Here is a 46,283-nt window from a genome sequence, read left to right on the forward strand (position 1 = left end):
GCCGCCGGGCGGGTGGCCACTGGCCCCAGCGGCATCGGCCGTGAACCCGCCGCCTCCCCTGCGGCCGGTGAGGCAGGCGCGGCCGCCGGCATCACCGTGGACGGACCGATGCGCGCCGCGGACGAGCGCGGCAGCACCTCGGCCACCACGGCGCGGGCCAGTCGCAGCCGGCGGCGGCGGATGGCGCCCAGCCACAGGCCCAGCCCGAGCCCGCAGGCCGCGCCCAGCACCTGCCAGACCCAGGCCGGCACATCGCCCAATCCATTCACGCTAGACACCCTCCACGCGCAACCCGCTGCATGTGCGGGTGGTCCTTGCGGGCGCAGCACACCCTCCTGGGTGCGCCCGCCCATCTGCCCGATTGTGATGCATGCGTGGGACAACGTCATGCCTTGTGGCCGCGCGCAACGGTCAGCAGGTGTCACCGGGCACCGGGCAGGCCCCAGCGGACAATCGGCCCATGTCTTCCCCACCCCTCCCCGGCCAGCCCGACGACACCGGCGCCCTGGGCCAGCTCGCGCGCGACGAGCGCCAGTTCCAGCGCTTCCTGTCCCTGGTGGCCCAGAGCGTCACCGCACACCGCTGCATCCGCCTGATCCTGGCCAAGCCGCGGGCCACGGCTGGCGACATGCACAAACTCACCGCCCGGCCGGTGACCGTGCGCGGCCAGGCCTGCCTGAGCCTGGTGCACCACCACCGCACCAAGGACATTACCAAGAACCCCCCGGTGGCCGAGGGCCTGGAGGCGCTGGCCTTGCTGCTGGACCCGGGGGCTGGCGGCAGCTTCAGCCACGCCCACCTGTTCACCACCGAGGGCGACTGGCAGCTGCTGATCAGCAAGCGGGGCAAGGTGGGCCTGGTCTCTTCGGGCACCCCGGGCCAGGGTGCCGAGCCGTCCGCCGCGCCCGCTGAGGGCCACGGCAACGCCCATGACCGGACCAAGCACCGACTGTTGAGCCTGGAGGAGCCCTTTCTGCAAGACCTGGGCGTCACCGACGAGCGCCACCGCCTGGTGCCGGCCATGGCGCGCAAATGGAAGCAGATCAACAAGTTTGTCGAGGTGCTCAGCCACGCGCTGGACGAAGCCCGGCTGAGCCCACCCCCCGGACCGGACGGCCAGGCCGGCACGGTCAACGTGGTCGACTTCGGCGCCGGCAAGGGCTATCTCACCTTCGCCACCTACCAGCATCTGACCCAGGCCCGCGGCTGGCGCGCCCAGGTCAGCGGCGTGGAGCTGCGCGAGGACCTGGTGACCCAGTGCGACGCCGCCGCCCGGCGCCGGCAGCTCGACGGCCTGCACTTCGTCTGCGGCGATGTGCGCAGCCACGTGCCCGAACGGCTGGACGTGATGATCGCCCTGCACGCCTGCGACACCGCCACGGACTTCGCCCTGGCCACCGCGGTGCGGGCCCGCGCCGCCATCATCCTGAGCGCGCCCTGCTGCCACAAGCAGATCCGGCCGCAGATGCAGTTGCCTCCGCTGCTCAAGCCCATGCTGCAGCACGGCATCCACCTGGGGCAGCAGGCCGAGATGCTGACCGACAGCCTGCGCGCGTTGCTGCTGGAAGCCCAGGGCTATGACACGCAGGTCTTTGAGTTCGTGGCGCTGGAGCACACCAGCAAGAACAAGATGATCCTGGCCGTGCGGCGGGCGCGCCCGCGCCATGACGAGGCCGCCCACCGGGCCCGGGTCCTGCAGCAGGTGGCCGAGATCAAGGCCTTCTACGGCATCACCGAGCACGCGCTGGAGCCTCTGCTGGCCCCGGCGGCAGCGGCATGATGCGCAGCGGCCTGCCCGCCGGCTGGGCCCCGACGCCCGACGCCGAGCTCACCCCGCTGCTGGCCGGTCTGGAGGCCGAGCTGCACCACCCCGGCGCCGCCTGCAGCCGCGAGCGGCTGGAAGCCCTGCTGCATCCGGACTTCCATGAGGTGGGCCGCTCCGGCCTGCCCTACGACCGGGCCACGGTGCTGGACTTTCTGGCCCGCCAGGGAGGCGACCCGCAGGTGCGCGCCTGGGGCCACGCCGCCCACCGCCTGGCGCCGCACGCCGCCTTGCTGACCTTCTGCTCGGCCCGGGTGTCGGCCCAGGGGGAGCTCAGCCATGCGGCGCGCCGCCTGTCGGTCTGGCGGCAGGACGCCTCGGGCTGGCGGCTGTTCTACCACCAGGGCACCCCGCTGCCGGCGGACGGGCCACCGCCGGCCGGACCCGCGTGCCCATGAAAAAGCCGCCCGAAGGCGGCTTGCATGGGGGAGCGGCGCTCAGGCTCAGGCGGTCAGGGCCTTTTCCAGCTTGGCCTTGGTGGCCTTCAGGGCCTCGGGCAGGTGGTACTCCAGCGTGGTGAACAGCTCCGTGTGCAGCTTGAGCTCTTCGGTCCAGGCGGCGTGGTCGATGCTGGTGACCGAGGCGAACTGCTCGCGGCTGAAGTCCAGACCGTCCCAGGTCAGGTCATCGTAACGGGGGCTGGTGCCGAAAAGGTGCTCGGTGCCGGCCGCGGCCTTGCCCTCCACGCGCTCGATCATCCACTTCAGCACGCGGGCGTTCTCACCGTAGCCCGGCCACACGAACTTGCCGTCGGCGCCCTTGCGGAACCAGTTCACGCAGAAGATCTTGGGCAGGGTGGCGCCCGAGGCTTGCAGCTTGGCGCCCATGTCCAGCCAGTGCTGGAAGTAGTCGCTCATGTTGTAGCCGGCGAAGGGCAGCATGGCGAACGGGTCGCGACGCACCACACCTTGCGCGCCAAAGGCGGCAGCGGTGGTTTCGGAGCCCATGGTGGCGGCCATGTACACGCCTTCGGTCCAGTCGCGGGCCTCGGTCACCAGCGGCACGGTGGTGGAGCGGCGGCCACCGAAGATGAAGGCGTCGATCACCACACCGGCGGCGTCATCCCAAGCCGGATCGAGGGCCGGGTTGTTGGTGGCGGCCACGGTGAAGCGCGAGTTCGGGTGCGCAGCCTTGGTCCCCTTTTCCTTGGCGATGGCCGGCGTCCACTCGTTGCCCTGCCAGTCGATGGCGTGGGCCGGGGCCTCGCCGTCCATGCCTTCCCACCACACATCACCGTCGTCGGTCAGGGCGACGTTGGTGAAGATGGTGTCGCGCTGCACGGACTTCATGCAGTTCGGGTTGGTCAGGTAGTTGGTGCCCGGGGCCACGCCGAAGTAGCCGGCCTCCGGGTTGATGGCGCGCAGCTTGCCGTCGGCGCTGGGCTTGATCCAGGCGATGTCGTCACCGATGGTGGTCACCGTCCAGCCGCCCAGCGAGGCGGGCGGGATCAGCATGGCGAAGTTGGTCTTGCCGCAGGCGCTGGGGAAGGCCGCCGCGACGTGGTACTTCTTGCCTTCGGGCGAGGTCACGCCCAGGATCAGCATGTGCTCGGCCAGCCAGCCCTGCTCGCGGCCCATGTTGGAGGCGATGCGCAGGGCGAAGCACTTCTTGCCCAGCAGCGCGTTGCCGCCGTAGCCCGAGCCGTAGGACCAGATCTCACGGGTGTTCGGGTAGTGGACGATGTATTTGGTCTTGGGGTTGCAAGGCCACACGGTTTCGTCCTTCTGGCCTTCCGCCAGCGGCGCGCCCACGGTGTGCACGCACGGCACGAAGTCACCGTTTTCGCCGATCACGTCAAACACGGCCTTGCCCATGCGGGTCATCAACTTCATGTTGACGGCCACGTAGGCGCTGTCGCTCAGCTCGATGCCAACGTGGGCGATGGGCGAACCCAGCGGGCCCATGCTGAACGGCACCACGTACATGGTGCGGCCGGCCATGCAGCCCTTGAAGAGCGCGTTCTCACCGGTCTGCAGCAGGGTGCGCATCTCGGCCGGGGCCATCCAGTTGTTGGTCGGGCCGGCCAGTTCTTTGGAGTCGGCGCAGATGAAGGTGCGGTCTTCGACGCGGGCGACGTCCGACGGGTCGGTGCAGGCCAGGAAGCTGCCCGGGCGCTTGGCTTCGTTGAGCTTCTTGAAGGTGCCGGCGTCCACCAGCTGCTGGCACAGGCGGTCGTACTCCTCCTGGCTGCCATCGCACCAATAGATGTCCTTGGGCTGGGTCAGGGCGGCCATCTCGGCCACCCAGGCGATCAGCTTGGCATTCTTGACGTAGGCGGGGGCATTCACGGCCACACCTTCAGCAACAGGACGGTTCATCACGGCACTCCGATACAGAAGACAAGAAACGACATTGGGCGAACCTTGTCTTGGTGGCCGGCGCAACAACGCGGTTCCCTGCTTGGCTCGCCCAATGTCGCGGGGCGCTCCAAGGCCTAACGCGAAACTGACAGCAACTAGCGAATGTTGCGCACTATTTCGCACCTATTGCTGTCACTTGCGCAACAGGTCAGACCTATGGAAGAGCACGGTCGAGTGTAACGATCCCGTAATCCGCTGTGCCGGCCAAACTATGCAAATCCCGTATGGATGAATGCCGGCAAGCCGCCCTCCCCTGGGGAACTGGGGGGGGGCGGAAAGCTGACCTGGATCAAAGAAGGCCGCAAGCCCTCCGCGGATGCCAATGAGAACCACTAGCATCTGCAACCTCCGCCACCCGGTGTCCCGTGAACCACGCCATGCCCCTCCTGCTGTCCGACCTGCACCCCGGCGAACGGGCTGAGGTCCATGGCCTGGCGGCCACCGACGCCGACCTGGACACCACCAGCCTGCGGCGCCTGGCCGAGCTCGGCTTCCTCCCCGGTGAGCCGGTGCAGCTGGTGCAGCGCGGCCCGGGCGGCCGCGAACCGCTGGCCGTGCGGGTTGGCGACAGCCTGTTCGCGCTGCGCCTGGCCGAAGCCCGCTGCGTGCAGGTGCGCGCCCCGGCCGCCCACCCCACCGCCTGAGGCCGCACGTCATGCACGCCAGCGCCGCCCCCGCCCGCCCCGTCAGCCTGGCACTGGTGGGCAACCCCAACTGCGGCAAGACCGCCCTGTTCAACCTGCTGACGGGGGCCCGGCAGAAGGTGGCCAACTACGCAGGCGTCACCGTCGAGCGCAAGCGAGGCCTGCTGCGTCTGGCCGACAGCCGGGCGGTGACGGTGATCGATCTGCCCGGCACCTACAGCCTGCAGCCCACCACCACCGACGAGCAGGTGACCTTGGAGGTGCTGGAGGGCCGTCGCATGGGCGAGGACGTGCCCGAGGCCCTGGTGGCCGTGGTGGACGCCACCCACCTGCGCATGAACCTGCGGCTGGTGCTGGAGCTGCGCCGCCTGGGCCGCCCCATGGTGGTGGCCCTGAACATGGCCGATGTGGCCCGCCAGCAGGGGCTGCACATCGACCTGCCCGCCCTGTCGGCCGCCCTGGGCTGCCCCGTGGTGGAGACGGTGGCCGTGCGCGGCGATGGCCACCAGGGCCTGCTGCAGGCCCTGCAGACCCTGGTGGACACGCTGCCCGCGCAGGCACAGGTGCCGGCCTGCACGCCCTCGCTGGAGGATGCCCAGACCTTGCAGGCCCAGGTGCGCGCCATCCTGGCCGAGGTGGCGCCTGGCGCCGCAGCCGTGCGCCGCTTCCATCCCCGTCTGGATGCCTGGGTGATGCACCCGGTGGCCGGACCGCTGCTGCTGGCGGCCCTGCTGTTCGTGGTGTTCCAGGCCGTCTTTGCCTGGGCCACCGTGCCCATGGAGGCCATCGAGGCCGGCATGGGGACGCTGGCCGAGCTGACCCGCAGCCACATGGACGAAGGACCGCTGCGAAGCCTGCTGGCCGACGGGGTCATCGCCGGGGCTGGCGGGGTGCTGGTCTTCCTGCCCCAGATCCTGATCCTGTTCTTCTTCATCCTGGTGCTGGAGGACTCGGGCTACCTGCCGCGCGCGGCCTTTCTGCTGGACACGCTGATGGGCAAGGTGGGCCTGTCCGGGCGGGCCTTCATCCCGCTGCTCTCCAGCTTCGCCTGTGCGGTGCCGGGCATCATGGCCACGCGCAGCATCCAGCACTGGCGAGACCGGCTGGCCACGATCATGGTCGCGCCGCTGATGACCTGCTCGGCCCGCTTGCCGGTCTACACCCTGCTCATCGGCACCTTCGTGCCCGATCAGGCGGTGGGCCCGTTCAACCTGCGCGGCCTGGTGCTTTTTGCCCTGTACCTGACGGGCGTGCTGGCGGCCTGCGCCGTGGCCTGGCTGTTCAAGCGGATCTGGCTCAAGAGCCGCTACCAGCCCCTGATGCTGGAGCTGCCCCCCTACCGCCTGCCCAGCCTGCGCAACCTGGTGCTGGGGCTGTGGGAGCGGGCGCGGCTCTTCGTGGTCCGCGTGGGCACCATCATCTTCGCGCTGAGCGTGACCCTCTGGTTCCTGGCCAGTTATCCACAACCGGCCCCTGGCGCCAGTGGCCCGGCCATTCTGCATAGCTTTGCCGGCATGCTCGGCCAGCAGCTGCAGCCCATACTCGCCCCCCTGGGGTTCAACTGGCAGATCAGCATCGCCCTGGTGCCGGGCATAGCCGCCCGCGAGGTGGTGGTGGGGGCGTTGGGCACGGTGTACGCCCTGTCCGGCAGTGACGACGCGCTGACCGACTCCCTGGCGCCGGTGCTGGCCCAGGGCTGGTCCGCGGCCACCGCCTGGTCGCTGCTGGCCTGGTTCATCTTTGCACCGCAGTGCATCTCCACCCTGGCCACCGTGCGGCGCGAGACCCACCACTGGCGCTACCCCGCGGCCATGCTGGCCTACCAATTCGGCCTGGCCTGGCTGGCCGCCTTCCTCACTTACCGGGCGGCCAGCGCCTGGCTGGGCTGAATGCCCACACACCAGACATGCAGACCTTGGCCACCGCCCTCCTCGTCGCCTTCGCCCTGCTGCAGCTGCTGTGGTGGATGCTGCCCCCGGCCGCGCGCTGCGCCTTGGCCCGCCGCCTGCTGCGCCTGCCCGGGGCGGGACGGCTGGGGCCGCTGCAGCGCGCCGCCGCCGGACAGGCTGGTGGTTGCGGAGCCGGCTGCGGCAGCTGTGGCGCCGCGGCGCGGCCCGTGCAGGACTGTCCCCGCCCATCCGGCCCCGCGGCGGCGCCCACCCGCCCGGTCCACTGGCTGCGCCGGCCCCCGCGCTGAGGCGCGGCCCATTGCCCCACCAGCACCGCCCCACCCGACCGGGCCCACAATCGGCGTCCCGCCGCGGCGCAGGCCTGCACGCGGCAGCCCTGCGCGGCGGCCACCGCCGCGCCCCCTTTGGGATCCCCCGTGAGCGCCACCCCCACCCGCATCCTCAGCGTCAACACCGCCAGCGTCCGGCTGGTGGACATCCAGGGCCGTCGCGTGGCCACGGCCATCCACAAGCAACCGCAGCCGCAAGCGGTGGAGATCGGCCCCCTAGGCCTGCAGGGCGACGAACAAGCCGACCCGAGCGTGCACGGCGGGCTGGCCAAGGCGGTCTATGCCTACCCCAGCGAGCACTTGGCCTTCTGGCGCACGGTGCGGGCCCAGGCCCGTGTCGCGGGCTGGGACGCCGAGGTGCCGCCCGGTCTCATGGGCGAGAACCTGACCCTGTCCGGGCTGACCGAACGCCACGTGTGGATCGGTGACGAACTGCACCTGCCCAGCGGCGCGGTGCTGGTGGTGACCGAGCCGCGCCAGCCGTGCTTCAAGTTCAACGCCGCCATGGGCTTTGCCCAAGCGTCCAAGATGATGGTCCAGTCCGGCTACTGCGGCTGGTACCTGGGGGTGCGCCATCCCGGCGCCGTGCGCGCGGGCGACGAGGTCCGTGTGGTGCCCGGCCCGCGCGAGCTGGCGCTGCCAGACCTGTTCCGCGCCAAGATGAGCCGGCGCCGGCAGGACGACTGAAGCCGCCGCCGGGCCAGGCCCACAGGCTTGCTGGCCACTCAGGCCTGGGCAGGCGCCTCGGCCGGGGTCAGGAATCGGGCGCAGACGGCCTGGTACAGGGCCTCGTCGTCCTCGTTGGCGGCGCGCACCTGTTCAAACACCGCATCGCCCAGCTTCTGGCGCAACTGGGCCAAGCGCTCGTCCATGCCCAGCGACAGGTCGCGCGAGACGTTGGCCGCCACATGGCGGACCTTGAAGTCGGGGAAGTGCGGCTTGAGCAACGCCTCCAGGCGGTTCATCGACCCGGCGAAATCCTCAACCACCCCGATGAAGGGCAGGGCCTGGGCCGCCTTGAGGGCCTGCTCGCGCTCGGTGCCACCCTCAGCGGCAAACATGCGGGCGAAACGGCTGGACTGGAAGTTGCGGCACTGGCGGTCACGGGGCATGGACAGCCGCACCTCGACGTAACCGGCCAAGCTGGTGTTGCGCGCCAGCACGGCGCCAAAGCCGGCGCCGCCCTGCTTGGTCTCGAAAGCGTAAGCCGACGCGATGCGGTCCAGGGGCTGGCGCACGTAGATGACGGGGATGAACTCCACCCCCTCGACCTCGGGCAGCGGCAGCTCGGCGGTGTGCGACGAGAAGGCCAGCGCCTCGGGGTTGTCCTGAACCCACTGCGCCACTTCCTGGGCGTGCAGCTTGGCCGGCTTGTTCGTGAACTCGCGGGTGACCCAGCGCTCGCCGAAGTTCTCCTTGAGCACCTGGTCCACGGAAGTGCCGGCGTTCTTGAACAGGTGGTAGTGGAAGATGACGGTTCTGGACATGGCGGCTGCGGCCGGTGGCGGCGTGGCGGAGATCGTGGAAATGGGTGTCGGTGGGCCCCGATGACGGCAGTACAGCGCTGTGCGGGGCCTGCTGCCCTCACCCGACGCCCGGGTCGCCGTCATCTTACGGCAACGCCCACCCGCCGCCGACCGACGCCCTGGGGGGCCGTCGCCCCGGCGCGCACGCCCGTCGTGCACCTGCCGGGGGCCCTGGGAGCGGCGCAGGCGGCGTCCTAGAATCCGGGGTTTTACCCGGCCCTTGCCACAACGCATCGGAGCAGCTCCGCCGTGTCCGCCACCATCCTGCAAAAGCTTCCCGCCGGCGTCCGTGTCGGCATCGCCTTCTCCGGCGGTCTGGACACCAGCGCCGCCGTGCACTGGATGCGCGCCAAGGGCGCCATCCCCTGCGCCTACACCGCCAACCTCGGCCAGCCCGACGAGTCCGACTACGAGGAGATCCCCCGCAAGGCCAAGGCCTACGGCGCGGACATCGCCCGCCTGATCGACTGCCGCGCGCAGCTGGTGGCCGAAGGCATCGCCGCCATCCAGTCCGGTGCCTTCCACATCAGCACCGGCGGCGCCACCTACTTCAACACCACCCCGCTGGGCCGTGCCGTGACCGGCACCATGCTGGTGGCCGCCATGAAGGAAGACGGCGTCAACATCTGGGGCGATGGCTCGACCTACAAGGGCAACGACATCGAGCGCTTCTACCGCTACGGCCTGCTGGTCAACCCCGCGCTCAAGATCTACAAGCCCTGGCTGGACCAGACCTTCATCGACGAGCTGGGCGGCCGCAAGGAGATGAGCGAGTACCTCATCGCCAACGGCTTCGACTACAAGATGAGCGTGGAGAAGGCCTACTCGACCGACTCCAACCTGCTGGGCGCCACCCACGAAGCCAAGGATCTGGAATTCCTCAACGCCGGCATCAGCATCGTCAAGCCCATCATGGGCGTGGCCTTCTGGCGCGACGACGTGGCCGTCCCCCGCGAGACGGTGAGCGTGCGCTTTGAGGAAGGCGTGCCCGTGGCCCTGAATGGCCAGACCTTTGGCAGCGCCCTGGCGCTGTTCGAGGAGGCCAACCGCATTGGCGGCCGCCACGGTCTGGGCATGTGCGACCAGATCGAGAACCGCATCATCGAAGCCAAGAGCCGCGGCATCTACGAAGCCCCGGGCATGGCCCTGCTGCACATTGCCTACGAGCGCCTGGTCACCGGCATCCACAACGAGGACACCATCGAGCAGTACCGCATGAACGGCCGCAAGCTGGGCCGCCTGCTCTACCAGGGCCGCTGGTTCGACCCGCAGTGCATGATGCTGCGCGAATCCGCCCAGCGCTGGATCGCCCGCGCCATCACCGGCGAGGTGACCCTGGAGCTGCGCCGCGGTAACGACTACTCGATCCTGAACACCGAGAGCCCGAACCTGACCTACGCACCGGAACGCCTGAGCATGGAGAAGGTGGAGAACGCCGCCTTCACGCCGGCCGACCGCATCGGCCAGCTGACCATGCGCAACCTGGACATCGCCGACACCCGCGAGAAGCTGGGCGTGTACAGCGCCGCCGGCCTGCTGGGCCGCCCGGACAGCAGCATCGGCCTGATCACCGCGCCCGAGAAGAACTGAGCGCGGACGGGGCGCCTCCGCCCCCATCCCGGCACCGGCGGCGGCTGCAGCGTCCGCGCCCTGCGCCCGATCCCGCCAAGGCCCCCCCACAGGGGGCCTTTTTCATGGGCGATGGCCGCGCCACACCAGCCAGCGCCACGCCCTCATTCGCCCCCGGCCTGGCGCAGGCGCGCCAAGTCCAGCACCTCTATCGCGCCCCGGCTGCCATGCAGCAGCCCCTGGGCTTGCAAGGCCTGCAGGCACTGGTTCACCGTCTGGCGCGACAAGCCCAGCATGCGCCCCAGCTCATCCTGCGAGACCTGCAGCACCCGCTGACTGCGGCCCTGCAGGCCACCGTAACCCTGGGCCATCTGCACCAGGCGCCGCGCCAGGCGCTGCGCCGGTGGCAACTGCACCTGCTCTTCCAGCGCCGCGAACATCAGCCGCAAGTGCGCGGCCATCAAACGGCCCAGCGCCGCCCAGGCCGCCGGATGATCCTCCAACCAGTCCAGCAAAAGCGCCTGCGGCACCCACACCAGCGTGGCGTCCTGCGCCACCTGGGCGTCATGCGTGCGCGGTGCCCGGTCAAACACCGCAATCTCACCAAACCACTGCGGCGGCTCCAGCAGCGCCAGGATGGTCTCCTGGCCCTGGGCCCCCACGCCGGTGATGCGCACCGCCCCGCTGACCAGGGCATACAGGCCATCGGGCGACGCGCCACGGGCGAACAGCGCCTGCCCGGCGGGCACCCGGCGCAGCCGCCCAGCGGCCCGCACAAAGTCCTGCAACTCCTGCGGCGCAGCCGCCCACCAGGCCCCCTGGCGCAGCGCGGCCAAGGCGCTGTCAAGGGACAAAGGCATGGGCTGGGCGGCAGGCAGCGGCATGGACACGGCGGCAAACAGACAGGCAGACAAGACACCCGGCGGGGCCCCACCCCGGATCTACCCGGGGCCCGAGCGCCCGTGTCGGCCACCTGACACAGCGCGGGCCAACGGCGGGCCAGCATGGTGCCCCCAGACCCCATCCGCCGCAAGGAGACCGGCCCCATGAAGACCCTGACCCAGCAGCTCACCCAGTACGCGGCCTACCACCGCGACAGCCGCAACATCGCCACCCACTTCGTCGGCATTCCCATGATCGTGCTGGCCGTCTGCATCCTGCTCTCACGCCCGGGCGTCAACCTGGGCGCCATCCACGCCAGCCCGGCCCTGGCCGTGGCCCTGCCCTGCGCCTGGTACTACCTGGCGCTGGACCGCACCCTCGGCCTGCTCATGGCCCTGCTGCTGGCCGCCGGCCTGCTGGTGGGCCAGACCTTGGCGCAGTGGCCCACGGCTGCTTGGCTCAGCTGGGGCCTGGGCAGCTTGGTGCTGGGCTGGGCCATCCAGTTTGTGGGCCACATCTTGGAAGGCCGCAAACCGGCCTTTGTCGACGACCTGATCGGTCTGCTCATCGGCCCGCTGTTCGTGCTGGCCGAAGCCCTGTTCGCCCTGGGCTGGCGCCCCGCGCTGCGCCAGGCCATTGAGGTGCAGGTGGGGCCGGTGCGGCACGGGCGCCGGGCGGCGCAGGCTTGAGTCCTCAAGCCCACGCTACTTCAGTAACCGCCTGCCAATCTCAAAGATCCCAGCCATGGGCATCGACTGCACCGGTCCCAGCACGGCGCCGGTGTCTTCTCGAAACCAGTTCAGTCCATCGGTCCGCACGGCCTTCAAGACCGGGCTGAAGTCGTATGCCGCTTGGCACTTGAACCTTCCACCACCGCGGACGAGTCCAGCCATCGTGCTGTGGTTGCCTTTGTAGACCCAAACGATGGGCCACGGTTTCCAGGCAATGCCGACATGGTTCGAATCTTGGCGCCAGGTGCCCCAAGCGCGCTTTTCACCAATGTTCTGCAGCGACTTGAACAACCGCCACCGCTCCCACGGTGCAGGAAAGACGATGGCATCGTTGAGATCCACAGACAAAGAGCGGGCTGCCTTCGTCGTCAGCGATTTGCGCGTCTCCCCTGCCGCATTGACGGGCAGGGCCTCGTCCCATAGCAAGGCACTGGCACTCCCGGCTGACTTATGGAACTGCCGGGCATCCATGACCAAATCTTCCAGGGCTCGCGCGCTGATGATTTGGGACAGCGCGATGGCAAGGCCCCGCAGTGCGTGGGTGCCATGTGCCTGCGCAGAGTCAATTGACCACAACAAGGACTCCCATTTCTGGGACTTCGTCAATCGCCGGCGCATCGGCAGCTTGGGATACGGCACCCGCTCTGGAGCGTCTTTGTTGTCCGGAAGCTGGCTATCCAGTCGCCGCAACACGTCCAGAAGCTCCTGATCAAACACGGGTTGACGTTCCGGCAAGGTGACTCACAGTACAGGATTGGGGTCTACAGGTGGCTTGACACCGAGTCAGCCCACTTCGGAAACGCCTGCTTCAGGCGCTCCACGGTGTGGCGCCACTTGGGCGTTGTCGGCTGGCACACCGTGTTTTGGTTGCCGAACAGGCCCACTTCGTTGACGGCCTGGGTCTCCGGTACGGCATCGAGCCATTTCACCCGGACAAAGTACTCGGCCCGATCCGGATCGTCGGCCGTCAGTTGGTACTTCTCGGCATGCTTGAGCGCCGTCAGGGCGGGTTGTTCGCCGTGATCGGTCAGCACCTTGAAGTCTTTCACCGGCTGGACCGACTCCAGCACCGTGCCCACGCCAACGTAGCCCTTCTTGGGAATCTTGACCCAGACCCGGTCCCCCGGCGAAAGGAGCTTCAAGGTCTGGCTGTACCAACTGCCGCCACCACCGCTGATGTAGCCAAACCGTCGGGCGTCCTCCCAACTGCGCGAGGTGGCGTCACCGAAGGACACATAAAACTCACCGTTCCAGGGTTCCTTGTCGCCTTTGACGGTGGCGGTGGCCACCATGTTGGCCTGGGTCTCGCCAGGATCAATGAGCCAAGCGCGGCTCAACAGCTTGTCGGCACCGTGCTCGAAGACTTGGAAGAAGAGGACGTTGATCGCGATGTCCCGGGCATTGAGGTAGCCAATGATCCGCTCGGTGGACGGGTCCAATTCAGCGGCCACGATGACGATCTGGTGCGACTGATTGAGGGTTTCTTCGTCCAACTCCACACCAAAGCGCGCCTGGAAGGCCGCATCCAGGCTCTTGCCACCCGAGAACCGCTGGTAGATCTGCGCCACCCGCTCCGGCGTCAACTGTTCAACCCACGAGGCGTAGTCCAGAGCCTGGGCGACGATTTCACGCGGTGTGCGGTCGCGCTTCAGCTCGATGAGCACCAAGGAGGCATCTGGCGCAATTGCCAGCAGGTCGATACGGCCACCGTAGGACGTGACTTCTTGGCGCCCGATCAGCATCCACTCGCTGGACAAGATGCGCGGATCCCGCACGATCATGTCTTCGAGTTGCTGCTCGCTGGCCAGGTGGCTGGAGACGAGTGGCGCCGGCTGTTCGCCGACCTTCCAGATGGCGTGGTGGATGGGCATAGAGGGACAGTCAGGTCTAGGCGATCAGGCGTTGCAGTGCTGGTTGATTGCTGAATCGGATACACCATTTCGCAACGGCCGAGAGTTCGGATTCCGGCTTGGTGAGGGAAGTAATTTCGCAGGCCACGGCCTTGACTTCCTGCCTTGCCGCCGCCGACGTCGTTGTCTTCGCGAGTGCTTTCTGATACTTGTCGAGCAGCTTGGCCGTCTTCTGCCAGACCTTCCTGCGCTCCTCGGCGAGGGCCTGATGCTCGGTCAATTTCAGCCGCTCCACGGTTCGCCTCACGCGTACAGCGTCCCATCGCGATACGCCAGGTGCCGGCACTGCTTTGCCTTCTTCGTCGAAAGCCAAAAGCGTCACGTCATGCGCGTTGGTCGGGTCGAGAAAGTGCGGGACTTCGTCGCCCTCGCAAGGTCTCGCGTAGCTAGAACAGGGCGAGCCACGGCGCAAAGGAAACCAAGCGCCCTTCTTCCGGTTCGGGACCGTCCCGGCGATCCGAAAGTTCATGTAATCAAACGCAAGCCACCAGTACCCGTCACGCTCTGGGCCGTGTGCATTTCGAGCCACTTTCTTTGGGCGGAAGTGCTCCACATCCAGGTGCGAGGCGATGTCCTTTGCCTCAGTAAACCAGCACTTGCCGCCCGACAGTGCCAGCAACCACGGCTTGAGCTTGCCCCAGTGGGCGCTGTTCTTGTCGATGAACTCGTTGCGCTCCTTGACCTTCCTCGCAGCATCGAGTTTGGCAAGTTCACCAACCAGCCTTTCGGACTCAGCTAGCCAGGCGCTCCAATCAGCCTTCGTCCAACGAACGTCGGCAGGCAAGTCCGCGTCCGTCGGCAATTTGTTATCCAAGTCGATGAAGATCATGCGCGGCCCTCCTCCCGCAAGATTTCTTCGATGATCTCGTCGGCAATGCGGTTTTGCTCCGCTTGCTCTTCCGGTGAGAGTGACGGCCTCCTGAACCTGCGGTGCTGGGCCATCTTGCGCACGAACAGCGCGTAGTCCGGGTCGCGGAAATCCGCCGTCGAGAAGCCCAAGTCCGCCAGCTCGGCCGATAGGCGGGTCAGCTCAGCCTCTTCGTCGGCGGTACGGGGTTGCTTGACGAACAGTTCGTTGCGTCGGAACAGGCGGCGCTCGGTTTCTGCATCCAGCGTGGAAGTCAGGCCGAACAGTTCGCTCTTGAGCAAACCGGTGACGCCCATGCCTTGCGGGTGCTCGTCGGGCACGTCCACGACGGTACTGCGGCCCTGTCGGCGCAGGATGTGAACCTGCTCGCGCTTCAGGCTGCCCACCATCATGGGGTCGTGGGTGGTAATCAGAATCTGGGACTGTCCGGCTGTTTCGAAATAGCCATCTTCGACATAGCCCTGTGCGGCATAGCCGTCTGAATCACCCAGCACGCCCTCGATGTCATCAAAGTAACGCAGCTTCCAGATCGGGTTCAGGTGCGTGTCCGGCTCGTCGAGCAGGAACAGGCAATGGTTGTCGCGGGTGATGCGCATCAGGCCCAGCACGGTGAGCATTTGCAGCTCGCCTTCGGACAACTGCGTGAAGCTCACCGCACCACCGTGTTCGTCACGCTTCTTGACGGTGATGCGCACTTCTTCGATCAAGTCGCCGATGTAGGCGCCCTCGGCATAGCGGAAGAAGCTGTCGGTGCCGCCCACCAGCTCGCCCAGTTCCCGCAGCTTGGCGTGGCTGGGCACATACAAATAGAGCTGTTTTTGCTTCTCCGTGCGGCCCCGGAAGTCGATCTGCTGCGTGGTTTCTTGCTCGATGGGCGCCCAGGCCACTTGCCAGAGCTTGTCGAGGAACTCGCTCACCACATTGCCCCGTGCGTACCAGAAGCGTGGGTCGCCCTCGTTCAGCTCGTTTTCGTCGAAGCGGCCGCCCCGGCGTTTTTCGCGCAGCCGGTGCGGCTCTTTCAGCACGAACAGGGCGGATTCCAACGACTCGATGTGCAGGTTCTTGAGCACCTTCTGGAAGACCGGGTCGTCGGACAGCAAGCAGGCCAAGAGCACCAATTGGCTGTGGCCGCCACGGCAGTAGAACAGCCGGCGCAGGCGGTCATCGCCCGCTTGCTTAAGTCGGGCCTCGCGGCGGCGGCGCACCTCATCCAATGCGCGTATGTCGGCATCGCTGGCCGAGAACTGGTTTAGCAATTGCTCGGGCAGCACCTCGTCAGTGGTGATTTCCTGACGCAGATTGAAGCGGCGCTGGTGCTCTTGGAATAAGGCTTCGATGCGCTCGTTGCGGCCCGAGTAATAGGCAAAGATGTGCGAGGGCAGCAGCTCCCGGTTTTTCAGCAGGTAGCCCTGTGACTCGGCCTTGCCGTCCACCCACACATAGGGCCGTTTCTGCTTGGCGGTGACGGCTTGCAGCTTGACGGTGTGGCCGCGTATGTCGTACGCCAGCGTGTAGTCCAGTGCGGCGTCGCGATCCAGATCGACATCGCGGAAGATGGTGATCAGCGCCTCGATCAGGTTGGATTTGCCCACACCGTTCTGGCCGATCAGCGCATGGCTGCGGATGGCTTTGGGAACCGCTGCTGGGGCGGCTCGGGGAGCGGGTTCCAACTGGGTCGCGAAGTCGATCACCACGCCGCGCAGGTTGCGGAACTGCGGAATGCTCAGGTGCCGCAACTGCATGGTCAGGCCTTGGCGGGTTCGGCGGTGGGTTTCTCGCGCACCTGCGCCGGCTCGGGTTCGGCAATCCAGCCGTGCGTCACCTCGGTTTTGAGCTGGGCGTAGAAGGCGTCGATCTCGCCGCCGAAGCGTTGCCAGAGGTCGCGGGCGGCCATCTCACCTTGGTGGCGGGCCAGGATGGTGGCCAGCGGTGCCTGGGCTTTCACATCGGGCGGTGTGGCCAAGCGCAGCAACGAGACAAGTTCGGTTTGGGGGGCTTTCATGGCGGTGTCTTCGGCTTGTTCGATGTTGATGCCGGTGAGGGCGGCAACGGTTGAGCTTGCAAGGCTCGCAGCAACGCGCAACCCGGTAGTCAGGTGACGCGCATGCTGATCGCACAGCGCAAACAAGCGATCAATGACTTGAACGATTCGATCCTGCTCATCACGGGGCGGCACAGGGACAACGAGGTCTTCAACCCCCCCCACCCGGAGGTGCTTGACGGTCATGCCGATCGCTGCCTCTGACATCCTCGTCTGGAAGCTGGGGCTTTGAATCACGTAGAGCAAGTAGCGATTGCTGAACAACTCGTTGAACAAGCGAATCAGCATCGTGCGCTGCCCGAGACAAACCCGTTCACCATCGGGAACGATTGCGGCCTCCCCCATTGGCGCTTCCCGCGTAAAGAAGATGTCGCCTGCCCGGGGTTGCATGCGTCTTGCCCAATACGCATAGGTCTCTTCAGAAATCTTTCGAGTCTTCGTTAGCTCCATTCGCCCGTCGCGGATGTCGGTGGTGCGAATAAGGTGAATGCCTTCATTGACGTACGGTGCTGTCTTGTTATGGCAGTCCACAACAGCTTGCGAAACCTGAAGCAACGAGGCCCAGCGCCAATGCTCGGGCAATACTTCGCTTGGTGCTGCGGCCTGCTGGGTTCTCAGCTTTTTAAGCATCCCAACGGCTTCCTTTTTTTCCTGCCCTTCAGCGGTTTTTGCCCACTTCGACCGGGCTTCCGCGATCTGGTCAAGCAGCGTTGACGCAGGGGTTGGCGTCCGTGTGGATGGCAACAAGCGCCCATTCACAGCAAGGTCGAGGACTAGCCCCCTGAAGTCGCGTACGTCCTGCGGCTCGCTGAATAGCTGCCCGAAGTTCGCTTGCAGCCTTTCCCACCCCATCCGCAACTCATGCGAGCTTTGTGCGGTGGCCAAGGCTTGCAAGGTGGACTGCCTCAGGGCGTTCTGTAGCTTGCGGCGGTCTTGCTGCTGCTTCTCCAACTGATCGCACAAGGCCATCAGTTCATCGACTTTGGCGACGATGCGGGATTGCTCTTCGGATGGAGGCAACGGAAAAGCCCGCGTTGCGAAGTAGTCCGTTGGCACACGCTTTTGACCCGCAGTACCGGTCATGTTTTTCTCGCCCTCCACCATGAAAAGCGGCGAGCGCAGAAATAGGTAGACGTATGCGGACAAAACGCCAGGGTGAATGGGGCGGAACACCTGGAGTTCGGTGGTGCCCGCGCCAATACCTGCATCTCCCGGCAGGCCCTCCACGGCGGCGGCTTTGCCGTTTTCAAAGCAGGGCGTGATCTTGGCCAGCACCACGTCGCCGTTTGCGAAATGGGTGTAGCCCTTCTTGATGTCGCCCCAGCGCTTGGTCTCGGCAATGATGGCTGCGCGGTGAAATTGAGGCACCCCGCTCATGGGAACAAAGGCTGCTAGTTGCTCGTCCGGCGCATCATTGCGCGGATTGATCTCACCGATGTCAAGTAGGCGTGTCCATCGCCAAGCCGCCGGCAACGAAATGCCTTGAGGCGGGCAGACGGGCTCACTTTCAAGTTCAACCATCCGCTTGTATTGCTTGGCCCGGATCAGCCGCTGTCGTTGTGCACCGATATGCGCCAGCAAAAGGCCGGCATCTTCCCTAGATTCACCACGCGGGGTCAGCGAACCCGTGACGGCCAGCTGGTAAATCATTTGCCGCAAGTGGGCGATACCTCCCGGCGCCTTAGCAACATGCCCAAACTCCGCCAAAAACTGCTTCGCATCCATCAGTTATCCTCCCCACGGTTTTCCAGCCGCGCCCGCGAATTGGCAATGGCCTCCTGCAACTTGGCCTGCAAAACTTCCTTGGATGGCAAAACCGTAAGATATTCGGCAACGTGAATGCCGCTGCACAAATTGGTGCCCAATTGTCTCGGCAGCGCGGAGACGATCCGTTCGCAGTAGCCGGTACGCTGGCCATGGAGCATGACAGTGCGGCTGCGCTCGATGAGTTGGCGGATGTCGCCCAACAGTTGGGGCGTGGGTTCCAGCGATGCGCCACTCATGCCTGCGCATCCTCGCTGCTGAAGTGGTGCGCCAGCGCGGCCGCCAGCTCGCTCTTCAAGCGGTTCTCGGTCTCCTCGATCTGACCCAGCAAGGCCTTGTACTTGTCCAACAGCACATCGGGGTCGTGGCTTTCTTCCTCGGGCGCGTTCGGGTTCTTCAAATCCAGGTTGAAGATCGGCCAGTAGAGGCGATCCCCGGCGGCCTGGGCATCGCGGGCTTGCAGGTCTAACGAGTCCGCTTGGGCGCGCAACTGCTCGACGGTACGAGTGAGACTGATGATGGTCGCCTCCGTACTGCCGCTGTTCAGCGCTGAGCGCAGTGCCTCGACTAGCACGAGGGTGTAGTCGCGCTGACCTGCGTGAGCCGCGTGAAGGTCTGACTGCAAATCTTCCACCTGCTCTTGGAGTGTGTTCACAAGGCTCTCGTCCTTCCGGCGGCCGACGAGGGAGTCGCTCAAGTATTTGGCTTGCCGACGGCAGACGGCTGCCTGATTTCTGATGTCTTCGGCCCGCGCCCAATGCGGTGTCGCCTGGCTTTGCGCCTGCTCGCGCTTGCTCTTGAAATCCACCTTCCAGGCGAACTCGTTTTCCACCCGATCGGCAAAGTCGTTGGCCTCATTGCCCCACCACGCGATCTCGGGCTGGAACTCCTCAACGCGGATGGGTTTGGTCTTGCTGTAGCTCTTGTAGCCCGGCGGGTAGGGGTGCTCGTAGTACCAGATGGTGTCGGTGTGGAAGTGCTCGGTGCCGTCGTCCACCTGGGCACCCTTGGTGAAGAACAGCAGGTTGGTCTTGATGGTGGTGTACGGGGCGAACACGCCCTTGGGCAGGCGCACGATGGTGTGCAGCTTGCAGTCGCGCAACAGCAACTGTTTGAGCGTGCCCTTGATGCCGTCGCCAAACAAAAAACCGTCGGGCAACACCACAGCGGCGCGGCCGTTCTCCTTCAACAGCTTCTTGACGATCAGCGCCATGAACATGTCGGCGGTTTCGCGGGTGCGCAGGTCAGCGGGGTAGTCGCTGCCCACGCCGTCATCCTCGTAGCCGCCAAAGGGCGGGTTGGTGATGACGCAGTCCACCTTGTCGTTGGCGCTCCAGTCGTTCCAGCCGATGCCCAGGGTGTTACGGTGCACGATCTGGCTGGGCACGTCGATGCCATGCAACAGCATGTTGGTGGTGCACAGCAAGTGCGGCAGTTGCTTCTTCTCGATGCCGTGAATCAGCTCCGCAATGGCCGCCTTGTCTGCGGGGCTGGACTTGTCGGTGAGCTGGTGACGCAGGTGCTCGATGGCCGCCGTCAAGAAGCCACCCGTGCCGCAGGCAGGGTCCATCACCGTCTCGCGCTTGGCCAAGCTGGGGTTCAGCCGGTCCGCCATGAACTGGGTGATGGCACGCGGGGTGTAGAACTCGCCTGCATTGCCGGCGCCCCGCAGGTCGTTCAGCAATTGCTCGTAGACATCGCCCAGGTTGGCGCGAATCGTGAAGTCGTGGAAGTTGATGGCCTCTTCCAGCTTCTCAATCACGGCCAGCAGCTGGGTGCCGGACTTCATGTAGTTGTTGGCGTCCTCAAAGACGCTACGGATCACCTGATGCAGCGGGCTGTCCGATGCGTCCAGCTCCTTCAAAGCCGGGAAGAGCTGATTGTTGACAAAGCCAATGATCTCTGAGGGGGTCTTCTGAGGAGCTTTCTTGCCGTCAAGGCCCGCCACAAACGCCGCCCAGTTGCGCCAACGCAGCCCTTCATCCAGAGGCGATTGGTACGAAGCGTCGTCGTCTTCCCACTCCTCTTCGCGCTGGTCGAAGACTTTCAGGAACAGCATCCAAGTGAGCTGACCCAGGCGCTGGGCGTCGCCATCGACACCATCGTCTTTGCGCATGATGTCTTGGATGGATTTGATGGTACTGCTGAGGTTCATTTCGTTGTTCTCGTTTCAGGCGGCCCGCCAGTGGGTCAGGCCTGCTTCTTGTTGTTCTCTTCGTCGTAGAGCGCTTGTTCCAATGCCCGCACGGCCTGGGTGAACTGTTCAACGCCGCCGAAGATGCCGCGCCGAATCTGTGTCTTGCTGCCGAACTGGTCGAAGGGCGGCAGTTCCAGCACCTTGGCGTCTTCCATGTTTTGCACGCCGTGGTCGGCAAACTTGTCGAGCAAGGCCTCCAGCACCGCACGGGCCTGGTCACCGTACTGGCCGAACACGTTGCGTTTTTTGACGTTGTTGGCGCGCTCGCGCCGGGTCAGCGGTTTCTGGTCGAAGGCCACATGGGCCACCAGATCGAACACATCCAGCTCGGCACCGTTGGGCACCGCTTGCTGCAGCACCTCCAGCGGCACGCCGTGGTCTGCCAGCTCGTCCAACACCGCTTGCTTGCGTTCAGCGCTGTTCCACCGGCGCAAGAAGTCGGTCAGGCTGCCGAACTCGGCCTGCAAGGCCTGCTTGATGTCGTCCTTGAGCAGAACGCGGTAGTCCTCGGTGATGAGCTTGCCATCTGCATCCAGGTACTGCGAGCGCTCGACAGCGACGCGCACGTTCACGTCGTCAATGACGTACTTGGTGCGGCCTTCGCCCCCGGCACCGACGGTGGTGATGTCGGGCGGTTGACCTGTCGTACCTGGCTGGGTGGGGCCAGGGTACGGAGGGTCCGGCTCACCTGTGCCCGGTGGCACATCGGGTGGCACCACGGGTTCGTCTTCTTGGGGCTCATAAATCACCACCGGCTCGCCGTCGAAGTCTGGGTCGGCAAACAGGCGGGTTGCGCCCTTGAAGTCCATGATGGTGAAGTACAGCTTCTGGTAATCCTCGCGCAGGCGCGTGCAGCGCCCGATGATCTGCTTGAACTCGGTCATCGAGTTGATGTTTTGGTCCAGCACGATCAGCTTGCAGGTCTTGGCGTCCACTCCGGTGGTCAGCAGCTTGGAGGTGGTCGCAATCACGGGATAGGCCTCGTCGTTGTCAATGAAGTACGACAACTGCGCCTTGCCCTCGTGGTCATCGCCGGTGATGCGCATCACGTAACGGCGGTTACTGGCAGCGGCAGGAATGATCTTGACCAGTTCTTGGCGCATGCGCTCGGCATGGTCTTGGTCGTCGCAAAACACGATGGTCTTGGCCATCGGATCGGTGACTTTGAGGTACTCCCACACCTTACGTGCCACCAAGCGGGTGCGTTTCTCCAGCACCAGATGGCGGTCGAAATCCTTGGTGGTGTAGAGCCGCTGTTCGACGGCCTGACCAAGCTTGTCCACCTTGCCCTTCTCCGGCATGTAGCCCACGGCATCCACGTCCGTGGCGATGCGGATCACCTTGTAGGGCGCAAGGAAACCATCCTCAATGCCCTGCTTCAGCGAGTAGGTGTAAACCGGGTCGCCAAAGTAAGTGAGGTTGCTCACCTCTTTGGTTTCTTTGGGTGTGGCCGTCAGACCCAGGTGCGTGGCGGCGCTGAAGTAGTCCAGCACATCGCGCCAAGCTGAATCATCGGCGGCGCTGCCGCGATGACATTCGTCGATCACCACCAGATCGAAAAAGTCCGCCGGGAATTGCCGGTAGATCTGCTTCCAATCCTCGCGCCCGGTGACGGCTTGGTACAGCGCCAGGTAGATCTCGTAGTTCTTCTTGACCTCGCGGTTGCTGACTTTGTGCATCACCTCGCCGAACGGGGCGAAGTCCTGCTGCATCGTCTGATCGACCAGGATGTTGCGATCTGCCAAGAACAAGATGCGCTTCTTGGCCTTGGCTTTCCAAAGGCGCCAGATGATCTGGAAGGCGGTGTAAGTCTTGCCCGTGCCGGTGGCCATGACCAGCAACACGCGCTGCTGCCCCTTGGCGATGGCCTCCATGGCGCGGTTGATGGCCACACGCTGGTAGTAGCGCGGTTCCCGGCCGCTGCCATCCGTGTAGAACGGCTGTTCCACCAGCGCCACGGCGGCAGGCGTGCTCAGCCCCTTCCATTGCTGGAACAGCGCCCAGAGTTCGGCGTGTGTCGGGAAGGCATCCAGGGAAACTTCACGCTCGGTCGGCGAGGTCAGCCCGGTGCGGTCGTGTAGCAGGAATGCCGTGCCGTTGCTGCTGATGGCAAAAGGCGCATCCAGCATCTCGGCATATGCCAGCGCTTGCTGCATGCCATGACCCACCGGAAACTTGGCTTGCTTGGCTTCAACCACGGCCAGCGGAACATTCGGGCGGGCGTAGAGAACGTAGTCAGCGCGCTTGGGCCCCCCCTTGGCTTCAGGATTACGAACCCGGGAAGCCAACTTGCCGCGCACCATGACACGGCCGTCCGTGAGGCGCACTTCCTCACGAAACTGTGTCTGCTGCCAACCAGCGGCCTGTATCGCGGGCGTGATGAACTTGGTACAGATGTCCCGTTCACTCAGCTCGTACTTGTCCACGGCGTTCTCCCTGAACCTTCTCGTTCTTGTTGTCCCTTCCTCGGCCCCCAGGTGCCTTTCTGGAAGGCACCCTAGGAATTCTGGGAAGAGAACCTGGGCACACAATCATGTGGAGCCAAATCAAGAGGATAGGTAACCGGCTAGAAGTGTGCAAACGTTCCCGACGTCCGCTCCCGACAACCAAAGGCTGTGTGACAAGCACGCTCGCCTTTCTGGCCAACCAGCTCACCGACCGCGCCCCGGAAAGAATGGGTTGAACGATGGGGCCATGGGTCGTCCAACCTCGCGGCAAGCGACCTGCGATTGACATCCAAAGAAAGGTCGTTGGTGGCGGGAAGATGGCAAAGAGTGCCAAGAACAACGTCAACAAGAAAAAAGCCCCAAGTGACAAGCACTTAGGGCTCTTTCTTTACCGTCTACGGACAGGTAGATCCTAGAACGGAATGTCGTCATCCATGTCGTCGAAGCTGGTGCTCGACTTGGGGGCGGGGCGCGGGGCGGGGGCCGGCGCCGGGCGGGCCATGGGGGCCGGGCGCGCGGCGCGGGGGGCCGGGGCGGGTGCGGGCTCACCACCACCCATGTCGTCTTCGTAGCCGCCGCCACCACCGCCAGCGCCGCCGCCGTCACGGCCGCCCAGCAGTTGCATCTGCTCGGCCACGATTTCGGTGGTGTAGCGGTCGTTGCCGTCCTTGTCCTGCCACTTGCGGGTCTTCAGGCGGCCCTCGATGTAGACCGGGCGGCCCTTGCGCAGGTACTCGCCGGCCACTTCGGCCAGGCGGTCATAGAGCACGACGGAGTGCCACTCGGTTTCCTCCACGCGCTCGCCGCTGTCACGGCTCTTCCAGTTGCGGGTGGTGGCCAGGCGCAGGTTGCACACCGCCGAGCCGCTGGGGGTGTAGCGGGTCTCGGGGTCGCGCCCCAGGTTGCCGATGAGGATGACTTTGTTGATGCTGGCCATGGGCGCTCCTGCGCTGGAAGAACGTCGGCGGCGCAACACGGAAACGGTCCGCCGACCATGAGGTTGAGGGCCGGAATTGTGCCCGATGGCCGCCGCCTGGCGCCCCCTCCGACGGGGGACCGGCGGTCGCGCCGGGCGGCCAGCGGGGCGGCTTGTGGGGCGGGCCGGCCCCTGGCAGCATGGCGCGATGGACACCCTGCGGCCTCAACCCTTCGTTCCCGCCCCTGTCCGGCCTCGGCGCCGGGACCTGCGCGGGCCCGCACTCGTCTGGGCCCTGGCCGTCAGCCTGGGGCTGGCGGGTTGCGCGGGGGCGGCGCCGGCGCTGCCCCCCACCGCCGGCGCCACCGCCACGACCACGGTGATCGCCCCAACGACCGAGGCAGGCGGGCTGCGCCAGGCCCTGCAGGCGCTGGTGGGCGAGGCCCGTTGCCAGGACGACAGCGCTTGCCGCACCTTGGGCCTGGGGGCGCGGCCCTGTGGCGGCCCCTCGGCCTGGCTGGCGTATGCGGAGCGCCCGGGCCTGGCCGCCGAACTGGCCCCGCTGGCGCAGGCGCTGGCGCGGGCAGAGCAATCGGAACACGAACGCAGCGGGCGCATGGGCATCTGCCAGGTGCTGCCCGATCCCGGCGCACGCTGCGAGGCAGGGCGCTGCGTGCTGCGCGGCGGCCGCAGCGCAGCCTACTGAAAGGCGTGGGCCGGGGGCCGGCTGAGCGCAGGACTTGACTCGACGCGTCAGCGCGGCTGGAAGTCGGGGTGCCCCATCTGCCAGAGCATGAAGGCGAAGACGTCGGCACGCTCCTCGAGCTGCTGGCGCTTGGTGCTGCCGATGCCGTGGCCGGCATCCCAGTCCAGGCGCAGCAGCACGGGCCGGCCGCTGGTGCTGGCGGCCTGCAGCCGGGCGGCCACCTTGCTGCTTTCCCACACCTCCACGCGGGGATCGTGCACCCCGTGCACCAGCATGACGGCCGGGTAGGCGGTGGCGTCGCGGATCTGGTGGTAGGTGCTCATGGCCAGCAGGGCGCGAAAGCCCGGCTCGTTGGTGCGGGTGCCAAACTCGGGGATGTTGGCCGGACCGGTGGCCATCAGCTCCGAGCGGATCATGTCCAGGGCGCCCACCTGGGGCACGGCCACGGCGAACAGGTCGGGCCGCTCGGTGATGCTGCGGCCCACCAGGATGCCGCCGGCGCTGGCGCCCCACAGGCCCAGGCGCTGCGGCCGGGTGTAGCCCTGGTCGATGAGCCACTGGGCGCAGGCAATGGTGTCCTTCCAGGTGTTGGGCTTGGTGGCCTGGAAGCCGCCCATGTGCCAGTCCTGCCCGAAGACGCCGCTGCCGCGCGGGTTGATGACCGCCATCACCCCGCCGGCCTCCAGCCAGGCCAGGCGCGAGAGGCTGAAGAAGGGCTCCTCGGTCATGCCATAGCTGGCGTAGCCGTAGAGCAGGGTGGGATGGCGGCCGTCGAGCACCAGGCCCTTGCGGTGGATGACGCTCATGGGCACCCGGGTGCCGTCGTGGCTGGTGACCAGCACCTCGGTGGCCTCGATGCCCTCGGGCGTGTCGTGCGGGCCGGCCGGCTGCAGGCCGGTGTTGCGGACCTGGCCGTCGGCCTGCACCTCGTAGATCTGTCGGGCGCGGGTCCAGCCCTGCAGGTCCAGCACCAGGCCGGGCAGGTCGGGGTGGGCGGCACCGGGGCCGCCTTCCCCGTCGGCGAGGGCGAAGGAGCCGGTCACCGGTAGCGGCACCTCCTGCAGCGCCGGGCCGGCCTGCAGGCCCAGGGGCCGCTTGAGCAGGCGCTTGGCATTGCCGCTGCGCACTTCCAGGTATAGCGCGTCGGCGGCGGCGGCCAGTCCCGCGATCACCCCCTCGCCCTGGGGCACCAGCACCTGGGCGCGGGCCATGTCGGGCTGGCGCAGGTCCAGGCCCAGCACCTGGAAGCGCGGCGCGCCGCGGTGCGAGAGCAGGTAGAGGGTGTCGCCGTGGTAGCTCAGCCCCGTGATCTGGTCGGCGGTGTCCACCACCGGCCGCCAGCGCGGCTGGCCTCGCAGCACCTCGGCCGCGGAGCTGAGGTAGAGGCGGAATTCGCGCTGCACACCGTTCTGCACCAGGCCCAGGGCCCAGCGCCCGTCGTGGGTGAAGGACACCGAGGGTGTCTCATCCGGTGCCAGTTGCACGCCTGGCATGCCAGCGCCCAGCACGCGGCGCGCCTGGGCCAGGCCGCCGCGGGCAGGCATCAGCCAGACGCTGGCATTGCGGTACTTCTCCACCTCGGGGGCGCCGGGCCGCAGGGCCTGCAGGCGGGTGAAGGCCAGGTGGCGGCCGTCGGCCGAGAAGCTGGGGCCGGCCCAGTTGGCGCGGTCGATGGGGGCACCCACCGGGCGGCCGGTCCGGGTGTCGAGCCGGTGCAGCACCGCCTCTTCGGAGCCCTGCTGCGACAAGCCGTAGACCAGCAGGTCGCCGCCGGGCGCGGCGTCGTAGTAGTTGATGGCGTGGGGCTTGCCGGTGCGCCGCTCCAGCGCTGCCGGGTCAACCAGCAGGCGGTCGCTGCCGGGTTGGCGCAGGTGGAGCTTGAACTGGTTGTCGCCCGGGTCGCGACGCTCGTAGAACAGCCGACCGCCAGGCTGGCGCAGCACCGCGGCCACGCGCACCGGCACCGCCTCGTCCAGCGCCACCAAGCGGTCGAGCAGGCGCTGGCGGCCGGGCAGGCGGGCCAGCACCTGGCGGGTGTGCTCGCCCTGGGCGCGCATCCAGGCCTGCACCTCGGGCTGGGCCTTGTCCTCCAGGGCCCGGTAGGGGTCGTGCACGGTAGTGCCGTGGAAGGTCTCGGGCACGTCGCGCACCGGCGCCACGGGCGGTGGCGGCAGGCCGGCGGGCACCGGCGCCACCCCGGCCGGCAGGCCGGGCGGGGTGACGGCGGGCGGTGCGGGCTGGGCACCGGCCGGAACGGCCAGGCTCAGGGCCAGGCTGGCGACCCAGGCGGCCAGGAGACGGCGCCGCGGGGCACGGGCGACAAGGGAGCGGACAGGTGGGGTCATCGTGTGACGGCGCGAAAGCTGCGGGGTGGGCGGCAGGAGCGGCCGCAGGGGCGGCGCTGACGGTGGACGGCTGCTGCGGCGGGGTGAAGGAACCGCGACCGACCCGGTGCACCCGGTAGGCGCACCGCGCCTGCAGGCTAGCAGCGCGGTCGGCCGGCCACAACACCGCCAGGGGCCGCGCTGTCGCCGGCCGGACGCCCCTCCCCCAAGGTCCCGGGCGGGTGCCAGCCGCTACCATGCCGGACCGTGTCCGATTCCTCCGCCTCCCCCCTCGCCCCCGCCGCCCTGCTGGACCTGCTGCATGAGGTCTTCGGCTACAGCGCCTTCCGTGGCCAGCAGCAGCCCGTCATCGAGCAGGTGAGCCAAGGCGATGACGCCCTGGTGCTCATGCCCACCGGCGGCGGCAAGAGCCTGTGCTACCAGGTGCCCGCCATCGCCCGGCACCGCGCCGGCCTGGGCGTGACGGTGGTGGTGAGCCCGCTGATCGCGCTGATGCACGACCAGGTGGGCGCACTGGATGAGGCCGGCGTGCCCGCCGCCTACCTCAACAGCTCGCTGGACCTGGCCGGCGTGCAGCAGGTGGAGCGCGACCTGCTCTCCGGCCGCCTGGTGCTGCTGTACGCCGCGCCCGAGCGCATCGTGCACCCGCGCTTCCTGGCCATGCTCGACAGCCTGCACGAGCGCGGCAAACTCAGCCTGTTCGCCATCGACGAGGCGCACTGCGTCAGCCAGTGGGGACACGACTTCCGCGAGGAATACCTGCAGCTGGGCGTGCTGCCCGAGCGCTACCCCGGCGTGCCGCGCGTGGCACTTACCGCCACAGCCGATGCGCACACCCGCGCCGACATCATCCACCGGCTGGCACTGGAATCGGCGCGCACCTTCATCAGCAGCTTCGACCGGCCCAACATCCGCTACGCCATCGTCGAGAAGGACAACGCGCGGGCGCAGCTGCTGCGCTTCATCCGTGACGAGCACGAGGGCGAGGCCGGCATCGTCTACTGCCAGAGCCGCAAGAAGGTGGAGGAGACCGCCGACTGGCTGCGCGGCGAGGGCCTGAACGCCCTGCCCTACCACGCCGGCCTGGACGCCGAGGTGCGCCGCCGCCACCAGGACCGTTTCCTGCGCGAGGAAGGGCTGGTGATGGTGGCCACCGTCGCCTTCGGCATGGGCATCGACAAGCCGGACGTGCGCTTTGTGGCCCACCTGGACCTGCCCAAGAACATTGAAGGCTATTACCAGGAGACCGGCCGCGCCGGCCGCGACGGCGAGCCCGCCGACGCCTGGATGACTTACGGCCTGGCCGATGTGGTCAACCAGCGCCGCATGATCGACGAGAGCACGGCCGAGGACGAATTCAAGCGCCTGCAGCGCGGCAAGCTCGACGCCCTGCTGGCCCTGTGCGAGAGCCTGGACTGCCGGCGCCTGCGTCTGCTGGCTTACTTTGGCGAGGACACGCCGACAGGCTACCGCTGCGGCAACTGCGACAACTGCCTGCAGCCCCCCGCCCGCTGGGACGCCACCGAGGCGGCACGCAAGGCGCTGTCCTGCATCTACCGCTGCCACCAGCATTCGGGCTTCGGCTTTGGCGCCGGGCACCTGATCGACGTGCTGCGCGGCAAGTCCACCGACAAGACCCGCCAGCGCGGCCATGAGGCGCTGTCCACCTGGGGCATCGGCGCCGACCTGGCCGAGGACCAGTGGCGCGGCGTCATCCGCCAGCTCATCGCCCTGGGCCATGTGCGCAGCGAGGGCGAGTACAACACCCTGGCCCTGGGCGAGAGCGCCCGGGCCGTGTTGCGCGGCGAGCTCACCATCGAGCTGCGCGAACCGCGCGAGCCCACGCCGCGCAGCCGCAGCCGCTCGCGCAGCGGCAGCTCGGCCGGCGCCAACCCCAAGGTGCCACGCGCCGCCGCCGCGCTGGACGGCGCCGGACAGGCGCGCTTTGCCGCCCTCAAGGCCTGGCGGGCCGAGGTGGCGCGCGAGCACAACCTGCCCGCCTACATCGTGTTCAACGACGCCACCCTCACCCAGATGGCGGCCGACAACCCGGGCACCCTGGCCGACCTGGCCGGCATCAGCGGCGTGGGCAGCAAGAAGCTGGAGGCCTACGGCCGGGAGATCCTGCGGGTGCTGGAGCGGGTGGAGCTGCTGGACGACGTGCCACCCGTCTGATTCGGCCCTGCGGAAAAAGTCCAGCGCGCGACAGGGACACACGCATCGCACCCTCAAGTGCGCGTTGGTGCACTCCGACAACCCCCTCATGACCGGTTTCACCGGCACCGTGTGGGGCAGCAGTCAGGCCCCGGAGTCCGCCCCGTCGTCCCGCACGACACCCGTCCTCTGCTCGAGGTTTTGCCATGCGCATCGTCCGCTCGCTCATCGTGGTTCCCCTGGTCCTGTCGGGACTGGCCAGCTGCGCCTTCACCCCGCTGGGCCTGCAGGCCAGCGCCAGCCACGCCACGCCCCCCACCGGCGCAGGCCCGGCCACCGGTGCCCCCACCGCCGGTGACGTCACCCTGGCGGCCGCGCCCGCCACCGGCGGCCGCTGAAACACGGCCAAGCCGCGACCGATCCACCGCGGTGTAAGAAATGGGCAGGGGTGCCCGACACAGTCCCAGACCCGGCCCTCCGCCGGACCCTCCACGGGACCACACCCCATGCCACAGCCCTTCTTCCCGTCCTGCCGGCCCGCCCTGCGCGCCGGACTGGCCGCCCTGGCCCTGAGCGCCTGCGCGGCCCCACAGGCGGCGCCGCATGCCACGGCCGGCGCGGCCACCCCCCAGCTGCGCGGCTTTGCGGTGCAGACCGAGGCGCTCGACCTGAGCCGGCTGCACGGCAAGGTGCTGCTGCTGTTCTTCTGGAGCACGGACTGCCCGGTCTGCCTGGACAAGATGGCCGAGCTGCGCCGCAACCTGGCCGGCTGGCGCGGCCGCGACTTCCTGGTGCTGGCCATCAACCAGGACCGCCACCCGGAGTCCCTGCAGGCTTACCTGCGCGCGGTGCAGGGCGCCCACGCGCCCGACCCGCAGCTGCGCTTCGTCTGGCGCCATGACCCCGGCCACCGCGACAGCTTCGGCCCCCTGCCCGAGCGCGCCCCCACCACCGTGCTGCTGGACCGCGACGGCCGAGAACGTGCGCGCCTCATGGGTCGCATTCCCGCCACGCTGTGGGACGACATCGCCGAACTGCTGCTCTGAGCCCTCCCCCCCCCCCACCCTCCACAGGAATCTCTGACCATGGATCATCGTCTCGTGCTGTCTTCCGCCCTGGCCTCGGTGCTGGCCCTGGGCGTCACCCCCGCCGCCTCGGCCGCCGGCGACAAGGAAAAGTGCTACGGCATCGCCAAGGCTGGCAAGAACGACTGCGCCAGCGCCGCCGGCGGCCACACCTGCGCCGGCCAGGCCCAGGTCGACAACGCCCCCACCGAATGGGTGTTCGTGCCCAAGGGCCAGTGCCAGGCGCGCGGCGGCAAAACCCAAGCCCCCGCCGTCAGCACCGCCCCCGGCAGCCGCTGAGATGTACCGCCCCCACACCGGCATCGGCTGGCGCCAACCGCATTACCAGGCCCTGCTGGACCAGCAGCCGGCGCTGGGCTTTGTGGAGGTGCACACCGAGAACTTTCTGGCCGACGGCGGCGCCGCCCTGGCGGTGCTGGAGGCCGGCCGCGCCCACTGGCCGGTGAGCCTGCATGGCGTGGGCCTGGGCCTGGGCTCCACAGAAGGACTGGACCCGGACCATCTGGAGCGCCTGGCCCGGCTGGTGCAGCGCATCGAGCCGGTGCGGGTGAGCGACCACGCCAGCTTTGCCCGCGCCCGCCTGCACCCCCAGGGCCCGGTGGTGCACGCCCTGGACCTGCTGCCCGTGGCCTTCACCCGCGCCGCCCTGGCGCGCATGGTGCGGCAGGTGCAGCAGGTGCAAGAGCGGCTGCGCCGCCCGCTGCTGGTGGAGAACCTGGCCGCCCCGCTGCGCTGGGCCCAGGCCGAGATGGACGAAGCCGAATTCCTGCGCGAGCTGGCCCGTCGCAGCGGCTGCCAGCTGCTGCTGGATGTGAACAACTTGGTGGTCAACGCCCTCAACGTCGGCGCCGCCGACCCCGTGGCCCACGCCCTGGACACGGTACACGCGCTGGACCCGGCCAGCGTGGGCGAAATCCACCTGGCCGGCCACCAGGACACCGGCGCCCTGGTGATTGACGACCACGGCAGCCGCGTGCCCGCGTCGGTGTGGGCGGTATACGCCGCCACACTGCGCCATGTAGGCGCCCGGGTGCCCACCCTGGTGGAATGGGACACCCACCTGCCCCCCTTGGCCGTGCTGCTGGAAGAGGCGGACACGGCGGCAAGATGGGCAGGCGAGGTGGCGGCGGCACAAGCGGCACAAGCGGCACAAGCGGCACAAGCGGCACAAGCAGCAGAAGAGGCCGCGGAGACGCAGGCCACCACACCGTCGCCGCCCCCCAGCGCCCGCCCGGCCCCGCCGCCGCAGGCGCCCCTGGACGACGCTGCCGAGGCCTGGCGCCAGCGCCTGCTGCTGCAGGTGCTGTTCCACCAGGCCCCGGCGTCCGAATTGCACCCCGCGCTCTGCGGCCCCATCGCCCGGCAAACCCGGGCGCTGCAGTCCCACTGGGCCCATGGCGCGCTGCTGGCCGAGCGGGTGCTGGCCGACGCCTGCCCCGCCCTGAGCGACGCCGTGGGGCCCGAGGCCACCGCCGTGCTGGCGCGCCAGCTGTGGCGACAGGCGCCACCCCAGGCCGCCGACGCCGAGGCCTGGCAAGCGCTCGCCCAGCAGCTGCCCGCCCTGGTGGCCCAGGCCCCACCCCTGGCCGACCGGCCCTGGCTGTCCGACCTGGCCCGGCTGGAAGTGGCCCTGCACCACACCCGCCGCGCGGCCGACGCCCCCACCTCACCTGACCTGCCGCCCGGCCTGGGTCTGCTGGGCACGGCCGAGGCGCCGCGCTGCCAGTTGCACCTGGCACCGGGCAGCACGGTGCTGCAGGTGGCGGGGGCTGCGTGGGCCGCGTGGTCTTCATGGTCTGCCCGGGCGGCTGAGGCCACCGGGTCGGCCCCGCACGGCGGGGACCACGCGCAGGCCGTGCCGCAGGACCCGCCGGCAGACGGGCGGCCCCGGGTGTGGCTGTGGCTGTACCGCCGCGGCTGGCGGGCACAGGCCTCGCCGGCCAGCGCCGGGGACGCTGCCTTTCTGGCGGCCTGCGCCGACGGCACCCCGCTGGGTGAGGCGCTGGACCGCGCCGCGGCGGCCGAAGCCCCCTGGGCATTTGCCCCATGGCTGCGCCGCGCCCTGGCCCGGGGCGAGGTGGCGGCCGTCACAGCGCCGTCCTGAGCCACCGGGGCGAGCCGGTACGGCCCTGCCCGGCTCGCCGACCAGCCGTCCTCAGGCGTCCATCTGCTTGTGGAACACCAGGCCGGCGTGTTCGCGCAGGGCGTGGAACTTGATCTTGGGCCAGTTGTCCTGGATGGCGCGCAGCTCGCCGGCGTATTCCAGCAGCAGGGTGGGGGCGTCCACCGCGTCCAGGGCCATGCGGTGGCTGTTGTGGTCGATGAAGCGCTTGAGCTCCTTCTCGCCGCCGTCGGCCTCGTCGCAAGTCACCCAGCGGGCCACGTTGAAGCGCGCGGCCAGGATGCGGGCCTTGACGCCGTACTCGTGCTCCAGGCGATGGGCCACCACTTCAAACTGCAGCTGGCCCACGGCACCCAGCAGCAGCACGCTGCCGGCCATCGGGCGGAAGACCTGGATCGCACCCTCCTCGCCCAGCTGGGTCAGGCCGGCGCGCAGTTGCTTGGTCTTGAGCGGATCGGCCACTTCCACCGAGCGGAACAGCTCGGGCGCGAAGAAAGGCAGGCCGGTGTACTGCAGGGCCTCGCCTTCGGTGAGGGTGTCGCCCAGTTGCAGCACGCCGTGGTTGGGAATGCCGATGATGTCGCCGGCATAGGCCTCGTCCAGCAGCTCGCGCTTCTGGCTCATGAAGGTCACCACGGTGTTGGGGCGCAGGGTCTTGCCCGAGCGCACCACCTTCAGGTTCATGCCGCGCTGGAACTTGCCCGAGGCCACGCGCAGGAAGGCGATGCGGTCGCGGTGCGCCGGGTCCATGTTGGCCTGGATCTTGAAGACCACGCCAGTGAACTTGGTCTCTTCGGGCTGCACCACGCGCTGCAGCGCGGCGCGCTCACCCGGCGGCGGGGCCAGGTCGACCAGGGCGTCCAGCACTTCCTGCACGCCAAAGTTGTTGACCGCCGAGCCGAAGAACATCGGCGTCTGGCGTCCGGCCAGGAACTCGGCCTCGTCAAAAGCGGGGGCGGCCTCGCGCACCAGCTCGATCTCGCCGGCGGCCTGCTCGTACACGTCGCCAAAGCGCTCGGTCAGCACGGGGTTGGCGATGCCGTCGACGATTTCCTCGGTGCCGGCCACGCGGTCTTCGCCTGGGGTGAAGACGCGCATCTGGTCCTTGCGCAGGTCCAGCACACCGCCAAAGAACTTGGCCATGCCCACCGGCCAGGTGAAGGGCACCACGGTCATGCCCAGCTCGGCCTCGATCTCGTCCATCAGGGCCAACGGGTCTTTCACCTCGCGGTCCATCTTGTTGACGAAGGTGAGGATGGGGGTGTTGCGGGCGCGGCAGACCTGCAGCAGGCGACGGGTCTGCGGCTCCACGCCGTTGGCCGCGTCGATGACCATCAGCGCGGCGTCCACGGCGGTGAGCACGCGGTAGGTGTCTTCGGAGAAGTCCTGGTGGCCCGGGGTGTCCAGCAGGTTGATGGTGCAGCCGCGGTACTCCATCTGCATGACGGAGGAGGCCACCGAGATGCCGCGCTGCTTCTCGATCTCCATCCAGTCGGAGGTGGCGTGGCGGCTGGCCTTGCGGGCCTTGACCGAGCCGGCGATCTGGATGGCCCCGGAGAACAGCAGCAGCTTCTCGGTCAGCGTGGTCTTGCCCGCGTCAGGGTGGGAGATGATGGCGAAGGTGCGGCGCTGGCGCACCTGCTGGGCAAGTTCAGCGGACATGGCGGATGGGGGTGGGGAAGGCGGCGGGCCAATCCGGCCGGGCAGATGGGCACTGCCGCCTGCGCCGCAGGCAAAACGGGGTCGGGATTATCGCCGGGCCGCCCCGCCCACCACCGCGCGCCGGCACGACGTCAGCCTCAGGCTGGGGCCTTGACAAAGAAATTCCCGCCGCAGGGCCGCCGCGGGCCCTCAAAATTTGGGTTTCCTCAATTCCTCACCGGCACGATTGAACATGGCCCAGAACAACGCCCCCACCTTCATGGTCGACGGCATCCGCACCATCGCCATCCACAACGACGTGGTCCGCGTCCAGTTCCATGAGCTTGACCAGGACGGCAAGCCGGCCGACGTGGTCAAGCTGATGATCCCGATGCGCCAGCTGCAGCAGATCGCCGACGCGCTCAAGAACATCAAGCGCTGACCGCACCGACGCCCACCCCGCCCGGTGCATACCGGGTGCTCAGGCCGGCCGGGCCAGCGGGTTGGGCGTGGGCTCCGCCAGCCGATGCAGCGTGTTGCGGTCGGTATGGTGGAAGGGCTCGGCCTGGCCGCGGATCTGCAGCACGGTGTCCTCCTCGTAGGTCCAGGAGTCATCGTCGTGTACCGTCACCCGGATGTGGAAGGCGGTGGTCTTGAAGGCCTGGTCCAGGAACGGCGCCGAGCAGATGCCGAAGGTGTCCAGGCCCTGGGTGGCCTGCAGCGCAAAGCTGCGGGCATCGGCCGCGGCGGTGCCGCCGGCCATGGCCACCTCCCCCCGGGGAATGGTCAGGGTGTGGATGACCGCGCCGGTGGCCGGCTCCCACAGCCAGTAGCCCACCTGCTCGTGGTAGGTCTTGACCTGCCCGGGCTTGGTGATGTGCGTGTGGTAACGCAGCCCATACAGCAACTGCGGCCCGTTGGTCACCGGGTCGATGGGCTGCAGCTCGAGGCGCTCGACAAAGGCCTGCTTGCGCGGGCCGTCGGCCTTGGGCTTCACATCCAGCCCGCGGGTGCCGCTCCACACGCCGGCCAGGGCGCGCAGCGGCCCCAGACAGGCCAGGGTGTCCACGGAAAAATCCCGGGGCTCGGTGTAGAGGTCGTCGGGAAGGGGGCGCTCGCTCATGGGTGACTCCGTCTGAGGGGCCGGCGCGCCGGCGCAGGCCACCGGCCCCGACTGTAATGAAGCCGGGGGGCGGAGCGGTCCTGATGCAGGTCAAGGTCCCAGGCCGCGGTCATCGCGGCGACGGAGGGGCTGTGGTATCCCTGCGGCTTGGGCGCATGGAGCCCCCAGGGGCGCGCCGCGACCCCGCTTCGCCCGCCACCCGCCGCCGCCCCACCCGCATGACCCTGCCCACCGACCCCACCCTGGCCGCCCTGCTGCCTGACGCGCCGGCCAGCCACTGCACCGACCCCGAACTCCGGGCCCGCGAGGCCGCCACCCGCCTGGACAGCCGCTGGCACGCCGCCATGGCCAAGCTCACCGGCGGCCTGTCGCCGGTGGCCCTGACCCTGGCCTGGACCGACTGGGCCCTGCACCTGGCCACCCAGCCCGCCCAGGCCCGGCGTCTGGGCCTGGCCGCCTGGGGCCAGGGGCTGAGGCTGCTGGGCCAGTCCCTGGCTCCGGCGGCCCAGGACCCGGCGGACCCCGCCACCCCGGCCGACCCCCGCTTTGCCGATCCACTGTGGGCCCGCTGGCCCTGGCAGGGCGCGGTGCAGGCCGCCCAGGCGGCCGAGACCTGGTGGGCCGAGGCCACCCAGCTGCGCGGCATGAGCCCGCACCACCAGGAGATGGCGGGCTTCTTCGCCCGCCAATGGCTGGACATGCTCTCGCCGGCCAACTGGGGCCTGGCCAATCCCGAGGTGCTGCGCCGCACGCTGGAGCGCCAGGGCGGCAACCTGCGCGACGGGGCCGCCCACCTGGGCGACGACTGGCGGCGCCGGCACGGCCTGTCACCGCTGCAGCCGCCCACCCGGCCGTACCAGCCCGGCGTGGACCTGGCGGTCACCCCGGGCCGGGTGGTGCACCGCAACGCCCTGGCCGAGCTGATCCAGTACGACCCGGTGACGCCACAGGTGCAGGCCGAACCGGTCTTCCTGGTGCCGTCCTGGATCATGAAGTACTACATCCTGGACCTCTCGCCCGAGAACTCGCTGGTGCGCTGGCTGGTGGGCCAGGGCCATACCGTCTTCATCCTGAGCTGGCGCAACCCGGACGAGGGCGATGCCCGGCTCACGCTGGCCGACTACCTGGAGGCCGGCATCTTCGACGCCCTGGCCGCCATCGGCCGCGCGGTACCGGGCGAGGCGGTGCATGCCTGCGGCTACTGCCTGGGCGGCACCCTGCTGTCCATCGGCGCGGCCGCCCTGGCGCGCCCGGGCCAGGTGCAGGGCGCCCAGACGCTGCCGCCGCTGGCCAGCCTGAGCCTGCTGGCCGCCGAGACCGACTTCACCGAGCCCGGCGAGCTGGGCGTGCTCATCGACGAAGGCCAGGTGGCGCTGCTGGAGGACATGATGGCCGAGCGCGGCTACCTCAGCGGCGCGCAGATGGCCGGCAGCTTCGCCTACCTGCACTCGCGCGACCTGGTCTGGTCGCAGCAGCTGCGGCGCTTCTGGATGGGCGAGGCCGACCAGCCCAACGACCTGATGGCCTGGAACGCCGACACCACCCGCATGCCGGCGCTGATGCACAGCGAGTACCTGCGCCGCTGCTACCTGCGCAACGAGCTGGCCGAGGGGCGCTTTCCGGTGGAGGGGCGGCCGGTGTCGCTGGGCGACCTGCGCCAGCCCCTGTTTGTGGTGGGCACCGAGAAGGACCATGTCTCGCCTTGGAAGTCGGTCTACAAGCTGCACCGGCTGACCGATACCGACCTGACCTTCGTGCTGGCCAACGGCGGACACAACGCCGGCATCGTCAGCGAACCGGGCCATCGGGGCCGGCACTACGCCCTGCGCCTGCGCCCTGCCGGCGCCGCCTGGGTGCCACCGGAGGCCTGGGGCCAGCAGGCCGAGCGCCGGGAGGGCTCGTGGTGGCAGGCCTGGCACGACTGGCTGGTGACACACAGCCGCGGCCCGGTGACCGCCCGCACGCCGGCTGCCGGCCTGGGGCCCGCCCCGGGCCACTACGTGCTGCAACGCTACGTGGAGGCAGGCTGAGCGGGCGCACCGCCAAAAATCGCCGCGCCCATGAGCCGTTTGGCCGCGGCGCCCTGCGTTAACCCATGCAAGCCCCCCACAAGCCTGAATTCGGGACCACCGGGGGGCGGCGGCCCTGTCCAGCCGCCCGCCAGCCCCGTAAAGTTGTGCGAATGCTCTCCTGAGGACTCCCACCATGCGCCCGAGGACCCTTCTTTCACCACTGCGCCACGCCCTGGTCCGCCCCCTGCTGGGCCTGGCCCTGGCCACCGCCCTCACCCCCATGGCCGAGGCCGCCCGCCTGGCCCTGGTGCTGGGCAATTACAACTACCAGAACATCCAGCCCGCCCTGCGCAACGCACGCAACGACGCCCAGACCATGGCGCGCGAGCTGGAGTCGGCCGGCTTCTCGGTGACCAAGGTCATGGACGGCACCCGGGCGTCCACCTTCGCGGCCCTGGATGGCTTCCTCGGCCGCATCCGCAAGGGCGACGAGGTGGTCTTTTTCTTCTCGGGCCACGGCTCCCAACCGCCGTCCTCCGGGCCGATGCTGCTGCCGGTGGACATCCAGCCCACCAGCGAACGCTCCATCCAGCGCGACGCCATCTCGCTGGACCAGGTGATGGACGACCTGAACAAGCGGGCGCGTTTTGTCCTCATGATCATCGACGCCTGCCGGGACGACCCCTTCCGCCAGTCCTCGGCCGGCCGCTCCATCGCCCCGGGCTCGGCCCTGGGCCGGGTGGAGCCGCCCAGCGGCACCCTGGTCATCATGGCCGCCTCCAAGGGCCAGCAGGCGCTGGACCGGCTCTCCGACAAGGATCCGGTGCAAAACGGCCTGTTCACCCGCGAGCTGGTGCGCCACATGCGCACCCCGGGGCTGTCGGCCTCCGAGATGGCGCGGCGGGTCAAGTTCGGGGTGGAGCAGGCCGCGCTGTCCATCAACCACCAGCAGCGCCCGGCGGTGATCGACGAGTCCTCCTCCAGCGAGTTCTACTTCTATCCCCCCAGCACCGGCGCCGCCCCGGCCCCCGTTGCCCCGCTGGTCCCGCCCACGCCGAGCCCGGTCCCCGCCCCGACCCCGGGGGGCTACACCACCCCGGTGCAGACGCCGGTGCAACCCGTCCAGCCCGCGGTGCAGGCCCCGACCACCCCCCCGGCGGCACGGCCGCCGGTCGGTGACGTCACCCAGAGCGAGGCACAGCGCGAATTCGAGGCCTGGGATGCCGCCATGCGCAACCCCAGCCGCGCCGGCCTGGAGAGTTTCCTGAGCCGTTTCCCCCAGGGCCGCTACGCCGGCCTGGTGCGCACCGAGCTGCAGCGGCTGGGCGGCACGGCCAGCACGCCGGCCGCCGCGCCGGCGGCACCGCGGCCCCAGAACCCCCAGGCCGAGTTCGAGTTCTGGGAAAGCATCAGCGCCCGCAACACCCGCCAGGCCTACGAGGAGTACCTCCAGGCCTACCCCAACGGCCGCTACGTCGACATCGCCCGGGCCCGGATGAAATGACGCCGCGCCCCAGAGCGGTCCCGCCCCCCATTCCCCACCCACCACCCCCAGAGGCTTCACCCCATGAACACCCTTCGCATCCTCCGCACCGGCGCCGCCGCCGTGGTCCTGAGCCTGTGCGCTGCCGCCGCCTCGGCCCAGACCTACAGCAAGCAGCAGCTGCAGGACCTCTACAGCTCCTTCGTCACCGCCGAAGGCTTCCGCCCTGAGATCACCCCGGCGGGCAACGTCAAATTCAAGCGCGAGGGCCGCACCCACGTCATCTACGTGGACGAGAAGGACCCGACCTACTTCCGCCTGGTCATCGCCTTCGCCGAGGACGACAAGAGCCAGGCCACCCGCAGCCGCCGCCTGGAGGCCGCCTCCTTCGCCTCCGGCGAGGTCAAGGTCGGCAAGGCCTACCTGGACAACGAAGGCGACCCGGTGTTCAGCGTCGAGATCTTCACCATCGTCCCGGGTGACGCCAAGGGCATCTTCAACCGCCTGCTGAAGGTCCTGGACCTCACCTACTCGAAGTACCAGGAAAAGTTCAACAACCGTTGAACCCGGCCTGAGCGCGCCCCGCCGGCGCGCCGCCAACACCGCCCTGGGCCTCCACCACCTGACGCCAGCCGACAGGTGGTGGACCGCCTGAGGTCTGCACCTGCACTTCCACCGCCCCTTGCGATCGCACCGGCTTTTCCGGGCGCGAGGGGCGATCCTGCGCCCTTCGCGCCCCTGCCGACCCTGCCGCCTCGAACTTCCTGGCCAGGCGGCCCCGTGGATCCCTGCCCCACCCCGCGCCTGCAGGCGCCTCCCCAAGGAGATTGACCATGTCCACCGCCCTTCGCCTGGCCCGTGCCGGCACCGCCTCACTGCTCGTGTCGCTCTTCGCCGCCTGTTCCAGCCTGCCCAGCATGCCCAGCATCCCGGGTCTGGGTGGCGGCTCGTCTGCGGAGGCCAGCACTGGCAGCTATGGCAAGAAGCAGCTTCAGGACCTCTACAGTGGCTTCGTGCGCGCTGAGGGCTTCCAGCCCGAGATCACCCCGTCAGGCAATGTGAAGTTCACGCGCAACAGCCGCATCCACATCCTGTATGTGGACGAGAAGGACCCGACCTACTTCCGTCTGGCCATGGCCTTTGCGGAAAGCGACAAGAGCGCCGCGGCCCGCGCGCGGCGCCTGGAGGGGGCTTCCTTCGCCTCGGGCGAGGTCAAGGTCGGCAAGGCCTACCTGGACAGCGATGGCGACCCCACCATCAGCGTCGAGCTCTTTGCCAAGAGCCCGGAGGAAGCCAAGCCGCTGTTGGCGCGCATGCTCAAGGTGCTGGACCTGACCTACACCAAGTACCAGGAGGGTGCGCGAAACCGCTGATCCACGCCCCGCAGCGCCCCCGCCACCGCCGCCATCCCCCCGGGACTCCCCCCCGATTTCAGGGCAGGGAGGCCCGGGGGGCCGTTGATACACTTGAAAAGATTTGGTGCCTCTGCGCCCCGCAGGGAAATCCGCCCCTGCGGGGCAACGCCAAAACCCCCTTTTCCGGGCTGTCCAGCCCTGTGCGTGGATCTATTTTTGGAGTTTTCATGATGTCTCAGGAAACCGGCCCCAAGGGCGGTCTGGCGGGTGCAAGCCAAGTGGAAACCGAAACCCAGAAAACGGTGAATCCCTCCGCCACCGTGGCCGCCGCCGGCGCAGCCAGCCAAGTTTCCGAAAACACCCCGCCCGTCGCGCTGGCCGGCGGTGTCGAATACCTCTACACCCGACGGCTGGTGGGCTGGGCCACCGGCCCAGTGGCTGCCGGCGAGACCCTGGAGGTGGAGCTGCTCAGCGACGGCGTGCCGGTGGCCCGTGCGCCGGTGGCCCAGCTGCGGACCGACCGGCCGGACCCGGCCACCGGCATGGCCACCGCCACCGGCTGGGAGATCACGCTGTCGCCCGCCGTGATGGATGGCAAGGTGCACACCCTGTCCCTGCGCCGCCTGTCCGACGGGGCGCCGATCGAAGGTTCGGCCAAGGCCCTGCTGCTGCCCAAGGGCGAACGCAGCAAGCCGGTCGAAGGCCACATCGACGGCTTCCGCGGCTTCATGGTCGGCGGCTGGGCCTTTGACCCCGAGTACCCCGAGCAGCCCCTGGATGTGGAGCTGCACTGCGACGGCGTGGCCGTGGCCCGCAGCCGCGCCGATGTCTTCCGTGCTGACCTGGCCAAGCTGGGCAAGAACAATGGCCGTGCCGCCTTCGCGCTGCGCGTGCCGCCGCACCTGTACGACGGCAAGGGCCGAGTGCTGACCGTGGTCGAGGCCCGCGGCGGCTCCCCGCTCAAGGGCGCCACACTTGAACTGCCTCACACCCGCTTCCAAGGGGCCATCGAGGGCACCTCGGGTGCCGCCGTGCAGGGCTGGGTGCAAGTGGTGGGCAACTCCACCGGTGGCATGGCTGTGGAGCTGTGGATCGACGGCGACCTGGCCTCCAGCGGCCATGCCGACCAACCGCGCGAAGGCGGCGAGGGCGTCCGCTTCCACATCGGTCTGCCCGACAAGTACCTGGACGGCCGGGTGCACGAGCTGTCGCTGACCTCTCCGGATTACCCCGGCATCGAACTCGCGGCCAACGCCATTCTGCTGCCCTGCCACCTCACGCCGGCCGACGCCCTGCAGCGCTATGCCGGCTTCCGCTACCTGCGCAGCTACGTCTCGCCACTGGGGCCGCGCCGCTATGAGTCGCTGCGCCGTGGCATCGCCGACCTGGCCAGTGCAGCCGCCGAGGCCAGCTCCGAAGCCGACCTGCGGGCCATCTGCCGCGACCTGGTGTCGCTGTCGCATGGCCAGGAGCAGGTGATCCGCAGCTTCATCTCGCCAGTCCAGCGCTTCACCCCGCTGCACTTCGTGCCGCACGCCACCCCGGACGTGTCCATCGTCATCCCGGCGCACAACAAGTTCGCCACCACCTACAACTGCCTGGCCTCCATCGCCGCGGCCCGCTGCCAGGCCACCTACGAGGTCATCGTGGTGGACGACGGCTCCAAGGACGAGACGCTGGACCTGCCCACCATCGCCCCGAACGTGAAGGTGGTGCGCCATGAAGAGGCCAAGGGTTTCGTGGGCGCCAGCAACGCCGGCGGCGCCGCGGCCACCGGCCGCTACGTGGTCATGCTCAACAACGACACCGAGGTGATGGCCGGCTGGCTCGACGAGCTGCTGGATCCCTTCACCCGGTTCGAGGGCGTGGGCATGACCGGCGCCAAGCTGATCTACCCCGACGGCAAGCTGCAGGAGGCCGGCGGCCTGATCTGGGCCAACGGCCAGCCGTGGAACATCGGCCGTAACGGCAACCCCGACGACCCGCGCTACAACTACACCCGTCAGGTGGACTACATCTCCGGGGCCTGCGTCATGCTGCCCATGACGCTGTGGAAGGAGCTGGCGGGCTTTGACACCTACTTCGCCCCGGCCTATTACGAGGACACCGACCTGGCCTTCCGCGTGCGTGCCAAGGGCTTCAAGACGGTCTACACCCCGTTCTGCGAGGTGGTGCACTACGAGGGCGTGAGCAACGGCACCAGCACCTCGGGCAGCGGCCTCAAGCGCTTCCAGGCGATCAACGAGCCGAAGTTCAAGCAGCGCTGGACGCACGCCTACCGCCACAACGGCAAGCTCGGCCAAGACGCCCCCCACGTCATGCAGGACCGCGGCGTGACCCACCGCGTGCTGGTCTTCGATGCCCAGACCCTGACCCCCGACCTGGACGCTGGCAGCTACTCGGCCACCCAGGAAATCCGCATCCTGCAGTCCCTGGGCTTCAAGGTCACTTTCGTGCCGGCCAACATGGCCTACATGGGCGGCTACACCGAGGCCCTCCAGCGCATGGGCGTGGAGGTGCTTTACGCGCCGTTCTACTTCAGCATGGCTGAGGTGGTGGAGCGCCGCGGCAAGGAATTCGACCTGTTCTACGTGGCCCGCTACGGCGTGGCCGAGCAGGTGGTCAAGACCATCCGCGCGCAGTGCCCGCAGACGCCGATCATCCTGAACATCCACGACCTGCACTTCCTGCGCGAAATCCGCGAGGCGCTGCAGCGCAAGGACATGTCGCACATGAACCGCGCCACAGCCACCCGCGACGCCGAGCTGGCCGTGATGCGCGAAGTGGACCTGGCCATCACCTACAGCAAGGTCGAGGAGGCGGTGATCGTCAGCCACAACCTGACCTCCACCCGCACCGGCCACTGCCCTTGGGTGGTGGAGACCGCCACCCAGGTGCCGCCCTTCGCCCAGCGCGAGGGCATCGCCTTCCTGGGCGGCTTTGGCCACAGCCCGAACGTGGAAGCCGTGGAATGGTTCTGCCGCGACGTGATGCCGCTGCTGCGTGCCCGCCTGCCGGGCGTGCCCTTCCTGATCTACGGCAGCAAGGCGCCTGACAGCCTCAAGAAGCTGGAGGACGAGGACATCGTGCTCAAGGGCTTCGCGCGCACCACCGAGGAGGTGTACGACACCGCCCGCGTGTTCGTGGCCCCGCTGCTGACCGGCGCCGGCCTCAAGGGCAAGGTGATCGGCGCCTTCGCCCGCGGCATCCCGACGGTGATGACCCCCACCGCCGCCGAAGGCACCGGCGCCCGCCACGGCTTGGACGCCTTCGTCTGCACCGAGCCCGCCGAATGGGTGGACGCGCTGGTCAAGCTCTACAGCGACGAGGCCGCCTGGAACGCCATGAGCGCCTCGGCCCGCCACCTGACCCAGGTGGAGTACTCGCTGGAAGCAGGCCGCAAGACCCTCAAGGAGGCGCTGCACCAGGTCAACGTGTTCCCGGAATCGGACTGCCACGCCCTGTGGCCGCTGAAGCTGGAGCTCTGAAGGCCCGACCAGGCACCCGGCCCCACCCCGGGGCCGGATCGACGCAGGGCTACCCCAGGGTCGCCCTTTTTCTTGGGCCGGCTCCGGCTCCGGCTCCGGCGCCCGGTCAGGCCGGCGGCACCTCGACAGGCCGCAGTGCCAGCGCGGTGAGCACCAGGGCGCGCTCGCGGTCCTCCAGCGCGTCGGGCGGCCGGCACACGGCGCTGCCCAGGCTCAGCTCGAAGGTTTCGCCGGCGGCCAGGGGGCGCGGCAACCACAGGCTGAAGCTCTCGCCCATGGCCAGGGGGCCGGTGCGGACACTGGCCTCGGCCAGGGTCAGGCAGACCTCGTTGCCGGCGTAGGCGGCGGTCCAGTCGGGATTCCAGGCGCGCAGCGTCAGGCCGGCTGCGGCCCGGGTGGCGCGCCCGCGCAGCCGCAGCTCGGCGGTGGTCCAGCCATCGGGCCAGCGGCCGCCGGTGCAGCTCAGCACCTCGGCTCCGTCCACCTGCGGCCAGGGCGGCTGCGCCGCTGTCGGAAGGTCGGGGGTCATGGGGCAGTGTCCTGCGGGTCGGGATCCCGGGGTGCCGGATCGGTGGGCAAATCGGCTGGCGGGCCTGTGCGCCAGAAGGCCAGCGCATCCAGCCGGTCCAGTGCCCGTTCCGGGTGGGCGGTCAGGCGTTCAGCATGGTGGGCCGCAAAGCGCTCCCGGCGGGCCTGGATCAGGGTCCAGGCGGCAGCGCCGCCGCGGCCGCGGCCGTAGCTGGCGTGCTCGTAGTGGTGCACCGCCAGGGCGGGGTCGTAGCGCACGCGCAGGCCCCGGGCCCACAGCCTCAGGCACAGGTCGGTGTCTTCGTAGTAGCCCGGCGAATAGCCCTCGTCAAAACCGCCCAGGGCTTCGAAATCGCCGCGGCGCACCGCCAGGCAACAACCGGAGCAGTAGTCCACGTCACGCGCACGCCGGTAGCGCGGCGTCAGCGGGTCCTGCCCGCGGCCGCAGCCGGCGGTGGAGCCGTCGCGGAAGACCACGCCGCCGGCCTCCTGCAGCCGGCCGTCCAGCTGCAGCACCTGACCGCCGACGGCCCCCACCGTGGGGTCGGCCAGGGCGCGCACAGCGGCCTGCAGCGTGCCTGGCACCAGTTCGATGTCGTTGTTGAGAAACAGCAGGTGCGCGCCGGCGGCCTGCCGGGCGCCGGCGTTGCAGGCCGCCGGATAGCCCACGGCCTGGGGCAGCCGCAGCAGCTTGAGTCCGTGCACCCGCTCGCCCAGGTCGGTGGTGCGGTCGGTGGAGCCGTTGTCCACCACGATGACCTCCAGACGCAGGTCCGGGTCCTGCCGCTGCAGCGCAGCCAGCTGGAGCAGCAACGCGGCGGTGAAGTCGTGGTGGTCCAGCACCGGCACGATGACCGAGAGGTCGGGGGCGGCGGGCAGGTCCAGGCGCAGGGGGGCGGCCGCGTCCAGGCGGGCCGCCTCCAGCCGGGTGCGGCGCTCGTAGAGGCCGCGGGCCTGGTCCAGGTCCACCGGCCGCTCGGCCAGCGGCGGCGCGGCGCTCCAGCCCCGGTCGCGGCCCAGCAGCAGGTAATGCTCCAGCGGGCCCAGCAGGCCCAGACGCCGGATCTCCTCGGCCGCGGTGGGGTGCCGGGCCAGGTAGTGGGCGGCCTGGAAGCGGGGATTGGGGTCCAGGCCGGCGGCCACCCCCACGCGCAGGAAGTGCTCGACCACGCTCTGGCCCGCCAGCTCGGCCAGGCGACCGTGGCGGGCGCATTCGCGCAGGTAGTGCTCCACGTCCAGGTCTGGCAGGGGCGAGCGGCCCTGGGCCAGGCCGCGCTCGCAGCAATGCTGCAGCGCCGAGCCGAAACGCAGGCCCGGCCCGATCTGCGCCCGCACGGCGGCCGGCAGGCGGGCCAGGTAGAAGGCCTCGTCGAACAGGACGCTGGGACACACGCCCTGCTCATGGGCGTCGGTCACCAGCCAGTCGAACAGGCGCCCGGGCGCGGCGGCTTGGGCCCCCGGCGCCTGGGCCACGGTGCTGGCGCAGTAGAGGGGATGGGGCCGCAGCCCGCTGCGCTGGCCCAGGCGCAGGAAATACAAGTAAGCGCCCGTGAGGCCGCCGCTGGCCTGGGCCTGGGCCAGACGCAGGTCGCGGGCCTGCACAAAGGCCTCGTCAAACAGCCAATGCGGGGACAGCCCGCGTGGGGCGCCGTGGCGCAGGTAGTCCTCCACCAGGCTCCAGCCGGGGGCGCGGGCGTCATAGCCGGCGCGCTCGGCATAGAACGGGGCGCTGAACAGGGCCGAGGGGCTGCAGTGGCGCCGGTCACCTTCCAGGCGCTGGAATTCCGCCAGGCTGGCCCAACGCCCGGCCTGCAGGCCGCGCACCACATGGGGATAACGGGCCTCGTACCAGGCGGGATCGGGCTGGAACTCGCGCACGCGGTACAGGCTGGCGGTGGGCGCTGACCGGTCTTCGGCCACGGCGGCCGGCCGCAGGCTCAGCTGCAGGTCCCGCAGGAGGACACCGGCGCCGGCAGCGCCCGGGGGCCAGGCCAGGTGCAGACTCAGGACCCGGCCGGGGCCACCGGCCCGGGTGACGGGACCGGCCTCCAGCTGCAGCACGGCGGCAGTCAGCGGTGGGTCCTCCGGTTGCAGGGCCTGCCCGTCCAGCCGCAGGGTCAGGCGCGGGCGCGGACCGGCAGGCGGCTCCAGTGCCAGCGCCAACTGCAGGTGCAGCTGCCCGGCCTGTGCCGGTGGCGGCAGCACCAGCGCCGCCCGCTCGCCCAGCATCTGCAAGGCGCCGCCGGCGGCCAGGCACCAGCCCGGCAGCACATGGGCGGCGCGGGCGGCGGCCTGGTCGGGCCCGGGCAGCCGCCAGGTGCCGGT

Annotated in this window: 37 protein-coding genes and 1 pseudogene; 20 read left to right on the forward strand and 18 right to left on the reverse strand. The window is 68.8% G+C overall.

From position 1 onward, the window contains the following. Positions 1 to 269: pseudogene (locus G3A44_RS19385) on the reverse strand (hypothetical protein); the annotation flags it as partial. Between the two features lie 191 nt (positions 270 to 460). Between G3A44_RS19385 and G3A44_RS19390 the strand changes: the two are divergent. Together G3A44_RS19390 and G3A44_RS19395 are read left to right on the forward strand one after the other, a co-directional pair. Further along, complete coding sequence (locus G3A44_RS19390) at positions 461 to 1,780, forward strand: class I SAM-dependent methyltransferase (protein ID WP_163459406.1); 1,320 nt, start codon at positions 461 to 463, stop codon at positions 1,778 to 1,780. Then, positions 1,777 to 2,220, forward strand: coding sequence for a nuclear transport factor 2 family protein (locus G3A44_RS19395; protein ID WP_163459407.1), 444 nt, complete (start codon positions 1,777 to 1,779; stop codon positions 2,218 to 2,220). Before G3A44_RS19390 ends, G3A44_RS19395 begins: the two co-directional genes overlap by 4 nt. Before the next feature lie 45 nt (positions 2,221 to 2,265). Here G3A44_RS19395 and G3A44_RS19400 read toward each other — a convergent pair whose 3' ends face one another. Continuing rightward, positions 2,266 to 4,140 carry a phosphoenolpyruvate carboxykinase (GTP) gene (locus G3A44_RS19400; RefSeq protein WP_163459408.1) on the reverse strand — a complete coding sequence of 625 codons (1,875 nt, stop codon included), beginning with the start codon at positions 4,138 to 4,140 and terminating at the stop codon, positions 2,266 to 2,268. Between the two features lie 419 nt (positions 4,141 to 4,559). Here G3A44_RS19400 and G3A44_RS19405 point away from each other — a divergent pair, with 419 nt between their 5' ends. The 4 genes from G3A44_RS19405 to G3A44_RS19420 all read left to right on the forward strand — a co-directional run bounded on the left by G3A44_RS19405 (position 4,560) and on the right by G3A44_RS19420 (position 7,752). Beyond that, the gene (locus G3A44_RS19405) at positions 4,560 to 4,826 is read left to right on the forward strand and encodes a FeoA family protein (protein ID WP_163459409.1); all 267 of its coding nucleotides are present in this window, start codon (positions 4,560 to 4,562) and stop codon (positions 4,824 to 4,826) included. A gap of 11 nt (positions 4,827 to 4,837) precedes the next feature. Continuing rightward, on the forward strand, positions 4,838 to 6,715 hold the full coding sequence (feoB, locus tag G3A44_RS19410) for a ferrous iron transport protein B (RefSeq protein WP_163459410.1): 1,878 nt from the start codon (positions 4,838 to 4,840) through the stop codon (positions 6,713 to 6,715). A 17-nt stretch (positions 6,716 to 6,732) separates the two neighbouring features. Beyond that, positions 6,733 to 7,023, forward strand: coding sequence for a hypothetical protein (locus tag G3A44_RS19415; protein ID WP_203561488.1), 291 nt, complete (start codon positions 6,733 to 6,735; stop codon positions 7,021 to 7,023). A gap of 129 nt (positions 7,024 to 7,152) precedes the next feature. Continuing rightward, positions 7,153 to 7,752, forward strand: coding sequence for an MOSC domain-containing protein (locus tag G3A44_RS19420; RefSeq protein WP_163459411.1), 600 nt, complete (start codon positions 7,153 to 7,155; stop codon positions 7,750 to 7,752). A 38-nt stretch (positions 7,753 to 7,790) separates the two neighbouring features. Here the strand turns inward: G3A44_RS19420 and G3A44_RS19425 are convergent, their stop codons facing one another. After that, positions 7,791 to 8,552 (reverse strand): sulfotransferase family 2 domain-containing protein, encoded by a 762-nt coding sequence (locus tag G3A44_RS19425; protein WP_163459412.1) that lies wholly within the window; start codon positions 8,550 to 8,552, stop codon positions 7,791 to 7,793. 288 nt (positions 8,553 to 8,840) lie between these two features. Here G3A44_RS19425 and argG point away from each other — a divergent pair, with 288 nt between their 5' ends. Next, on the forward strand, positions 8,841 to 10,181 hold the full coding sequence (gene argG, locus G3A44_RS19430; RefSeq protein WP_163459413.1) for an argininosuccinate synthase: 1,341 nt from the start codon (positions 8,841 to 8,843) through the stop codon (positions 10,179 to 10,181). A 143-nt stretch (positions 10,182 to 10,324) separates the two neighbouring features. On the opposite strand, the gene G3A44_RS19435 is transcribed toward argG, so the two are convergent. Further along, a complete protein-coding gene (locus G3A44_RS19435; RefSeq protein ID WP_163459414.1) occupies positions 10,325 to 11,020 on the reverse strand; it encodes a Crp/Fnr family transcriptional regulator in 696 nt (231 codons plus the stop codon). A gap of 186 nt (positions 11,021 to 11,206) precedes the next feature. Between G3A44_RS19435 and G3A44_RS19440 the strand changes: the two genes are divergently transcribed. Next, entirely contained in the window at positions 11,207 to 11,731 is a 525-nt protein-coding gene (locus G3A44_RS19440) for an Mpo1 family 2-hydroxy fatty acid dioxygenase (protein WP_163459415.1), read from the forward strand. 15 nt (positions 11,732 to 11,746) lie between these two features. Here G3A44_RS19440 and G3A44_RS19445 read toward each other — a convergent pair whose 3' ends face one another. The 9 genes from G3A44_RS19445 to ssb form a co-directional block, all read right to left on the reverse strand. Beyond that, positions 11,747 to 12,490, reverse strand: coding sequence for a DUF6710 family protein (locus G3A44_RS19445; RefSeq protein WP_163459416.1), 744 nt, complete (start codon positions 12,488 to 12,490; stop codon positions 11,747 to 11,749). Between the two features lie 44 nt (positions 12,491 to 12,534). Continuing rightward, on the reverse strand, positions 12,535 to 13,644 hold the full coding sequence (locus tag G3A44_RS19450) for an endonuclease NucS domain-containing protein (protein WP_163459417.1): 1,110 nt from the start codon (positions 13,642 to 13,644) through the stop codon (positions 12,535 to 12,537). Between the two features lie 16 nt (positions 13,645 to 13,660). Further along, positions 13,661 to 14,512, reverse strand: a complete 852-nt coding sequence (locus tag G3A44_RS19455; RefSeq protein WP_163459418.1) for a hypothetical protein — start codon at positions 14,510 to 14,512, stop codon at positions 13,661 to 13,663. After that, a complete protein-coding gene (locus G3A44_RS19460) occupies positions 14,509 to 16,293 on the reverse strand; it encodes an AAA family ATPase (RefSeq protein WP_163459419.1) in 1,785 nt (594 codons plus the stop codon). The genes G3A44_RS19455 and G3A44_RS19460 overlap by 4 nt, the downstream gene beginning before the upstream one ends. Before the next feature lie 2 nt (positions 16,294 to 16,295). After that, entirely contained in the window at positions 16,296 to 18,317 is a 2,022-nt protein-coding gene (locus G3A44_RS19465) for a restriction endonuclease subunit S (protein WP_163459420.1), read from the reverse strand. Beyond that, a complete protein-coding gene (locus G3A44_RS24180; RefSeq protein ID WP_203561490.1) occupies positions 18,317 to 18,595 on the reverse strand; it encodes a hypothetical protein in 279 nt (92 codons plus the stop codon). The genes G3A44_RS19465 and G3A44_RS24180 overlap by 1 nt, the downstream gene beginning before the upstream one ends. Next, complete coding sequence (locus tag G3A44_RS19475) at positions 18,592 to 20,511, reverse strand: type I restriction-modification system subunit M (RefSeq protein ID WP_163459421.1); 1,920 nt, start codon at positions 20,509 to 20,511, stop codon at positions 18,592 to 18,594. The genes G3A44_RS24180 and G3A44_RS19475 overlap by 4 nt, the downstream gene beginning before the upstream one ends. A 35-nt stretch (positions 20,512 to 20,546) precedes the next feature. Next, positions 20,547 to 22,979: an EcoAI/FtnUII family type I restriction enzme subunit R gene (gene hsdR, locus G3A44_RS19480; RefSeq protein WP_163459422.1), complete on the reverse strand. Its 2,433-nt coding sequence runs from the start codon at positions 22,977 to 22,979 to the stop codon at positions 20,547 to 20,549. Between the two features lie 433 nt (positions 22,980 to 23,412). Beyond that, positions 23,413 to 23,937 carry a single-stranded DNA-binding protein gene (gene ssb / locus G3A44_RS19485; protein WP_163459423.1) on the reverse strand — a complete coding sequence of 175 codons (525 nt, stop codon included), beginning with the start codon at positions 23,935 to 23,937 and terminating at the stop codon, positions 23,413 to 23,415. A 187-nt stretch (positions 23,938 to 24,124) separates the two neighbouring features. Here ssb and G3A44_RS19490 point away from each other — a divergent pair, with 187 nt between their 5' ends. Continuing rightward, positions 24,125 to 24,622, forward strand: a complete 498-nt coding sequence (locus tag G3A44_RS19490; protein WP_163459424.1) for a hypothetical protein — start codon at positions 24,125 to 24,127, stop codon at positions 24,620 to 24,622. Between the two features lie 47 nt (positions 24,623 to 24,669). Here G3A44_RS19490 and G3A44_RS19495 read toward each other — a convergent pair whose 3' ends face one another. Continuing rightward, positions 24,670 to 26,967 carry a prolyl oligopeptidase family serine peptidase gene (locus G3A44_RS19495; RefSeq protein ID WP_163459425.1) on the reverse strand — a complete coding sequence of 766 codons (2,298 nt, stop codon included), beginning with the start codon at positions 26,965 to 26,967 and terminating at the stop codon, positions 24,670 to 24,672. 246 nt (positions 26,968 to 27,213) lie between these two features. On the opposite strand from G3A44_RS19495, the gene recQ reads away from it, so the two are divergent. The 5 genes from recQ to G3A44_RS24185 all read left to right on the forward strand — a co-directional run bounded on the left by recQ (position 27,214) and on the right by G3A44_RS24185 (position 32,310). After that, the gene (recQ, locus tag G3A44_RS19500; protein ID WP_163459426.1) at positions 27,214 to 29,142 is read left to right on the forward strand and encodes a DNA helicase RecQ; all 1,929 of its coding nucleotides are present in this window, start codon (positions 27,214 to 27,216) and stop codon (positions 29,140 to 29,142) included. A gap of 185 nt (positions 29,143 to 29,327) precedes the next feature. Then, positions 29,328 to 29,519, forward strand: a complete 192-nt coding sequence (locus G3A44_RS19505; protein WP_163459427.1) for a hypothetical protein — start codon at positions 29,328 to 29,330, stop codon at positions 29,517 to 29,519. A gap of 108 nt (positions 29,520 to 29,627) precedes the next feature. After that, positions 29,628 to 30,167, forward strand: coding sequence for a TlpA family protein disulfide reductase (locus tag G3A44_RS19510; RefSeq protein ID WP_163459428.1), 540 nt, complete (start codon positions 29,628 to 29,630; stop codon positions 30,165 to 30,167). A gap of 39 nt (positions 30,168 to 30,206) precedes the next feature. Further along, on the forward strand, positions 30,207 to 30,485 hold the full coding sequence (locus G3A44_RS19515) for a BufA1 family periplasmic bufferin-type metallophore (protein ID WP_163459429.1): 279 nt from the start codon (positions 30,207 to 30,209) through the stop codon (positions 30,483 to 30,485). Between the two features lies 1 nt (position 30,486). After that, on the forward strand, positions 30,487 to 32,310 hold the full coding sequence (locus G3A44_RS24185; protein ID WP_310734418.1) for a multinuclear nonheme iron-dependent oxidase: 1,824 nt from the start codon (positions 30,487 to 30,489) through the stop codon (positions 32,308 to 32,310). Positions 32,311 to 32,361: 51 nt separating this feature from the next. Here G3A44_RS24185 and G3A44_RS19525 read toward each other — a convergent pair whose 3' ends face one another. Further along, positions 32,362 to 33,990, reverse strand: a complete 1,629-nt coding sequence (locus G3A44_RS19525) for a peptide chain release factor 3 (RefSeq protein ID WP_163459430.1) — start codon at positions 33,988 to 33,990, stop codon at positions 32,362 to 32,364. A gap of 232 nt (positions 33,991 to 34,222) precedes the next feature. On the opposite strand from G3A44_RS19525, the gene G3A44_RS19530 reads away from it, so the two are divergent. Continuing rightward, positions 34,223 to 34,411 carry a hypothetical protein gene (locus G3A44_RS19530; protein ID WP_163459431.1) on the forward strand — a complete coding sequence of 63 codons (189 nt, stop codon included), beginning with the start codon at positions 34,223 to 34,225 and terminating at the stop codon, positions 34,409 to 34,411. Between the two features lie 39 nt (positions 34,412 to 34,450). Here G3A44_RS19530 and G3A44_RS19535 read toward each other — a convergent pair whose 3' ends face one another. Then, positions 34,451 to 35,092 carry an FABP family protein gene (locus G3A44_RS19535; RefSeq protein ID WP_163459432.1) on the reverse strand — a complete coding sequence of 214 codons (642 nt, stop codon included), beginning with the start codon at positions 35,090 to 35,092 and terminating at the stop codon, positions 34,451 to 34,453. Positions 35,093 to 35,310: 218 nt separating this feature from the next. Here G3A44_RS19535 and G3A44_RS19540 point away from each other — a divergent pair, with 218 nt between their 5' ends. From G3A44_RS19540 to G3A44_RS19560, 5 genes are all read left to right on the forward strand, one after another. Further along, positions 35,311 to 37,122, forward strand: a complete 1,812-nt coding sequence (locus G3A44_RS19540) for a PHA/PHB synthase family protein (protein WP_163459433.1) — start codon at positions 35,311 to 35,313, stop codon at positions 37,120 to 37,122. Positions 37,123 to 37,297: 175 nt separating this feature from the next. Beyond that, positions 37,298 to 38,608, forward strand: coding sequence for a caspase family protein (locus G3A44_RS19545; RefSeq protein ID WP_163459434.1), 1,311 nt, complete (start codon positions 37,298 to 37,300; stop codon positions 38,606 to 38,608). Between the two features lie 63 nt (positions 38,609 to 38,671). Then, entirely contained in the window at positions 38,672 to 39,151 is a 480-nt protein-coding gene (locus tag G3A44_RS19550) for a hypothetical protein (RefSeq protein WP_163459435.1), read from the forward strand. A 269-nt stretch (positions 39,152 to 39,420) separates the two neighbouring features. Then, positions 39,421 to 39,960 (forward strand): hypothetical protein, encoded by a 540-nt coding sequence (locus G3A44_RS19555; protein WP_163459436.1) that lies wholly within the window; start codon positions 39,421 to 39,423, stop codon positions 39,958 to 39,960. A 284-nt stretch (positions 39,961 to 40,244) separates the two neighbouring features. Next, positions 40,245 to 43,430, forward strand: a complete 3,186-nt coding sequence (locus G3A44_RS19560; protein ID WP_163459437.1) for a glycosyltransferase — start codon at positions 40,245 to 40,247, stop codon at positions 43,428 to 43,430. Between the two features lie 106 nt (positions 43,431 to 43,536). Here G3A44_RS19560 and G3A44_RS19565 read toward each other — a convergent pair whose 3' ends face one another. After that, the gene (locus G3A44_RS19565) at positions 43,537 to 43,959 is read right to left on the reverse strand and encodes a hypothetical protein (RefSeq protein WP_163459438.1); all 423 of its coding nucleotides are present in this window, start codon (positions 43,957 to 43,959) and stop codon (positions 43,537 to 43,539) included. Then, positions 43,956 to 46,283 (reverse strand): glycosyltransferase family 2 protein (locus G3A44_RS19570; protein WP_163459439.1); only part of this gene is annotated, 2,328 nt, incomplete at its 5' end. The genes G3A44_RS19570 and G3A44_RS19565, both read right to left, overlap by 4 nt.

Source organism: Ideonella livida (genome assembly GCF_010499455.1).
In the GTDB taxonomy this organism is placed as follows: Bacteria; Pseudomonadota; Gammaproteobacteria; order Burkholderiales; family Burkholderiaceae_C; genus Ideonella; species Ideonella livida.

What these genes read in the sequence shown, in the direction of transcription:
- G3A44_RS19425 (WP_163459412.1), bottom strand. Translation starts at nt 8,552, where the DNA reads ATGTCCAGAACCGTCATCTTCCACTACCACCTGTTCAAGAACGCCGGC.
- G3A44_RS19465 (WP_163459420.1), bottom strand. Translation starts at nt 18,317, where the DNA reads ATGGATGCGAAGCAGTTTTTGGCGGAGTTTGGGCATGTTGCTAAGGCG.
- G3A44_RS24185 (WP_310734418.1), top strand. Translation starts at nt 30,487, where the DNA reads ATGTACCGCCCCCACACCGGCATCGGCTGGCGCCAACCGCATTACCAG.
- G3A44_RS19440 (WP_163459415.1), top strand. Translation starts at nt 11,207, where the DNA reads ATGAAGACCCTGACCCAGCAGCTCACCCAGTACGCGGCCTACCACCGC.
- G3A44_RS19460 (WP_163459419.1), bottom strand. Translation starts at nt 16,293, where the DNA reads ATGCAGTTGCGGCACCTGAGCATTCCGCAGTTCCGCAACCTGCGCGGC.
- G3A44_RS19510 (WP_163459428.1), top strand. Translation starts at nt 29,628, where the DNA reads ATGCCACAGCCCTTCTTCCCGTCCTGCCGGCCCGCCCTGCGCGCCGGA.
- G3A44_RS19565 (WP_163459438.1), bottom strand. Translation starts at nt 43,959, where the DNA reads ATGACCCCCGACCTTCCGACAGCGGCGCAGCCGCCCTGGCCGCAGGTG.
- G3A44_RS19525 (WP_163459430.1), bottom strand. Translation starts at nt 33,990, where the DNA reads ATGTCCGCTGAACTTGCCCAGCAGGTGCGCCAGCGCCGCACCTTCGCC.
- G3A44_RS19495 (WP_163459425.1), bottom strand. Translation starts at nt 26,967, where the DNA reads ATGACCCCACCTGTCCGCTCCCTTGTCGCCCGTGCCCCGCGGCGCCGT.
- G3A44_RS19405 (WP_163459409.1), top strand. Translation starts at nt 4,560, where the DNA reads ATGCCCCTCCTGCTGTCCGACCTGCACCCCGGCGAACGGGCTGAGGTC.
- G3A44_RS19530 (WP_163459431.1), top strand. Translation starts at nt 34,223, where the DNA reads ATGGCCCAGAACAACGCCCCCACCTTCATGGTCGACGGCATCCGCACC.
- G3A44_RS19475 (WP_163459421.1), bottom strand. Translation starts at nt 20,511, where the DNA reads ATGAACCTCAGCAGTACCATCAAATCCATCCAAGACATCATGCGCAAA.
- G3A44_RS19550 (WP_163459435.1), top strand. Translation starts at nt 38,672, where the DNA reads ATGAACACCCTTCGCATCCTCCGCACCGGCGCCGCCGCCGTGGTCCTG.
- G3A44_RS19400 (WP_163459408.1), bottom strand. Translation starts at nt 4,140, where the DNA reads ATGAACCGTCCTGTTGCTGAAGGTGTGGCCGTGAATGCCCCCGCCTAC.
- G3A44_RS19555 (WP_163459436.1), top strand. Translation starts at nt 39,421, where the DNA reads ATGTCCACCGCCCTTCGCCTGGCCCGTGCCGGCACCGCCTCACTGCTC.
- G3A44_RS19415 (WP_203561488.1), top strand. Translation starts at nt 6,733, where the DNA reads ATGCAGACCTTGGCCACCGCCCTCCTCGTCGCCTTCGCCCTGCTGCAG.
- G3A44_RS19515 (WP_163459429.1), top strand. Translation starts at nt 30,207, where the DNA reads ATGGATCATCGTCTCGTGCTGTCTTCCGCCCTGGCCTCGGTGCTGGCC.
- G3A44_RS19390 (WP_163459406.1), top strand. Translation starts at nt 461, where the DNA reads ATGTCTTCCCCACCCCTCCCCGGCCAGCCCGACGACACCGGCGCCCTG.
- G3A44_RS19435 (WP_163459414.1), bottom strand. Translation starts at nt 11,020, where the DNA reads ATGCCTTTGTCCCTTGACAGCGCCTTGGCCGCGCTGCGCCAGGGGGCC.
- G3A44_RS19450 (WP_163459417.1), bottom strand. Translation starts at nt 13,644, where the DNA reads ATGCCCATCCACCACGCCATCTGGAAGGTCGGCGAACAGCCGGCGCCA.
- G3A44_RS19535 (WP_163459432.1), bottom strand. Translation starts at nt 35,092, where the DNA reads ATGAGCGAGCGCCCCCTTCCCGACGACCTCTACACCGAGCCCCGGGAT.
- G3A44_RS19505 (WP_163459427.1), top strand. Translation starts at nt 29,328, where the DNA reads ATGCGCATCGTCCGCTCGCTCATCGTGGTTCCCCTGGTCCTGTCGGGA.
- G3A44_RS19540 (WP_163459433.1), top strand. Translation starts at nt 35,311, where the DNA reads ATGACCCTGCCCACCGACCCCACCCTGGCCGCCCTGCTGCCTGACGCG.
- G3A44_RS19395 (WP_163459407.1), top strand. Translation starts at nt 1,777, where the DNA reads ATGATGCGCAGCGGCCTGCCCGCCGGCTGGGCCCCGACGCCCGACGCC.
- G3A44_RS19545 (WP_163459434.1), top strand. Translation starts at nt 37,298, where the DNA reads ATGCGCCCGAGGACCCTTCTTTCACCACTGCGCCACGCCCTGGTCCGC.
- ssb (WP_163459423.1), bottom strand. Translation starts at nt 23,937, where the DNA reads ATGGCCAGCATCAACAAAGTCATCCTCATCGGCAACCTGGGGCGCGAC.
- G3A44_RS19490 (WP_163459424.1), top strand. Translation starts at nt 24,125, where the DNA reads ATGGACACCCTGCGGCCTCAACCCTTCGTTCCCGCCCCTGTCCGGCCT.
- G3A44_RS24180 (WP_203561490.1), bottom strand. Translation starts at nt 18,595, where the DNA reads ATGAGTGGCGCATCGCTGGAACCCACGCCCCAACTGTTGGGCGACATC.
- feoB (WP_163459410.1), top strand. Translation starts at nt 4,838, where the DNA reads ATGCACGCCAGCGCCGCCCCCGCCCGCCCCGTCAGCCTGGCACTGGTG.
- G3A44_RS19455 (WP_163459418.1), bottom strand. Translation starts at nt 14,512, where the DNA reads ATGATCTTCATCGACTTGGATAACAAATTGCCGACGGACGCGGACTTG.